Here is a 57,671-nt window from a genome sequence, read left to right as displayed (position 1 = left end):
AGAGTTTATCGGGAAAGAGTTACAAACAGCCTATTTAGAATCGTACTCAGAATATGGGCAAAACATCTTTGACCGCTACGTCACTTATGCAGATTTCTGGATCCAAGATCAAGAATACCGTGACCCAGATACAGGCCAGCTATTTGACCGTGCAGCTCTTAACGCAGAACTTGAGAAGATTGAAAAACCTGCGGGTATTTCAAACCCTAAAGATTTCCGTAATGAGATAGTTAATTTCGTACTGCGGGCGCGTGCCCACAACCAAGGCAAGAATCCGCTTTGGACCAGCTACGAAAAACTTCGCACAGTTATTGAGAAGAAAATGTTCTCAAATACCGAAGATCTGCTGCCGGTTATTTCCTTCAATGCGAAAACCTCGGCTGAAGATCAGAAAAAACACGAAGACTTTGTCAATCGTATGGTTGAGAAAGGCTATACCCAAAAACAAGTACGTTTACTTTCTGAATGGTATTTACGCGTTAGAAAATCGCAGTAAAAAACGTTTGTTTTAAGGGGGTTGTTATGGCGCATTTTATTGACCGACGCCTGAATGGAAAAAACAAAAGTACCTTGAATCGTCAACGGTTCATCAGGCGTTATAAAAAACAGATTAAAGAAGCGGTATCTGATGCCATTAATAAGCGCAGCGTAACCGATACCACCAGCGGCGAGAGTATCTCTATTCCGCAGCGTGATATCAGTGAGCCTATTTTTCATCAAGGACGTGGTGGCGACCGTGAACAGATCCACCCAGGAAATGACCAATTCTCTACGGGCGACAAAATCAAGCGCCCGCAAGGAGGCGGTCAAGGTGGTGGTAGCGGCGAAGGTGAAGCCAGTGACTCTGGTGAAGGACAAGACGACTTTGTATTTTCTATTTCAAAAGATGAATACTTAGATTTACTGTTCGAAGATCTTGAACTGCCCAACCTGCAACAAAACCAGCTCGATAAACTGGTGCAGATGAAAACCCATCGCGCTGGTTTTTGTAACGACGGCATGCCAAGCAATATTGATATTGTTCGCTCATTGCAAGGCTCGCTTGCTCGAAGAGTGGCAATGACTGCAGGCAAAAAACGTCACCTTGCAGAGCTTGAGGGTCAGCTCGCTCTGCTACAAGCTGAAGAGCAGCCAGACAAGGCGGCAATTGCTTTACTTGAACGACAAATTGAGGAGCTGCAAAACCGCATTAAAGCAGTGCCATTTATTGATAATTACGACTTACGTTTTCGTAATTATGAAAAGCAACCACACCCAACAAGCAAGGCTGTGATGTTTTGTTTAATGGATGTGTCTGGCTCGATGGATCAAGCAACGAAAGACATGGCAAAACGCTTTTATATTCTGCTTTATCAATTTTTAACTCGTAGCTACAAAAATATAGAGGTTGTTTATATTCGCCATCATACCCAAGCGAAAGAAGTCGACGAGCAAGAGTTTTTCTATTCTCAAGAAACGGGTGGCACCATAGTATCAAGTGCATTAAAACTGATGAACGAAATCATCGCCGAGCGCTATAATCCAGAAGAGTGGAATATTTACGCAGCGCAAGCCTCTGATGGCGATAACTGGGCCGATGATTCGCCAAACTGTGGCGAAATTTTACGTAATAAACTGTTAAAGGCGGTGCGCTATTACGCCTATATCGAAATTACTGCCCGTGCTCATCAAAGTTTATGGCGAGAGTATCAATCAATAGTGCAAACCCACGACAATTTTGCCATGCAACACATTCGTGGCGTTGAGGACATTTACCCTATTTTCCGTGAATTATTTAAAAAGAATCGTCAGCAGCAAGGCGCCGCATAGCCTTGCCAGTGAGGTAAAGTATGGCCGATAAACGTATTAGCGACGGTCCTGATTGGACATTTGATCTACTAACAGAGTATCAAACTGAGATTGAACGGGTAGCGAAAATTTATAAGCTCGATACCTACCCTAATCAAATTGAGGTGATCACTGCTGAACAAATGATGGATGCCTATTCGAGTGTGGGAATGCCGATTGGCTATAGCCACTGGTCGTATGGTAAAAAATTCATTCAAACAGAGCAAAACTATAAACGTGGGCAAATGGGCCTCGCTTATGAAATTGTTATTAACTCAGATCCTTGCATTGCTTATTTAATGGAAGAAAACACACTGCCTATGCAAGCCTTGGTAATGGCCCACGCTTGCTATGGTCACAACTCATTTTTTAAAGGCAATTACTTATTCAAAACATGGACTGATGCCAGCTCAATTATCGATTACTTATTATTTGCCAAAAATTACATTGCCAAGTGCGAAGAGAAATACGGTATTACCGAGGTCGAAAACCTGATTGATTCATGCCATGCGTTAATGAATTATGGTGTCGACCGCTACAAGCGCCCGCAACGTATTTCACTTTTTGAAGAACAAAAACGCCAACAAGAACGTGAAGACTACTTACAATCACAAGTCAACGAGTTGTGGCGCACAATCCCTACTTCGCAGCAAGAGTCGAAAAAGCGTGAGCGCCGTTTTCCAGAAGAGCCACAAGAAAACATTTTGTACTTCATCGAAAAAAATGCGCCGCTGCTAGAGTCATGGCAACGAGAAATAATTCGAATTGTGCGTAAAATTTCGCAATATTTTTACCCACAAAAACAAACTCAAGTGATGAATGAGGGCTGGGCTACGTTTTGGCATTACACCATTTTGAACCACCTGTACGACGAAGGTAAGCTCACCGATGCCTTTATGCTTGAGTTTTTACAAAGTCACACCAATGTGGTGTATCAACCGCCCTATAACAGCAATTATTATTCAGGGATCAACCCCTATGCTCTTGGCTTTAACATGATGGTTGATATTCGCCGTATTTGTGAAAATCCAACAGAAGAAGACAAGAAATGGTTTCCGGAGTATGCCGGCAGTGATTGGTTAGAAACCCTGCACTTTGCATTGCAAAACTTTAAAGATGAGAGCTTTATTAGCCAGTTTTTATCACCAAAAATTATTCGTGATTTTAAGTTGTTTACCATTATTGATCATGAAAAAGAGCCGACCCTCAATGTCGGTGCCATCCATGATGAAATGGGCTATCACCAGGTTCGTGAAACCTTATCGGCACAATACAATCTAAGTAATCACGAACCAAATATTCAAGTCTATAATGTTGATATTAGAGGAGATCGTTCACTTACTCTGCGTTATGTACCGCATAACAATATTCCGTTAGCTAAATCAAAAGATGAAGTGTTAAAACACCTTTACAGGCTATGGGGCTTTAAGGTAAAACTGGAACAAGAAACCGCAACAGGTGAAGTTTCATTATTGGGTGAATGCCCAAGCAGTGATACCCGACACACAACAGAGTAGCCAAAAATGAATAAAAAAATACTGGTGATCATCGACTCTACAGCCGATGCTAAAACGTCTATATTACATGCAAAGCAAAAAGCCAAAGGCGTGAAGCATATTGATATTGTTGCTTTTAGCTACGAAGACACCAATAACATTTTATTCTCTATTCCACCTGATGAAGCGCTCGCTATTCAAGACAAAGAGCTCGCTAAAGTCCGTGCAGCACTTGCTCCACTTATCAGTGAACATTTAGATGATGGTAGCTATACTTTGCAAACCCTGTGGCATGAAAGCCCAGTACAGTGGCTAGCCAATGAGCTTGATACGTCAGATTATGAAATGGTGATTAAAACTCGTCACATCGACGAAGAAACGCAATTTACAGAGCTAGACTGGCAGCTTATTCGCTTTAGCCCACTACCGCTTTATTTAGCCGCCGATAACAAGTGGCGTAACAATACCAATGTACTGGCAGCCCTTGATTTAGGCAGTGAGAAGGCGACTAAATACTGTTTAAACGAAGCAATTATCAAAGCAGGCTTAGCCTATGCAAAAGACTACGACAGCGAGTTTTATGCTTGTTATACCGTACATGTATCGCCGTTTTTACGTGATTTAGGCATTGTATTTTCAGATGAGCAAGTGATTAACGCCTTTGAAAAGCTACCCGTAGCACAGCGTACCTTAATCGAAGCCCACGACTTAAAAGACAAGCTTAAAATCAAAGCCGGTGTCGTTGAGCAAGTGATCCCAAGTGTTGCAGCTAAATTAAATGCAGACTTAGTGATTATGGGGTCGGTGGGTAATACAGGTATTAAAGGTCATCTAATTGGTAATACTGCCGAAAAAGTCATGAAGCTACTTAAAACAGATATTCTTGTTCTACCGCCACTCGGGGTTTAACCCGCAAACTTAACCAAGTTGATATCAAAAAGGGGCTTATTTGCCCCTTCTTTATTTATAAATCTGTATAAGCTGTGACCTTGTTACGGCCATTTTCTTTTGAGTGATATAAAGCTTTATCGGCTGCTTCAACCCACTTTTCGTAGCGATCAAACTTCTCGTCGAAGCACGCAAAACCAATACTGACCGTCAGTTGGATTTGTTTGCCATCAAAGTAAATTGATGAGTTCTCAATCAGTGTTCTTAATCGCTCAGCAAAGATATGCGCACCTTCATGATCAGTATCAAGCAAGGTTACCGCAAACTCTTCACCACCATAGCGACCTGCTAAGTCTGTTTCACGTAGAGTTTTACGTAGTAAGTCTGCAATATGACGCAGCGCCTCATCACCGCCGCGATGGCCATGCTCATCGTTAACCTTTTTAAAGTGATCGATATCAAACATTAATAAGCTGCTACATCCGCCACTGCGCACAATTCGCATATATTCTTTGCGTAGCTTTTCTTCCCAATAACCACGGTTAGTAAGCTTAGTAAGTGCATCGGTACGGCTCATTTGTTCAAGCTTACTGTTGGCTTCTTCTAGCTCTTTTTTATTCACCGCTTCATCGGTTACATCATAGATAATGATACAGATATGCGATACTTCACCTGTGGTCGTCGTCAGCGGAATAAAGGTGGCATTTTGATACATATGATCCGCTTTACCGGTAATTGGGCGGTAATTTTTGAAACGGAAAATATACGGCTGCTGCTCCCAAATAGTAAACGAGCGATTATTTAGAATGAATACAGACTCAGATTTGCTGCGAAACCACTTTTCATCGATTGATGGAAATAAGTCAAACAGGTCTTTATCTTTCACCGCGCTTGGCAATAAGCCAGAATGGTTTTCCATAAACCCATTCCAGATGCATACTTTGTAGTCTCTATCGAGCACCACTAGGCCTACATCAACGGTATTAAACATATCCATTAACCAATGGAGTTCATTCATATTAAAATCGGCTGCAGGCATAGTTTAGTCTTCTAATAAATAAGCTACTTTGTACTTAAGGGTTTTTAATGAGTCCTCGGTGAACAGCAACATCAAATCACAGTTAATATTATGATTTTCGATGCCATAGCTGATCTCAATCGCCAGCGTTCGTTGCCAGCGAGATTTATTGGCTTTTACTAAATCGGTCACATCACAATGCTGTCCTAGCACCACAGGGTGACCTTGGCTAAAACGCATATCGAGCTGTTTAGAAAGCCCTGATAAAATCGCGCCAATTAGAATATTGCTGACATCCATCAGCAGCTCAAGCTCAACTTTATCGTTAAGCTCACCTTCGTAATTCATAAGTGACGCAATTTCTTTAAAACTTGAATCATTTAATAGCAATAAGGCTTCACCAGATACACCACCACCGATAAAACCTTGGCACACACCAGATGTAGTGGCATTCGCATCAATCGAGCGTAAAGCCATATCGAGCTCATTTACCTCTAATACATTTACATTAGGAATAGGAAGCTTTACGAATACATTAAGAAGACGCGCTAATAAGTCCCCTGCTTGCCCCATAGCCACGTTTGTGAGCTCTTGATAGATGTCACGTACATCAGGGTCAACTTGCTCACCTAGCTTATTAGCAAGGCGCTCACGCATGGCTTTATCTTTAATGCCATGGTGCTCGATGATATTAGCAAGCTTTTCTGCAGAGCAAGGTTTTTGAATAAAGTCGATAGCGCCTAACTCAAGCACACGTTGGTGAGCGTTAGGCTGAATATCGCCAGACACAACCACGGTGAGAACATGAAGGTCTTGTTCTTGAATAGCTTGAAGTACTTCGTAGCCATCCATTTCAGGCATGTTTAAATCGAGAAACAGTATTTCAGGCTGAATTTTTTTGATTTGCTCAATACAGTGAACACCGTCTTCAGCAAACTCAACTTTAATATCCCAATCATCGGGTAAAGAGCGTGCTAATTGTCGACGAGCTAACTTTGAATCATCACAAACTAATACCGATGTTGACATACTCTCTCTCTAAATCCGTACTTTTTAACTAGACGCGAATTAGCCTAGCAACTTTATTCTTATTTTTATATATAAAAAATAGGGTCACGAACACATGTTAATCAAACTACTGGTTATTTACAATTTTAAATTGTACTAATCCTTGGAGCCACCTCATGAGTATAATACACTGATGTTAAATGCGTTAATTTGAAGGAATCTTATTATGTTACGTCCACTTATATTTGCATTAAGTGCAGTGTGCACGTTTAGTTATGCAGGTGATTTATCAGAAAATGGTTTAGATGCTGGTAAGGTTTCTGCCCAGTCTAAGCCAGTCACTTTACTAGGACAAGGTGTTGAAGTTGGTCAAAAAGCGCCTAATTTTAAAGTAGTAGATGGCAGCTTTACGCCAGTCACACTAGACAACTATCAAGGCCAAGCCGTGCTTTTAAGCGTTGTGCCAAGTTTAGACACCGGTGTATGTAGTATTCAAACCAAACACTTTAATGAAAAAGTAGCTTCAGACTACCCAAGTGTGGCGATGCTAACCTTAAGCGCAGACTTACCGTTCGCACAGAAGCGTTTTTGTAAAGCGGAGAATATAGACAAAGTAGTGACTTTATCTGACTCAGTATGGCGTGACTTTGGTAAGAACTATGGTTTGATTATCAAAGATATGGGCTTGTTAACCCGCGCCGTATTTGTGCTCGATAAAGAACATAACATCGTTTACAAGCAGCTTGTCGATAACCTTTCAAAAGAGCCTGATTACGACGGCGCTATTGCGGCATTAAAGAAACTGTAAAGCGCAATTTTTACTTGCAGTGAGACAGACATAAAAAAACCGCCCACCGGCGGTTTTTTTATGTCAACAATTAGGCTATTAACCTAAAAGCTCACCAAGTTGTTGGCTAACAGCTTCAACAGCTTGAGTACCGTCTAATTTGTGGTACTGAGTGTTGCCTGCTTTTGCTTCAGCTTGGTAGTAATCAACTAATGGTTTAGTTTGGTCGTGGTAAATACCTAAACGCTTACGTACTGTCTCTTCAGTGTCGTCATCACGAATGATTAGGTCTTCACCTGTGATGTCATCTTTGCCATCAACTTTAGGTGGATTATAAACAACGTGATAAACACGGCCAGAGCCAGGGTGTACGCGACGGCCGCCCATACGCTCAACGATAATTTCATCAGCAACGTCAAATTCGATAACGTGATCAACTACCACGCCATTCTCTTTCATTGCATCTGCTTGAGGAATAGTACGAGGGAAACCATCTAGTAAGAAACCTTTTTCGCAATCTGGCTTAGCAATGCGCTCTTTAACTAGACCGATAATAATTTCGTCAGATACTAATTGACCTGCATCCATTACTTTTTTAGCTTCAAGACCAAGTGGTGTACCTTCTTTGATTGCTGCACGCAGCATATCGCCCGTAGAAATTTGTGGAATACCGTATTTGTCCATCAAAAACTGAGCTTGAGTACCTTTACCTGCACCCGGCGCGCCCAAAAGAATAATGCGCATATCATTGTCCTCTGTGTGATACTAATCTTAAAAAATGGTCGATCAGTGGAGTTTTGTTTTTAGAGCCTGAATTCTTCCACAACTAAGGCTATACCTCAAGTAACTTATACCAATTGCCTATATTAGCGGAATAAAAAAGGGAGCTTCGCTCCCTTTTCCAACTCATTGCGCTAAAACGCTTATTTGCTTAAATCTAGCATAAGTTTGTTCAAACGAGTTACAAAGCCTGCAGGGTCTTTTAAAGTACCGCGCTCAGCCAGTAATGCTTGATCTAGAAGTACTTGTGACCACTGAGCAAACTTGTCTTCGTCTTGTTCAACATTTAGGTGTTTAACAAGCTGATGCTCTGGGTTAAGCTCAAAAATTGGCTTTTGCTCAGGCACTGTTTGACCAACTGATTCCATTAACTTTTGCATTTGCGAGCTCATATCGTGCTCATCTGCAACAACACATGCAGGCGAGTCAGTTAGACGGTGCGTAAAGCGTACGTCTTTAACGTTATCACCTAGTGCAGTTTTAATGCGCTCAACTAGGCCTGCAACTTCTTTTTCTGACTCTTCTTGCGCTTTTTTCGTTTCTTCATCATCCATGTTGCCTAAATCTAAGTCACCACGAGTGATTGACTGGAATGATTTTTCGCTGAACTCTGTTAAGTAGCTCATCATCCACTCATCAACACGGTCGCTTAGAAGCAATACTTCGATACCCTTCTTACGGAAGATCTCTAGGTGTGGTGAGTTCTTCGCAGCAGCAAATGAATCAGCAACTACATAGTAGATTTTGTCTTGCTCTGGCTTCATACGCTCAATGTATTGCTCAAGCGATACATTTTGTGTGCTTTCATCTGTATGTGTAGAAGCAAAACGCAGTAGCTTAGCAATCGCTTCTTTGTTTGCCATATCTTCAGCAGGGCCTTCTTTTAACACCTGACCAAATTCATTCCAGAACGTTTGGTAATCTTCTTCGCGGTTTTTCGCCATGCGCTCAAGCATTTTCAGTACACGCGATGTACAACCTTTACGAATTGCTTGCGTTACCTTGTTGTCTTGTAAGATTTCACGCGACACATTTAGTGGTAAATCGTTTGAATCAAGTAAACCTTTCACAAAACGTAAATAGCTTGGCATGAACTGCTCGGCGTCATCCATAATGAAAACGCGTTGCACATACAGTTTCAAACCAGATTGACGCTCACGGTTCCATAAATCGAAAGGTGCTTTTTTCGGGATGTATAACAAGCTAGTGTATTCTGTTTTACCTTCAACCTTGTTATGTGCCCAGCTTAGTGGCTCTTCCCAATCATGGCCGATATGCTTATAAAACTCTTTGTACTCTTCGTCTGTTACTTCAGACTTATCGCGAGTCCATAGTGCTGTTGCGCGGTTAATACCTTCCCACTCGCCTGGCTGCGCTGGAATTTTCTCGCCGTCAGGACCTTCTGATTCAGGTACTTCTGCTTTATACATTTCTACTGGAATAGAAATATGGTCTGAATACTTAGTTACGATGCTACGTAAACGGAACTCATCAGCAAACTCTGTTTCGTCTTCACGAAGGTGAAGAATGATTTCAGTACCACGTGATGGTTTATCAATCTCTTGTAATGTGTACTCACCTTCGCCTGCAGATTGCCATTCAATACCTTGGCTTTCACCTGCTTTACGCGTACGCACTGTTACTTTGTCAGCAACGATAAACGCTGAGTAAAAACCAACACCAAATTGACCAATCAATTGTGAATCTTTGCTTTGGTCACCAGTTAGGTTTTGGAAAAATTCTGCGGTGCCTGATTTTGCAATTGTACCTAGTGAATTGATCACATCTTCACGACTCATACCAATACCGTTATCAGTAATGGTGACCGTGTTTGCTTCTTTATCGGCACTGATACGTACTTTTAGTTCCGCATCGTTTTCGTATAAATCGCCATTAGAAAGCGCAAGGAAACGTAATTTATCTGCCGCATCTGACGCGTTTGATACAAGCTCACGTAGGAAAATCTCTTTATTAGAGTAAAGAGAGTGAATCATCAGGTTTAATAGTTGTTTGACTTCTGTTTGAAAGCCTAATGTTTCTTTTTGTGCTGCAGTCATTGTGTAAATCTCCAATTAACAAAGTGTCTAATCTGCACTATGACTCTTTATATGGGGCAGGCTTTTTGAACTTCAAGGCAAAAAATTAAATTTACGGCTAAATTGGGGAGCTATACACAAAAAAGCCTGCTTAAAGCAGGCTTTTGATACCATTTTCGGTATTAGTTTTGGTTTACGGCGCGTCGTCCGCTAAATGCGTGCATCAATGTCATACCATCGAGCAAGTCGAGCTCTCCACCGACAGGGACACCGTGAGCAATACGAGATGCACCAACCTGATACTTATGACAAAGCTCAGCAATGTAGTGGGCTGTGGTTTCACCTTCAACACTTGGATTGGTTGCAAGGATCACCTCATTAATGCCGCCTTGTTGCAACTTGCTTTCAAGAATATCAAGGCCAATTTCTTTTGGTCCTATGCCATCAATTGGCGACAAGTGACCCATTAAAACAAAGTAAAGACCTTGGTATTGACCAGTTTGCTCAATAGCGAGTACATCGGTTGGTGATTCAACGACACACAATAAACCACTATCCTGGCGTTTAACACTTGAACAAATATCGCATACAGCTTGCTCTGTAAAAGTACGACAAGATTGACAGTGCCCTACTTCATCCATTGCCTTGGTTAATGCATGACCAAGCTGTTTACCACCCTGACGGTCACGCTCAAGCAAATGAAAAGCAATGCGCTGTGCCGACTTAGGACCTATGCCCGGCTGGCATCGTAGCGCTTCAATTAGCTGTGTTAAACTAGGAGATAGTTGCATACAAAATCACTTAGAATGGCATTTTCATACCTGGTGGTAATTGCATACCGCCAGTTACTTTGCTCATGCGCTCTTGAGTTTCTTCAGCAACACGACGTACAGCATCGTTACACGCTGCCGCTAATAAATCTTCGATCATGTCTTTATCGTCTTCCATTAGGCTGTCATCTAATTCAACACGACGAACATTGTGGTTACCAAGCATAGTTACTTTAACTAGGCCTGCACCTGCTTCACCTACAACTTCAAGGTTTGCGATTTCTTCTTGGGCTTTTTGCATGCGCTCTTGCATTTGCTGCGCTTGCTTCATCATGTTACCCATTCCACCTTTAAACATAACTGTCTCTCTTTCTAAACTACTTTAATTGGCATGAAGATAAGGGCTATTGTAACTAATTACAATGCCTGAATACTGTTTTCATCGATTATAGCGCTAAATAACTGCTGAAATTGCACTATATTTTCATCGCTATTTATTACATCAATGGCTTGTTGATGACGTCCCGCATCAATTTTTTGTTGAATCAAATATGGTGAATCAATTACGCCATCAGCAAACTCGATACTAAGCTCAACATTATGGCCGTAAATTTCACTTAATGCAGCATTGAGCTTTTGTCTAAGCACAGCGCTATCTAAATGGCGCTGTGATGAATCAACTTCAATGTGCAGCTGATTATTCTGCTTGGTAAAGATTGAATGCAGCGCAAATTGGCGCATGCGACCACCCAGCCCCATGCGTTTAATTAAATACGCCCATTCGTCTTGTTCGTGTGCAAATTTAATACTGCTGATCGGGCTTTCAAAATCATCAGGTATCGGAATACTGGCTTCTTCAACTACTGGCTCTGGCGCTTTTTGTGGATTGATCTGCTCAAGTAACTCTGGCGCTAAGTTTTCGGTGATTGTTTGATGCTTTTCTCGAAAGTCGACTTTTTTTACTTTACTACTGCTCTCCCCCGCTTGCTGGGGGATGGGCTTTTTTACTTCAGCAGCCATTGCTTGCTGCTGAGGCTGAATATTGGACGCGGCTGTGCTTTGTTGCGCTGGCGGCTCTGCTTTGGGCTTAGCTTCAGGCTGTGGTTCTGCTTTAGCATTAGTTTGCGTTGCTGCACCACTTAAACGCCCGGCACCTGAAATATTGCGGTCTTGTAAAATACGAGCAATGGCCGACTGCGCCTGACTTTGCTGCTGTTGTAATTGTGCAGGTGCAGTTTGCTGTTGCTGAGGCGCAGATGCTTCATTGGCAGTAAAGCCCTGATCATAGGCGCTATTCATCACATCATCGTATTGCGCAGCAAGTGATGAGTCCATTTGCGCATCATTATCGTCCATATAATCTTGCGAAGAATACTCTGGTGATGAGTATTCAGCAGCTGGCACTTGCTCTGAGTGGCTTGGCTCTTGCTGTTGTGGCGCTGGTTGAACTTCAGCGGCCATTGCAGTTTCAACAGATTGCTGAGGCTGTTGACCAGCATCAGGCTGCTCTACTGCTGTTGCTTCAGCTTGCTGGGCAGGCTGATGACTATGCGCCGTTTCTGCCTTGGCTGCTTGAATAGGTTCTGCTTGAATAGTCTCAGCTCGTGTTGGCTGAGGCTCTGAAGAAACAGCAGTTGTCTGTGCAGAGCTATGTGCAACTGGTGCTTGCTCTGAAGCGGCTTGTTCACGTTGCGCCGTTGATTTTTTCAAGATATCACGCAGTGCACCGGCACCACTTGGCTTAACCTGCTGCTGGGTATTCGTTGGTGTTTGGCTTTGTGCAAATTGCGTAGGTTGGAATGCCAGCAGTCGCAACATGATCATTTCAAAACCAAGCTTAGCATCGGGTGCCCATTGCAAATCTTTTTTACCATTGAGTAGCAACTGGTAGTAAACCTGCATCTGCTGTGCATCAGTGGTTTGTGCCACCTGCTCAATAAAATCTCGGTTAGTATCATCAAGGGCCGCTGCACTAGGTACAAGTTGCACAAGCTGAATAAGATGCGTAAGGGCAATTAAATCGTCGAGCAAAGCTACAAAGTTAGGGTTTCGGCTAACGACCGCTTTTACTTCTTGAAGTAACGCATCGCCATCTTGGCACAATAACGCTGCTAACATGGTTTGGCTATATTGAGTATCCATCAAACCAAGCATAGTTTGCACAGCCTGATGATTAATATTGCCATTGGTTTGCGCAATTGCTTGGTCTGTAAGACTCAGTGCATCACGCATACTACCATCGGCTGCCTTAGCTAAAATAGACAATGATTTATCATCAAAACTTAGCTGTTCTTGATTAAGAACATGGGCAAGCTGATCATGAATTTCTGATTGCGACAAAGCATTTAAATTAAACTGTAAGCAACGCGATAAAATCGTCACTGGCAGTTTTTGTGGATCGGTTGTCGCTAATAAAAACTTCACATGCTCTGGCGGCTCTTCCAATGTTTTAAGTAATGCATTGAAACTATGCTTAGATAGCATGTGAACTTCATCGATTAGGTATACCTTGTAACGACCACGTGTCGGTGCGTATTGAACGTTATCAAGGATTTCGCGGGTATCTTCTACTTTGGTACGTGATGCCGCATCGATTTCTAACAAATCGATATAACGGCCTGCTTCAATGTCAGTACAACTTGAACATTGGCCGCATGGCTCAGCAGAGATACCCTTATCGCAGTTGAGGCTTTTAGCGAATATACGTGCAATGGTTGTTTTACCCACCCCACGGGTTCCAGTAAAGAGATAAGCATGATGGAGTCTATTTTGTGTTAATGCATTGACTAATGCCTGTTTAACATGAGACTGCCCCACTAACTCGTGAAAGGTTTGTGGTCGCCATTTCCTTGCTAGAACCTGATAACTCATTAATTATTCGCCTTCGAATTCAACCAACTTTAAGATTTTGATGCCCATATCAGCAACTCGTTGCTCACCACCCAGCTCAGGTAAAGAAACAACAAATGCAGCATCAGTTGCGTTACCGCCTAGTTTAGCAACTAATTTTGCAGTTGCTTCGATTGTGCCACCTGTCGCTAGTAAGTCATCTACCAGTAAAACTTTATCGCCAGGGACAATTGCGTCTGTATGAAGCTCAAGAATATCTTCACCATACTCTAATTGGTAGCTTTGTGAAATCACTTCGCGAGGAAGTTTGCCTGGTTTACGAACTGGAATAAATGGAATACCTAGTGCATAAGAAAGTGGTGCACCAAAGATAAAGCCACGAGATTCAGTACCGATGATTTTTGTAAAACCTTGGTCTTTATATGCTGCGATAAAGCTGTCGATAGTTGCTTTAAATGCGTCAGCATTAGCCATTAAAGTTGTTACGTCGCGGAACATAATGCCCGGCTTTGGGTAATCAGCGATCGTTGCAATGCTCTGTTTGATGAGCGTTGAAGTTGCTTGAGTCATAATTATACTGCTCAAAAAGTTTATCTAACAAAGCTCGAGAGTATAACATCACCTTAGAGGAAAGTCGGTAGCAAGTTTCGAAATTAATCACTTAACAAGAAATATCAACTATAAAAAAGGCTGCATTATGCAGCCTATTGTCTTAAATTTGCTTGCGCAGATTAAGATAAAGAAGTGATCCAACCAAGAATAGCGTTTAGACAGCCAATGCCACCGAATACAGCTAAAAACGCAATGAAATAAGTTGCATTGAACGGATCTTTAAAGTCTTTATCATTCGACATAGTTACTACCTTTATTTAAGCACGACAAAATAAGGCGCACATAATAGTCGAACTGCCCTCATCAATAAAGAGCTTTAGCCGATTTTTAAACCAATGTATTAGTCACCACAATGCCGCGCTCTGCCATGGCACTTAAGGTATTGAGCGCTCCCTGATACAGCTGCTCTTGGCTAAATTGAGGCGCATGCTCTGCAACTGCTTGGCATACATCATTTAAATCTGCACCCGGCTGAGATTCTATGATATTAAGAAGTAATGCGGTCATCGCATTTGTCGATAAAAATTGTACTTCGTCATCGCTATCACGATAAACCACAAAGTAACTCGGTTGTGCTGCCGGTTCACTTGGTTGATTATCTGCACTGATGGTATGAACAGGAAAACTGTAACTCAAGTTACGCGCAAGTGAACTTAAGAATAATGCAGAGCTTGTCACTTGATGAGCCGATAAACTGACCTCTTCTGCCACCTCTTGAGCAACCGATACATCAAGCTCAACCCATTCATAGTGCGCTAGCTCTAAAATAAACGCGGGATCATCACTTTGCACTTCATAGTCATTAGCAAGGAAGGTCAAAAACTCCCCTGCAATATCTAAAAAATAAGGTGATTTACAATCATGCAGGCTAAAAAACTGCCTAACGAGTCTGTACCAAGCTTGCTCTGAATATAAACTTTTTAGTACTGGATACGCAGAGCTAACAAAGCCATCCACATTGTTAAAAAATAAGTCTCGGTAAATCGCCATCCGGCGCTCTTCAACATCGCTAGGCTTAGCATGTTGCTGAGGGTCGCGGATATGCGCCATAAACGCTTGCTGCACTTGGGTAAAATGATTAGGCACTGTGTTTCACCCTTGCTTGGTTTTGTTTGCTGGCTGTTTGCTGCAGTCCTTCAATAGTTTTCAGTTCAGCTAATAACTCACTCATAGGAGGGATATTAAAATCTCGTTCTAACAAAGTGGGAAATACCCCATGAACTTCATAAGCTTTTTCAAGTAATTGCCAAACAGGATCGATAACTGGCGCACCATGGGTATCAACCAGTAAATCCTCTGCCTCAGTGTAGTGGCCCGCAACATGCCCATAGGCAATACGCTTTGTTGGTAACGCCGCTAAGAATTGCTCTGCGTCGTAACCATGATTAATCGAATTAACGTAAATGTTATTCACGTCGAGCAGTAGTTTACAATCCGCTTCTTCTAAAACAGCATTGGTAAATTCAAGTTCTGTCATTTGCTGGCCGGGCGCGCCATAGTAAGAGACATTTTCGATGGCAATTGGCTGCTCTAGAATATCTTGTACTTGCCTAATACGAGAGGCCACATGTTTAATTGCATCTTCAGTAAACGGAATAGGCATTAAATCGTACATATGCCCTTCTCCCGAGCAGTAGCTTAAGTGTTCGCTGAATAAACGAATATTATGCTCTTTAAAGAAAGCTTTTAGCGATTGAACAAAGTCAATATCAAGCGCTGCTGGTGAGCCAATCGATAACGATAAACCATGGCATACAAAGGCATGTTGTTCGGTAAGCTGTTTAAATTGTTTACCAAAACGTCCGCCTAGCTTGAGCCAATTTTCTGGTGCAACTTCTAAAAACTCAATGGGTTTTGGAACATCAATGAGCATTTCATCAAGCATTTCTCGGCGCAAACCTAAACCAACCTGCCCAAAATCAGCTACTGATTCTTTTAACATACTACCTCCTACTAAAAAGGGCCTTTACGGCCCTTTTAAAAGCTAAATGAGCGCTTAGTGGTTAGAACCACATTTACCTTCGCCACACTTACCTTCTTTAGCTTTCTTTTTGTCTGCGCCGCACTTACCTTCTTTAGCCGCTTTTTTGTCTGAGCCACATTTACCTTCGCCGCACTTGCCTTCTTTAGCTGCTTTTTTGTCTGCGCCACATTTACCTTCGCCGCACTTACCTTCTTTAGCTGCTTTTTTGTCTGCGCCACATTTACCTTCGCCGCACTTGCCTTCTTTAGCTGCTTTTTTGTCTGCGCCACATTTACCTTCGCCGCACTTGCCTTCTTTAGCTGCTTTTTTGTCTGCGCCGCATTTACCTTCGCCACATTTTCCTTCTTTTTCGGCTTTTTTATCGCCGCCGCATTTACCTTCACCGCATTTACCTTCTGCGGCATCTAATTGATAACCTGCTTGCATTTGCTGAAATTCAAATGGGTTTGCACTGGCATCAGTGGCTGCAAAACTTGACGCACCTACTACAACCGCACCTAGTGTTAATGCAATTGAATTTTTCTTAACTGTGTTCATTCGATGACTCTCTTTTTTATAAAGGGTTATTAAACAAGACCCGAGAACTAAAAATTACTTTCAAAATTTTTATAATTATTTTCTGAAACTACCCAGAATGCAAATTACGATTTATAAAACAATCCAGAACAGCTAGAATACGCGTCCTAATTTTTGATGAGTTAACAGGTATCATGCGACTAGTTTTAGCACCGATGGAAGGCGTTGTGGATTTTAAAATGCGACAACTCCTAACTGATTTAGGTGGATTTGATTTATGCGTAACAGAGTTTGTTCGTGTCGTTGAAGACACACTGCCCGAACGCGTGTTTCATCGCTATTGTCCTGAGCTAAAAACAGGTGGCTATACCCGTGCAGGTACGCCAGTTCGTATTCAGTTGCTAGGTCAAGTTGCCGATGCTTTAGCAGCAAATGCTGTTAAAGCAATACGCCTAGGCTCCCATGGCATTGACTTAAATTTTGGTTGCCCTGCTAAAACAGTGAACAAAAGTAAAGGTGGTGCGGTACTGTTAAAAGACCCTGAACACATGTACGAAATTATTAAAACCGTACGTGATGCTGTTGACCCTTGCCATGAAGTTAGTGCCAAAATTAGGCTTGGTTTTGATGATGATAGTAATAGCCAAGAAATTGTTGATGCTGTTGTTAGCGCGGGTGCTTCAAGTCTTGCTATTCACGCCAGAACTAAAAGAGATGGTTACAACCCACCGGCATATTGGGAAAAAATCCCTCCGTTAATCAAAGATAAAAATATTTCGGTCGTTGCTAACGGCGAAATTTGGCAAGTTGAAGATGCTATGCTTTGTCAAAAGCGCAGTCATTGCCAAGACCTAATGCTTGGTCGTGGTGCATTAGCGATGCCTGATTTAGCAAAACAAATAAAATCTCATGCAGAAAACGAGCATTACACTCCGATGTTATGGGAGCATGTGATATACCACATTATTCATTCATCTATGCATCAAGACGAGAGCAAATGTGAAAAGTATTTTGCTTCTCGTACTAAGCAATGGCTCGGCTATTTAAAACGCCAATACCCACAAGCTAACGCACTTTTTGATGAGATCCGCCGCCTAAAAGCCAAAGATGAAGTTGCAGATGTACTAAGAAAGTACGCGAAAGCGCCGAGTATTGATACAAATCATAATTAGCCAATCGATTTTGTTTGATAATACCAGTATTGCCCACTTGGAAGAAAAGCGATGAACAATACTGAAATTCAAACAAAGTTATCTGCGGAACTTGCGCAGGTTAGACAACGTTTACTCGATATGCTGGCTAATTCTGATCAAGCCTATCATCAGCAACTGCTATCGCAACTCAAGGATAATCCCCCTTCAGACTGGTTAGAGCTGACAGCAAATAATCTCGGTTCTGAGTATCAAATATTGATTGCTCGAATAGAAAAGTTAGAAGCAGCACTATGCCAAATCGATATTGGGCAGTATGGCTATTGCTGTGATTGTGAAGAAAAAATTGATGACGAACGTTTACTTGCAGATCCTGCAAGCCAACGCTGTCGACGTTGCGCTCCATAGAGCGCAACGCTGTACTAATTTATAAAAATAAAGCTCATCGCAGGATAAAGCACGATATCCTCAATTAACCAATCAGCTTGCTGCTGATCTACACCTAAACGCTTCATCAAGTTAACACGTGCTTGTTGTTCACTCCACGTGTGATAATGAACACCTAAGTCAGTTTCCATCATAACTTGCCAGAAGTATTGCTCGCCTTGTGTGAGTTTACGCTTACTTTTGAGCGGGTCGAGATAATCAAGCTGCCAATCAAGGCCTGTGTGCTGATGATTTTCTACAAAATAATTCATTACTAATGGTTTAGCGTGAGAGTCTGATACAGGTAATACAAAATCAGCACTCTGCGATTGCTTTAACGAAGCCTGGATTTCACTTAACCAATTTAAAGGTGGCTTAGTTTCACCACTGAAGTAATTAAGTTTACTTTGATACCAATCTTTACCGTTTGCCAAACCAACTAAACCAAGTTTTGTACGCGGTTTATACTGAGTTAAATATTGATTAAGTTTGTTTAGTGCTGCTTGTACACTGTCATCGCTATTATCAAGGTGCGATTTGACCATATTATGTAAAAGCGTTAATTCGATTTTATTTAATTTCAGATTGCTTTGCTCAGCTGCAATTAACTGTGTTTCAACTAACTCTATCCAGTCAGCTAATGCATTTACTGAGTAGTCATCTAATGAACGAGCTTGGCTAATAACATCACGTTGTAAAGGCCATACAAAGTAACGCTCAGGATAACGCTCAGCAATAATTAAATAATTTAATTGCGCCTGTTGTGACACATCTAACTTAGTCGCTTTTAGTCCTTGATAAGCTTGATGACGCGCTTGCAAATAACTTTCTGAGAAAGGCCAGCTAGCAGCTTCACTTTGCTGTTCTTGAGTCGATAATAAATTATTAATAGTTTGCAGCGCTTGCTGCCCTTCACTAAATGTTTTGAAACCTGATGTTTGCTCAGAGCAAGCTATCAGCATCACACTTGCGACAACTAATAATACGATCTGTCTTAGCATTTTAAAATTCCATAAAAAAAGCCCCAGAGGGGCTTTTTAATTTAAAACAACATCAATTAGATTTTTACGCCGTTACGAGCGGCTTTATCTTTGATGAAGGTTGACCAGCTCTTCGCGAAACGACGCGTGCGCGGATCATCCATTGCTTTAGTGATAGCGTTGTAAGCTTGCTTGTACTTCTCTTGGTAGTAGTAAGCTTCAGCTAAATCAGAGTAGATAGTTCCTTTTTTGTCAGAACCTAACTCTAATGCCTTGTTCAAACGAACAACGGCTGCACTATAGTTTTGCGATTGTAAAAGTAATGAACCCGCTTTGCGATAAAGCTCTGCATCGTCATCAAATTTAGCCGCTTCTTCATAGTATTTAGCTGCTTTTTCAATATCTTTAGAACGGTGGTAGTTAGATGCCACTGCACTAATATTTTGCTTGTTACGCTTAACTTTTTCTTCGTTGATTGCCTTTTCAAGCACCACTGCTGCTTTGTAAGGAATATCATTTAACGAATAGAAGTTAGAAAGTACTTTGTATTCAACTTCGTTTTCAAAATAGCCATTTTTGTAGGCAACTTCCATGGTCGCTAGACCTTTCTTGAAGTCTTCGGTTTGTAGGTAATATTTACCTAAACCAACCCAGGCTTTTTTATCTTCAGGCCAAACACGAACAATCTCTTCAGCTACTTCTACCATGTTTTTGTACTGTTTAAGTTCAAAATAGGCAGCTAGCTTTAATTGGTAAGAAGCTTTAGCAGGTTCTTTTGCCAATTCGATTGCTTTGTCTGCAGCAGGAAGTACGTCTTTATAAAGTTTTAACTCGTAGTTTGCTTGCGCAATACGTGTATAAACTTTGTCGTCTTCCTCACCTGTGAAGTCCATCCAAGCTGCATAAGCTTCTTTTGCTTTTGCATATTGCTCAGTACCCGCGTACATATCACCTAGAAGTTTTAGGCCTTGCTCTTGGTCAGCAAAGTTTAAAACGTCAGGCTTAACTGCCGCTGAGATGTGCTTAATAGCCAATTGGTACTGCTCTTTTTGAGCGTACATTTGACCTAAGTAACGATCAACTGTTGCCTTATCGAAATCATCTGAAGGATCAATTTCTTTAAGTAGTGCAATCGCTTCATCAAGCTTATCTTCATTGTACAAGTCAAACGCTTTAATAACTTTCTTACCAACGCGCTCGCCCATAACTTTAGTTTTTGCTTTTTTACGCGCTTCAATCTTCGCGTAATCTGGCGCCGCTAAAGCAGGTGCAGTGAAAGCTACACCTGATAGAGACATAAGAAGCGCAAGTGCAGTTACTTTAGATAAATTTCTCATTACTCGCCTCCTTAGTTGCCTTGGTTAAGTTTAAAGTCTAATTGTACTTGAAGACCAAATTGCTTCTGTGGTTTACCATCGATGATTTTCGGACGGTACTTCCACTTACGTAGCGCACGTTTAGCTTCGCGGTCGAAGATACGTTTAGGATCTGCGTCGATCACTTCAACATCTTCTACACCACCAACTTCATTGATAGTGAATGAAAGTTGTACCCAACCTTCTTTACCATCACGCGCTGCTTGCGTAGGGTATTTTGGTTCAATACGAACGATAGGTGTCGCGTCACCATCACGTCCAAATGCACCTGGACCACTTAGGCCACCAGCTGTGCTACCCACATCGATGCTTGGCATATTAAATGACAAACCACCAGTGTTCGGGTTGCTGTTTTCCGGCTGAGGCGGCTGCGGCTTAGGCGGCTGCTTTGGCGGTGGCGGAGGCGGAGGCGGAACACGCTTCCTCTCCTGCACCTTAGATTCAGGCGGATTCGTCATAATTTCGACTACGATCTGTTCTTTTTGTTCAGTCGCACGGTCAGCTCCACCGGAGATGAGGTACGCCATGAAGTAGAACAAGCCGAAAGTAACTGCCCCACCTGCAATCAGTGAAAACAGAAAACGAATCATTACTGATCTCCAGCTATTGAAATTTTAAGGTTATCACCCGTCGCTTTGATCTGGTCCATAACTTTAACTACTACGCCGTGTTTTGCTTCTTTATCAGCTTGCAAAATTACAACTTCAGTAGGTTGTTCTGCTAATAAACTTTCAAGCTTAGCTGATACACGCTCAACGTCTACTTGTTGTTTATCAATCCAGATCGCACCGTCAGCGCGGATAGCAACAAAAATGTTTGCATTTTTTTGCTTCGTAGCTGCAGCTGCTTTAGGTTTATTGACTTCGATACCAGCCTCTTTAACGAACGATGTAGTTACGATAAAGAAAATAAGCATGATAAATACGATGTCAAGCATTGGCGTCATGTCAACCGCTGCTTCTTCTTCTTCACGAAAACGTTGTTTACGTGCCATATTTAATTCTCTCTCTAGTGATGAGGCATGCTATCTACAAGTTTAGCTTTCGCCATTCTCGCTCTCGCTTCTAGACGTGAGCTAAAGAATACTCCAGATAGTGCCGCAACCATTCCAGCCATTGTTGGGATTGTTGCCATTGAAATACCTGATGCCATTAAACGTGCGTTACCAGTACCTTGAGTAGCCATGGTTTCGAAAACCGCGATCATACCCGTTACAGTACCTAATAAGCCGATTAAAGGACAAACAGCTACTAATGTCTTAATCAACAACATACGCTGATCTAATTTTTCAGACGCTTCAGAAATCCATGCTTCACGGATTCTGTGTGCGTACCAAGACGTAGTGTCTTGGCGGGCATCCCACTGAGCTACAATGTTCTTCGTCATACGAGGAAACTCAGCTAGTAGGAACCAATAGCGCTCAATCATTAAAACCCACATAAGAAAGAGTGCTATCGCGACCACGTATAATACCTGGCCGCCTGTGCCAACAAAATCCCTGATAGATTCCCAGATCTCCATCAGGACTAGCATTAGGCTTTCTCCTTCTCCGCGTGAGCAGCGATGATACCAGCGCTTTGCTCATCAAGGACATGTAGAACCGACTTACTACGACCCGCAACAATTGAGTGAAGTAGGATAAGTGGTAGAGCTGCAATTAGACCTAACGCTGTAGTAACAAGTGCTAGAGAGATATTACCAGCCATGATCTTCGGATCACCTGTACCGAACAATGTGATTGTTTGGAACGTAAGGATCATACCGATTACCGTACCTAGTAGACCTAGTAATGGAGCGATTGCTGCCAAGATCTTGATGATGTTGATACCAGCTTCGATGCGAGGCGTTTCACGTAGGATTGCTTCGTCAAGTTTAAGCTCAAGGTTTTCAACGTCTTGATTCTTGTTGTCAGCGTAAACCTTAAGAATACGACCCAGTGGGTTGTTTGTATTCGGAGTAGAAAGGTTTTTAAGCTGGCTCTTAATCTTAGTGCTAGTAAGCGCAAGATCAATGAAACGAACGATGAAGATAAGTAGACCAACAATTAATAGTAATGTGATGATGTAACCTACTTCAGCACCTTGCTCGTAGTATTCCATTAGTGATTTCTTCTGCGTGTTGATACGTAAGATCGCGCCACGAGTCGGGTCGATGTATACGCCAGCATAGTTATCTGCAGAAGTACCTTCTAAATCGCTGATACCAGCTAGGATGTAGCTATCAGGTTGCTTACCTAGAGGTTGAATCGCTTTAGTTTCTGGAGAGTAGATTAAATAACCGTCGTCAGTTACTAAGTTGAAGTTACCGATACGAGTTACTTTTTTCACAGAAGATGAACCGTCAAGACCTGCAACTTCAGTTTCGAAAGTTGAAACTTTAGCTGACTCAGTCATTTCAGTTTGAAGAGAAATCCAAAGCTCTTCTAGTTCACGAACAGTTGGAAGTTCTTTCGCAGCAGCTAGTGAGCGAAGTACTTCAGCACGTCCTGGTTTTTCAGCAGAAACAAGTGATGCTTCGATTGAACCGATTGCATCAGCAGCTGCACGACGTACAACACCGAACATTTCACCTAATGTACCTTGAGCGTTTAAAAGAGCTTGCTCTTTTTCAGCTAAAGTATTTTCGTTTTGAGCATATTCTTTAGCTAAACGGTCACCACGTGCTTTTTCAGCAGCTAGGTCGCTTTTAGCTTTGTTAAGTAACGCTTGCTTGTCAGCACGAGCTGAAAGGAACTCTTGTTCACGTTGCTTATTTAATTTGCCTTCAGAGATACGTTCTTGCTTAACTTGCTCAAGAATTTTGTCTAAAGCATCAGTGTTTGCGTGTGCATTAAGCGCGGTACCTGCAGAAACAGATAGTACTGCTGCAACAGCAAAACCTTTAAATAGTTTCTTCATTATTGATTACTCCGCGCCAAAGATTGGTAGTTTAACAAGTTCTAATGTCGCTTGTTTACGCGCCATACGGATAACTTCTTTAACAGGTTTTAGGTATTCTTCACCTAATTCTTTCCACTGTTTAGTATTGTTATCCCACACCCACGCGTGCTTAAGGTCAAAAGACTGAGCTACGTAAGTGATACGACCTAAACGACCGAAGTCAACGTTGATGCTCTTACCATCGATCTCAAGAGTACCTTGAGAAGCAGTTACAGCTGAGCTGTATGCAGTTTCAACAGTGTAAGCTTCAAGAACTTGGCGGAATTTTTCAGATGTAGTAACTGATGCTGACGCCATGATGTCACGAAGTCTTTCAACACGTGCAAGACGGTTTTCAAGATTGAACGGAACGTCCGCTTTGATGAATTGCTCAAGCGTATCGATCATGCGATACATCAAAGGCACAACGTTTTGTTTCGTGTTATCGATAGTTGCGATTTGACGGTCAAACGATTCGATTGAAGCGTTTTGGTCAGCGACCAAACGTGCTACGTGATCGTTATAAACCTTCATTAGCTCAGTTTCGTCAACAATGCTACGGTACTCAGCGATTAGCTCTTGAGTTTGACCATATACATTGTCAATTTTAGTTTGAGACTTAACAGCAGCCTTTTGAATTTGTTGACCTGCATCTTGCACATCTTTCAAAGGATCTGCAATCACATTGCTGCTTGCAAATGCAAAAGCGCCAACCAACGCTGATGCTACAAGACTCTTTCTGATTTTAACAGACATAGTTCCCAACCAATTAAGTAATGTTACTTTTATAATTTAATTATCCTCCGAAGAGGACAACCCTGATATCTTTTAATAGATATCAACTCTCCAATAATGCTAAATGCTTCAGAGTCTGTCAACTTGATGTTCGGCTTTCATCGGAAAAATTTGGTGACTCGTCGTTGAGATGAAAATAACCAAAACAATGAATTAACAAAAATATAACAGAGGTATTCATGTGGTACTTCTATAGCCCTTTACTGGCGAACATTGCATTCATATTAGGTTCAACCTTAAACATAAATGTAACATTTTATGAAATCTGAAAGTGCTGAAGAAAAATGAAAAAAAAATTCACTTTGTTCATCTAAAAAATCTGTTTTGAAGAATTTTTATGCACTCACTACATCTAACCGCTCAATAAGCAGCCAAATCAGACACTAAACACAAGAATGAGAGAGTTGAAATCTCTCACCGCTACGGGTGAGAGAGTTAAAATACGGCGCGGTCTTTAACTAGCTTAGCGAGTGAGATAATTGAATCAACTTCAAGTTTTTCAAATATTTTCGCTTTGTATGTACTTACCGTTTTATTACTGATGAAAAGTTTTTCACCAATGTCTTTGTTTGATAAGCCTTGTAGTAGATAATTCATCACTGCGAGTTCACGTTCAGTGAGTAACTCGTCTATGTCTTTTTCAGACGCTATTAGGTGCTCTTGTGGAAAGAAAGTATAGCCACGCAAAATCATTTCAACTGCGGAGGAGATATCTTCAAGGCTTTCGGCCTTGTTAACAAATCCTTGAGCGCCTAGCTTTGCTGCAGTGCGAATAATATGTTTGTCTTGCTTAGCAGATAAAAACAATACTTTGCCAGTAAACCCACTACTGACTGCGCGCTTATATAAACTAAAGCCATCTGAGTCTTCTAACTCAATGTCTAAAATCGCTAGCGCTACATTATTACTTTTTAAAAACTGCAATGCTTCCTTTTGACTTCCAACAGCTTGTACTTCGTTAACTAATGTAGACTTAGCGAGTACCATTTTAATTGCTGTTGCCACCATAGGGTGGTCGTCTACCAAAAGTATATTGTTTCCTATGCTCATCGATTAGCAAACCTTCATTATATTTCATCAAACAAGTATAAGTTACTCAGCATTTATTCCACATGTGGATAATTTAAGTTTAGCGGGTTATTTCTAGATTGGTGAAAAATAACTATAAACTTTTTTAGCTGCTCACTTTCGAGTTCGATCAAAACTACAAACTAAACATAACGGGTGATGTCATGTTAAATAAATCCTATCGGTACAGCATATAATACTTTAGTTATGGAGAGTAGCTTTTAGGGCATAGAATGCGAAGTTCTAGCTTATCGGCTGATTAATTTAGTCTTAAACAATGCCTTTGGAGGAATATAAATTCGGTACAGTTTATGACTATTTATAGAGAGTTAAAACTTGGGGTTTGGCAGGATATAAAAATGAATTTTTGGTGAAACAGAAACTGTTTCACCAAAATGCTTAGGTTCGCATAATTAATTATGCTACTTCTACGTTCTCAGCTTCAGGGCCTTTTTGACCTTGTTTGATGCCGAAAGATACTTGCTGACCTTCGCTTAGAGTGCGGAAGCCTGTACCTGTGATAGCGCTGAAGTGTACGAATACATCAGGGCCATTTTCTTGTTCAATAAAACCGAAGCCTTTAGCTTCGTTGAAGAACTTAACTTTACCAGTAACCGTGTTTGACATACCAAATTTTCCTGTAAGTCAATTATTAAAATTCAGCCATAATGGCTCTATCCTCCCTGAGTGAATGCCCAAAAAACTTGGGGTAAAGTACAGGAAGAACCAATAACCAAACCGGTAACCGTACAGCCGCACATTATCCGTAAATTCAATACGCAAAAACTCAAAGCAATTTAAGACTAACACATTAAATTGCTTTTAGCTCTATTAATCGAAAATAATTTTAAGGTCAACTGCCTAAACAAAAATATATGACAGTACTATTTATAAACAATTAATTATCAATGAAAAAAGCCCATCAAATAGATGGGCTTTTAAATCTCAATTTATAGCTTGCTAAAACTTACTTAACTTGCCAATCCATTTGCGCCTCTGCTTTGATTGGCACTACTTCTGAATCACCTAGTTTATAGCTTGCTGGTACTGTCCAGCTCTCTTTTACCAATGTAATGGTATCTTGGTTTCGAGGCATACCGTAGAAGTCTGGGCCAAAGTGGCTCGCGAAACCTTCTAGCTTTTCTAAAGCACCTGCTTCTTCAAACGCTTCAGCATAAAGCTCGATAGCTGCGTGAGCAGTATAAGCCCCTGCACAACCACAGGCCGCTTCTTTTTTGTCTTTGTAATGTGGTGCAGAATCAGTACCTAAGAAGAACTTTTTGCTACCGCTTGTTGCAGCACCAATTAGCGCTTGCTGGTGAATGTTGCGCTTTAAAATAGGTAAGCAGTAATAATGCGGGCGAATACCACCTGCTAGCATATGATTACGGTTATAAAGAAGGTGATGAGCAGTAATTGTTGCAGCAACATTCTCTGGTGCATTATTAACAAACTCTACTGCATCTTTCGTGGTGATGTGCTCAAGCACAATTTTAAGACTCGGGAAGTCATTTACCACGTCCGCTAGAATTGTTTCTAGGAATACCTTCTCACGGTCAAAAATATCAATTGATGAATCGGTTACTTCACCATGCACTAACAGTAACATCCCTACTTCTTGCATTGCCTCAAGTACAGGGTAAATGTTTTTGATTGAGGTTACCCCTGAATCTGAGTTGGTAGTCGCACCAGCCGGGTACAACTTAGCAGCAACAATTTTACCTGTTGCTTTAGCTTTTTTAATTTCTTCTGGTGTAGTTTTATCTGTTAGGTAAAGCACCATTAATGGTTCAAAGTTACCTTGTGGCCCCGCAGCTTTAATTCGCTCATAGTAAGATAACGCAGTGTCTGTGCAGGTTGCCGGTGGAACAAGGTTCGGCATAATGATCGCGCGACCCATGTAACGGCTAGCATCACGAACGGTATCAACGAGTTGCTCGCCATCACGTAAATGAATGTGCCAATCATCAGGGCGTGTAATTGTTAGAGTTTGCATCGAATTTAAATCTGACATTGCTTGTTTCCACGGCTAAAGTTAGGGGGATAGCGTAAACATTGAGCAAATAACCTCGCTTATTTACCCAAGTTCATATTCAGGTGCCTAGTTTACACCAGTTCCAGTTTTTTTTGAAAATAACTTTGTGGATAGTTTGATAGTAGGTTAACGTAATAAATTAATACAACATTTCGGTTACCTTTTATTCTATGCCTAAGAGTTTAGACGCTGCTTTTGCACTTGAGGTCAAAACAGACCAACTACATATTATTAATCAGTTCTCATCATCTGTGATGCAATTAGACACAGTTGAAGAATTGTTAGAGTATGTCACGTCAGAAGTGGTAAGCCGCCTAGGTTTTAAAGAGTGTGTTATTTATCTAGCCGATGACAAAACTCGCACCCTCAAAGAAATGGCGTCTATTGGCACAGCAAGCAGCCACGATACTTACCATATCGACCGTACAGAAATTAGCTTTGATCAAGGTATTACGGGGTATGTCGCAAGCACTGGTAAACCGTTAATGATTGGCGATGTCAGTGAAGACCCGCGTTATATCGCTGACTCTCGCCCTGCTCTTTCTGAGCTTTGCGTACCATTAGTTTATAAAGAAAAAGTACTGGGTGTCATTGACTGTGAGCACCCGCAAAAAGATTACTACAACGACGCCCATTTAGAGATTTTATCAACAGTGGCGCATCTATTAAGTGCCAAGATAAATCAGGTTCGCACCGTAGAAGATTTACAGCAAACCGTTATGCAGTTAAACGATGCACAAAAGCTAGAGCGCTCGATGCTGCAAATAGCCAATCTAACTTATCAATCGAGCGAGCTAGATAGTTTCTTCGAATCTTTACATGGTATTATTACCTCTTTACTTAGAGCAGATAACTTCTTCATTGGCCTGTATGATAAGCAGCTCGATGTGCTTGATTTGGTTTACATTATCGAAGAAGGCGTGCGTTCTAACGCCCATAAAAAAATATCAAAAGAACAATTAAAAGATACTGCATCTTATTATTTATTAAACATCGACCAATCTTTACTTTTCACGAAAGAAGAATTTCAACAGCACATTGATGCGGGTCATTTTAAAATGGTTGGTCGCCAGGCCGAGTCTTGGCTAGGTGTGCCATTTAAAGTAAATGAGCGTATAAGCGGTGTCATTGCCGTACAAAGTTACAGTAAAAGCTATCACTATGACGAGCATGACCGTGCTTTACTTACATATGTGAGCCGCCAAATTAGCATGGCAATAGATCGTCAATTATCAAGACAAGAGCTTGAGCATCGCGCTCTTCACGACGAATTAACCGGCCTTGCTAATCGCTCGTTGTTAATTGAACGCATCAAACATGCGATCCTTCGCCTTGCAAGAGCTGATAAGCGCAATCAACATGCCCTGCTCTATCTAGACTTTGACCGCTTTAAGAGTATCAATGACTCATTAGGCCATGAGGTTGGCGACCACTTTTTGGTCAAAATCTGTGAGTTGATCTTAGGTACTATTCGCAATACGGATACTTTTGCCCGTTTAGGGGGCGATGAGTTCGCCATCTTTATGGAAAACATCACCGATAAACAACAAATTAATGATGCTCTAGATCGCATTCAACAGGTACTATCAGAGCCTCTCAATATTGACGGCCACCTATTGCAAGCATCTACCAGTATAGGCGTTGCCTTTTGTGAAAGCAGTCGCGACCAAGCTTATAAGCTATTACAACATGCCGATGCAGCAATGTACGAGGCAAAGTCATCTGGCCGTGGTAAGGTTAAGTTTTTCAACAATACCATGCGAAAAAAACTTAAAAATCATGCTGATATAGAAAATGATTTACAGCATGGTATTGAGCATGACGATTTTGAGCTTTACTACCAGCCAATTTTTACAATTCAAGACACAAGAGTTGTAGGTTTTGAAGCACTTGTACGCTGGCACCACCCAAGTAAAGGCTTTGTCTCGCCAAATGATTTTATTCCGGTTGCAGAAGATACAGGGCAAATTATCAATCTAGATTTACATTTGCTTGAGCTTGCTGCAAAGCAAATCGCAAAGTGGACAAGTGAAGGTAAAGCATTTGGCAGAATCACCGTGAATGTATCATCACGTCATTTTGCTAGCCTAGATTTTGTAGCTCAAATACATTCCTTATACAAACAATATAAATTGCCACTTGGCTCACTATGCTTAGAAATCACCGAGTCTGGCCTTATTGGCAATTTAGAGCTGGCAACAAAAATCATTAAGGGCCTTGAACCTCTTGAAGTGAAACTGTGTTTAGATGACTTTGGTACAGGCTACTCAGCGCTTGGTTATTTACACCAATTACCGATTCACATAATGAAAATTGATAAAAGTTTCATTGACCACTTGAACAAAGCGCATAACCCCTTGGTTGATGCCATTTTATCATTAGCACAATCGTTAAAACTCGATGTCGTTGCTGAAGGGATTGAAACAGAAAAACAATTGGCAATCCTAAAACAAACTCAATGTAAGTTTGGTCAAGGCTTCTTAAAAGCGAAACCTATGCCAGCCAGTGAAGCAGAAAAAGTCATCACTCACGGCCTATAATGCTAATATAAAAAAGCCTTGCAAATGCAAGGCTTAGTTTGTTTATACTTTACAAAAAGTTACAGCTCGCCGGGTGCAAAGTTATCAACGGCTATCGCTTGTTTACGTAGCTCATTGGCTTGGTTCATGCGCTCTGCAACGGTTTCGTTAATCAAGTTTTTCTCTGCCGCTGCGGCAATTGCGCCCTCGAGTTCAAGGTTTTTAGCAATAGTGCCTTCTTTTTGCCATTTACGAAGCTGCTTAAAGTCTTCATGGGTATCAATCATGGCTAAAAAGGCATTTTCCATTACACCAGTCCCTGCATTTTCATCGACATAACAAAGGTGGGTTAATCTGTCCCTAAAGACCCCTGGTTTGCTCATGTGCTCACACATTGTTTGGGCTAACTCATCACTTGGACGGTGGTAATGATTACCTAGTGGGAACACAATACGTTTTAGTAAGAAATTAATTACTGGATTAGAGAAATTTTTAAAGAAGCCGTCGAATGCCTGACCAATGCAGAATAACGAATGCTCAACAGCATATTGCACAAATGGTAGGTCAGCTTGCTGACGCCCTTCATCTTCGTAGCGTTTCAGTACACATGAAGCAAGATACAAGTGGCTAAGCACATCACCTAAACGTGCCGAAATCATCTCTTTGCGTTTTAACTCACCACCTAATACTAACATCGCAACATCAGTACAAAACGCTAGACCACGACTCATGCGGCTTAACTGTTTGTAGTAAACAGTGGTTGCGCCACATACAGGGGCTTTAGCGAAGTAACTGCGCGTTAAACCGTGCACAAATGCCATACCTGCATTACTACCTGCAAATAAAATATGTTGCAGCAGTAATGAGTCAAATTCTTTTAAGGCAACATCATGGTCTTCCATTGCTGCTGCTTCCATTTCTTTTAAAACAAACGGATGACAGCGAGTAGCGCCTTGACCAAAGATCATCAAGTTACGAGTAAGAATGTTTGCACCTTCAACGGTAATCGATACCGGGATCCCCATATAGCCATGGGCTAAATAGTTATTTGGCCCGACTTGAATACCTTTACCAGAATGAATGTCCATAGCATCATTCATTACTGTACGACCCATTTCAGTCATATGGTACTTAGCTATAGCGGTAACCACAGACGGACTCAATTTTAAGTCAATCGCCCCTGCGGTCATTAGCCTTGCTGATTCTAAGGTGTAAGTTAATCCACCAATACGTGCCAATGCCTCTTGGACACCCTCAAATTGGCCAATCGACACACCAAATTGTTGGCGTACGGTTGCATAGGCTGATGTCATTCTTGAAGCCAAATGGCCAGTTGCTGTACTAAGTGCCGGTAACGAAATACCTCGACCTGCACTTAAACATTCAACTAACATGCGCCAGCCTCGACCAGCGCCCTTTTCGCCACCGATGATCCAATCAAGTGGAATAAACACATCTTTACCGTATGTTGTGCCATTCATAAATGCCATGTTTAACGGGTAATGACGCTCACCTGTTTGCACACCTTCGTGATCAGTTGGAATAAGCGCACACGTAATGCCAAGCTCTTTTTTATCACCTAATAAGCCCTCAGGATCGTACATTTTAAATGCTAGACCCAACACTGTGGCAATGGGTGCAAGGGTGATATAACGTTTTGACCAGTTAAGTTTTAAGCCAATCACTTCCTCACCGTTATGCATGCCCTTACAAACTACGCCAGTATCAGGAATACTGCCTGCATCAGAGCCAGCCTCAGGGCCCGTTAATGCAAAACAAGGCACATCATCACCCTTAGCCAGGCTTGGCAACCAACGCTCTTGTTGCTCGGTAGTACCATAGTGAAGGAGTAATTCACCTGGACCTAAACTATTGGGGACCATTACGGTAACCGCAGCGGTTAAGCTCTTAGTAGCAATTTTCGAAACGATGGTTGAATTTGCAATCGCCGAAAACTCGCGACCACCAAATTTTTCAGGAATGATTAACGCAAAAAATCCTTCTTTTTTTAGGTAGTCCCACACTTCTTTTGGTAGGTCTTTATCTTTTTGCACAATTTGATAATCATCAAGCATGGCTAACAAGGTTTCGACCTGCTCGCTCATAAATGCGCGTTCTTTTTCGCTAAGTTCAGGTTTAGGGAAACGATGCAGTTTTTGCCAATCTGGGTTACCACTGAATAATTCACCATCCCACCAAACATCACCTGCTTCCATAGCTTCACGTTCTGTTTGCGATAACGGCGGCAAAACTTTTTTAAACATACTAAACGTAGGTCGTGTGACAAGATTGAGGCGAATGTCTTTCACCGCAAAAATTACAATCACAGCAACCAGTAACAGAATGATTACGGTCGTCATTGTGCAATCCTTTTATTTTAATTAACTGCTTCAAGTATGACTGATCGTGCCATAAATACAACGTAAGCAGCTCTTACTTAGGTTGTTTTCGGCTAGGCAGTTTGTTGTTTACTAAGACACTGCTATTATGCATGGGCAATAAATAACAATAAACTTCTAGGGAACGTTATGAAAAAGACTCCATTTAAGCTCAGCATCAGCGCGCTTATGGTCGCAAGTGCACTAGCACTTACTGGCTGTAATGATGACACTGCGAGCACTAAAACAACGACTGCTGAAGTCAAAACAAGCCAAGTTACCGCACAAGATGCCGATAAATTTATCGCCGCTACTGAAAAAGAATTAAGCGCGCTTTATTTAGAAGCAAGCCGTGCTGAATGGATTTATGCCAACTTCATTACCCATGATACTGCGGAACTATCTGCTGAAGTAAATCGCAAGATGACCGAAGCCGTTGTTCGCCTTGCTAATGAAGCTGCAAAATTCGATAGTTTAGAGCTAGACTACGATGCGCGTCGTAAACTCGATAAACTTAAACTAGCGCTTACGTTACCTGCACCACAAGATGCTGAAAAAACAGCTAAGCTCTCACAATTAGTGGCTGAGCTAGGGGGTATTTATGGTAAAGGTAAATACTGTAAAGAAGATGGTAGCTGTTTAAGCCTTGGCGACATGACCGCTAAAATGGCAACGAGCCGTGATTACAATGAATTGCTTGATTTATGGCAAGGTTGGCGTCAAGTTTCAAAACCTATGCGCCCGCTTTATGAGCAACAAGTTGCACTCACCAATGAAGGTGCAAAAGAGCTAGGTTATGCAGATACAGGTGCTATGTGGCGTAGTAAATACGACATGCCAGCCGATGATTTTGCAAAAGAACTTGACCGTATTTGGGGCCAAGTTAAACCGCTTTATGATTCATTACATTGTCATGTTCGTGCCAAGCTAGGTGAAAAATATGGCGAAGATAAAGTACCACAAGACCAGCCTATCCCTGCACACCTACTAGGTAATATGTGGGCACAAACGTGGGGTAACATTTACGATGTTGTTGCACCAGAAAATGCCGATCCTGGTTATGACGTAACAGAACTATTAGCTGAGCACGATTACGACGAACTTAAAATGGTACGTGGCGCCGAGAAGTTCTTTACATCAATGGGCTTTGCGCCATTGCCAGATACCTTCTATGAGCGCTCACTATTCACTAAACCACAAGATCGTGACGTACAGTGCCATGCGTCAGCTTGGAATATTGATAGCAAAGACGACCTACGTATTAAGATGTGTATTCAACGCACAGGTGAAGAATTCTCTGTTATCCACCATGAGTTAGGCCATAACTTCTATCAACGCGCGTACAACACGCAGCCTATTTATTATCAAGAAAGTGCGAACGATGGTTTCCACGAAGCGATTGGTGACACCATTGCTCTTTCTGTAACGCCAGGTTATTTAAAAGAAATTGGTTTATTAGATGAAGTGCCTGATGAATCAAAAGATATCGGCCTATTAATGAAAATGGCATTAGACAAAGTAGCATTTATCCCATTTGGTTTATTAGTAGACCAATGGCGCTGGAAAGTTTTCTCAGGTGAAGTAACACCAGAGAACTACAACAAAGCGTGGTGGGAATTACGTGAAAAATACCAAGGTGTACAAGCGCCTATCGCACGTAGCGAAGCAGACTTCGATCCAGGTGCTAAGTATCACGTACCAGGCAACACGCCTTACACACGTTATTTCTTAGCGCACATTTTACAATTCGACTTCCACAGAAGTTTATGTGAAATTGCCGGTAACGAAGAAGCGATTCACCGTTGTTCTGTATACAACTCTGCTGTGGCAGGTGAAAAACTAAATGCTATGTTAGAAATGGGCTCAAGCCGCCCATGGCAAGAAGCTCTTGCTACTATCACTGGTAAAGAAGAAATGGATGCAACAGCAATCTTAGATTACTTTGCACCGTTACAAAAATACCTTGATGAGCAAAATGAAGGCCGCCAGTGCGGTTGGTAATGATAAAAACGAAAAAGCCCGCATAATGCGGGCTTTTTTATATCATCAACTTAATAATTAAAACTGTAAGCTTACGTTTGCAAAGTATGCATCGTAGTCTGAGTCATCCCAGTTGTTTGCATAACCTGCTTTTAAACCAACGTTTTTGTTAAAGAAGTGCTGTGCACCAAAGCTGTAGTCATCTTCTTTGTTAAACGTTACAAATGCTGACGTTGCTTTAGAGAAGTAGTAGTTAGAACCTAGTTCCCAAGAGCTACCGCTATCGTCTGTATCTGAGATTGTACCTTCAATTGTTAGGTAGTTACCTTGTTGAAGATCCATGAAGTATTTTGCATTTACTGCACGGTAATCAAACTCATCGTCAGCTGTGAATGTGAAACCTAAGTAATCAGTGCTGTTAAGCTGGTGATTGTACTTAAGGTCAAACATTACAGTGTTATCGCCGTCTTCTACGTCGATAAATGTCGCTTTAAGAAGAAGGTTAGGATTAAAGAAGTAACCTGCAGACACATTGAATAAATCAGTATCTGAACCGTAATCGTAGTTGCTGTAACCCGCACCAAATACAAAATCTTGTACGAAGTATTCACCACCGATGTTAGTTACATCACCAAAGTCATCATCTGCGTACGAACCAAATACGTTGGTTGTTCTGTTGATGTATTCAAACTGGTCGTATGGACCCATTGTTTTCTTTGGCGCGAAGTAATACGTTGAATCAACACTTACTGTGTCGTTGCCATCGGTGTCCATGTATCCTAAATGGCTGATTGATTGGTAACTATCCGCAGCAGTCGCGGCAGTTGACAGAAGCATACTCGAAATAATAACTGCTAACTTTTTCATAAACAGATTTCCCTATTAACATTGTTTCATTGCTGTTGAAAACTAGCCTGATGGCTAAGTTGGGCACATGCTAACGTGAGAAAACTGAATGGAAACTTAACTAAGCATTTGTTTTTACTTGATTAATTGTAATAAAGTGTCGGCAAATGTAAAGAAAAAGTTGGCCGAAACTTGCGTCTCTAAACCAACTTTTAGTGAAAAAATAAAGCTTGTCAGTACCTTATAAAGCAAACTGGCTTATAATTCTATAAACCTCATTAATGTTATCTCCTGCTTTAAAGTCTTTACTGATTGGCGTTGGATCTGAACCAACCCAAATTTTTAGTTCAGCATCAAGGTCAAAATGCCCAGCACTCTCTTTACTAAACTTAGTAATTTTTGAGTAAGCAATACTCAGCATTTCAACTTTAGAACCAGTAACACCTTGTTTATCAATAATAATTAATCTTTTATTGGTAAAGATGAACATATCACGAATGACTTTATAGGCTTTTTGTACTGTTTCACCATCAATCAAGGTATTAGCAAGCAGCTCTTCTAAATCATCGTTATCGACTTCACTTGCGTTACCCATTAATCCGCTTAATAGACCCATAATTAGCTCTCCTTATGAAAAATTTGGTTTTCGAGTGTGTGACCATTTACCAGTTGACGATACTGCCAACCTTGTTGATAACAAAAGTGTAGAAGATTGATATCAAAAGGCTCAGCGGTTTTTTCAAACTCGATCACATATTCTTTTGCTTGGCTCATATAAACATGATGTACATGGGCAAGGCCAGCAAGCTTTGCTTCTACATCATCATATTGTTGATTTAACTGCAGCGTAATAAAGTGTTTATTATCCTGCGTGCTAGAACGGGCTTGATGCTCACTTAACACCCCTTTATCAAGGTGTAACACCTGAGAGCATAATCGCTCAAGCTCAGTTAAGTCATGGGAGCTTAAAATAAATGTTGCTTCGTTACTTAAAGAACTTACCAGCTCCCTTACCTCACGAGCATGAATTGGATCAAGGCCTGCAGTTGCTTCATCAAGCATCACTATTTCAGGTGAACCAATTAATGCCTGTGCAATCGTCACTCGCTTACGCATACCATGAGAAAGGTCATCCGGTCGCTGCTTAGCCACTTCTGACAAACCAACGAGCTCTAAAACACGAGCCGTTTCTTTTTTACGAACCGCACCACTGAGCCCTTGTAATTGACCATAAAAGTTAAGTTGATGTGCAATACTAAAACGAGGATCAAGCTGGGCATCTTGCGGTAACGCGGTTAGCTTACCGAATAACGCCGCACTGCCTGGGGTATACCCCATTACCGATAGTTTTCCTGAGCTAGGTAAAATATAGCCACATAACAAACTGAATAACGTTGTTTTACCTGCACCATTAGGACCAACTAGCGCTACCGGCGCTCCTTTGTTTATCTCAAAGTTGACGTTATCGAGCGCTCGTTTAGCCCCATAGTTTTTTGACAAGCCTTGTGCTTGAATTAAAACGGTCATAATGAGCTCCTTGCAAAAATTCGTTCACCAGCAACCAGTAACACTGCCGTTTGTAAAAGTGGTAAACCAAGAGCCAATGTGACACCTGCACGCTGACCTGCCATTAAATCAAGTTGATAGCCCGGAAATATGTAATTTAAAACCTCAAATGCAGGCCATTGCCATGTTAGTAAGCCAATCACAATATTACCGCCAGCAAAGAACAAAATAGCCAATACAAATGCAAGACGCGATGAACGGGCAAATGTATTTAAAAAGCTCATCAAAGCAATAAATGGCATAACCGCAACAAGCAAATAAAATAACAACATAAAGCTTCGCGATAAGCCAGAAAGCAGCAAACTTGGCTCACGATAGCCAAGCATTGCAACCGTTGCCATCAAGGTAACAAACAACAATGCTGCTAAAATGAGTAGCTGCCCTAAAAAGCGGCCAATGATAATTTCTGAACGAGTGGCTCTAAGTGATAAAAAGCGTAACGTACCTCGTTGTCTGTCGCCCACTGTTTGGTCACTACATAGAAACAAACAAAAGCTTGGGAAACTAAATAGAGCAATCAGCCAATAAACGGCAAGTTCAGATTCAGGCCAATCAAGTAATTTACTGATGCCAATGGCGCCAAATGCTTGCCGAGCAAAGTCGGCAAAATCAGGTGAGCTAATCAAGGTCACAGATTGGGCAATGGGATAGCGTAAAATAAGTAGCCAACAAATGGCAAAAGCGGCAACCGCCAACAAACCACGTTTGGTCAGAAATAGTCGTACCAGCTCAAATTGGGCAATTTGTGCAAGACGTTTAGGATGTAACTGCGTCACTCATAATCCTTAATGAATTTTATTATTAGAATTACACTAAGTTGAAACAGCTTGAATTACCAGAAAAAAAAGACCCGACAAGCGGGTCTTATGTAACAAAGTATAAACTTTTAACCTAGAGGTGGCTTTCGTACACTGCAAGCGCTTGGTCAAGGTCGGCTAGTAAATCAGCCACATCTTCAAGACCAATGTGTAGCCTTATTACCGGGCCTTGCGACCAACCTGTTTCAGAGCGAAGCCCTTTCATGCTGAGGTTTGCCGTGACTAAGCTCTCATAACCACCCCAAGAAAAGCCCATTTTAAAATGGTGTAGGCTGTCTAAAAACGCATCAATCGCTTGTTGATTACCCTGCTTCATTACAAATGAAAATAAGCCGTTACTGCCATCAAAGTCTCGTTCAAAGAACTCATGACCCGGGCACGTTGCAAAAGCCGGATGGCGAATATGATCAACCAATGGGTGTGTTTCAAGCCATTTAGCCACTTCGATGGCGGCTTGTTCATGCTGCTTTAAACGCACAGCCATAGTACGCAGACCACGTAGCGCTAAATAAGCATCATCAGCAGAGGTACATTGACCAAGTAAGTATGAATTTTCGCGAAGGGTTGGCCAATACTTTTTATTGGCTACCGCCACACCCATCATCACATCAGAGTGACCAACTATATATTTTGTCGCTGCTTGAATACTAATATCTACGCCATGCTCAAGCGGTCTAAAATGCAGGCCATTACCCCAGGTGTTATCTAGCATGGTCATTACACCACGCTCATTTGCCTTAGCAACCATGGCTGGCACATCTTGCACTTCCATGGTGATTGAGCCAGGTGATTCTAAAAACAATACGCGAGTGTTATCTTTAATAAGCTCACTAATCCCTGCACCAATTCCCGGCGGGTAATAAGTTGTTTCAATTCCTAATCCAGCCAGTATTTTGTCGCAAAAATCACGTGTCGGCTCGTAAGCGGTATCCACCATTAAAATATGATCGCCCGTTTTCACAAACGAGAGTAGCGCATTGCTTATTGCAGCCGCACCTGATGGATATAGCGCACAGCCTTCGCCGCCTTCTAGTTCTGCAATTGCTTCTTGCAGAGCAAAGTGTGTCGTCGTACCGCGACGGCCATAAAATAAAGTTTTGTCGCCTCGTTTCTTCGCCGCTGCTTTTAAATCAGCCACTGAATCGAATACTACCGTTGATGCACGTTGCACCACAGGGTTCACAACCCCTTGTGTGTACGCTTTTTTACGCCCTGCAGAGACGATTTGGGTATTTTTATTTGTCTTTGTCATAATTTGTCCAAGCTGTGCTTTACAGGTTGCGCCAGTGCTCAACCAAAAATCGAGAAATAGAATCTTGTCGGGTTAGTTTAAGATGACTGCCCTGCTCATGCCATTGGCCGAATTCATTAAGTTCAGCACGGCTAAACCATCTTGCATCGTCTAACTCGTCTTTATCTACCTGAATATCTTCTGAAACTGCTGTGGCCATAAAGCCAAACATAATTGATGATGGAAATGGCCAAGGCTGTGAAGCGATGTATTGAATATCTGTCACCGCAACACCAGCTTCTTCCATGACTTCGCGGGCAACGGCCTGCTCTAGTGTTTCACCTGGGTCAACAAAACCGGCAAGAGTTGAAAAAACACCGTCAGGCCAGCTTGCTTGACGGCCTAGCAAGCAGCGCTCAACCCCATCTGAAAAGGTTTTAGTAACGATCATAATCACCGCAGGATCGGTTCGCGGAAAAGTTTGATGCTGGCAAGTTTGGTTCTCACATAAACGTGAATGCCCTGCTTCAACCATGTTATTTTCATGACCACAACGACCACAAAAACGGTGCGTTGCGTGCCAAAAACACAAGCCCCTTGCCAATGCGGCAATCGAGCCTTGTTTTAGCTCAACTTGTGGGCCTAACTTGCGAATATCTACAAATTCAGCGCCATTAAGCATAGGCTCAATGAGTGAGTCTGGAACATGGCTGACATCTAAAGCAAAATGAGCCACATCATCATCGTCTAAACCCAATAAAATGCTTTTTGATAAATCGAGATGATCCACTTGAGATAAGCGTAAATAACACACTTCAGGACTGTCTTTAACAAATAAACTTTGATTGTTATTGACCAATAACCAGCGACTCTGAGAGTTCATTTGAGCCTTTAACCACTTTGGATCTTTACGACGATTTGATGCACGATCCAATGGCATTTGAGAGTAATTCAGCATGGCATTCCTTGAAAATAGTTTACTCGCTAAAACTACCATAAGCGGATGATAAACCCAATTTATTACAGGCATAAAAAAAGCCCAAACTGGGCTTTTTTATTCTCTCTCACAATTTTACAAGGTCGCTAGGTGCGCTTGTAGTTTTTGGTTCTCAGCTTCAATATGCTGATAGAACTCTAAATCTTCTAACTTACTCGCTGCAGCTTTATCAATGATGATCACCGCATCTTTATGAAGTTGCAGTGCTGAAGCTGGGCATTTAGCCATTAACGGGCCTTCTACCATGGCATGAACGGCATCAGATTTACTTGCACCGGTTGCTAAAAGCACTACTTTTTTGGCTTCTAAAATAGTGCCAATACCCATAGTGATTGATAAATGCGGTTGATACTCACCCTCAGCAAAAAATCGCGCATTGTCTTCAATTGTCGCTTTGGTCAGTGTTTTAACACGGGTGCGTGATGTCAAACCAGATGAAGGTTCGTTAAAGCCAATGTGACCATTACGGCCAATACCAAGTAGTTGTACGTCAACACCACCAGCGTTAGTGATTTTTTGCTCATATTCAGTACAAGCAATAAGCGGGTTTACTGCATCACCCGGCGGTACATGGGTGTTTTGTTTATCGATATCAACATGGTTAAATAGCTGTTCATTCATAAAGTAACGATAACTTTGTGGATGCTCGCCAGTTAAACCTAAGTATTCGTCTAAGTTAAATGTTGTCGTTTGGCTAAACGAAATATCGCCAGCTTTATTTTTTTCGATCAGTTGTTGATACAAAGCAACAGGTGTTGACCCTGTGGCAAGACCAAGTACTGAGGCTGGTTTTTTTAGTAATTGTTTCGCAAAGATGTTGGCACCATACGCTGCAACTTGGGCTGCATCATCAAGAATCACTATTTGCATATCGATTAGCTCTAATTATAAGTTGGAAAAAAATGGGACCTAAAACCCAACCCCACGTGCAATCGAGCTGGGTTTTAGATCAAACCACTGCCAGGATACGATGCAGTAGCTATAACCATTATGACAACGCTGTCATTATCACTTCTAGTTTTATCTTTGTAAAGTAAAAGTGAATAAAAAATTACTCTTTTTGCTAGTGTCTAATAATTATTAAACACTAACAAAGATCTTACGGCGATACATCCAATGCAATACCAGCATTTGTACTGCTAATAATGCAATTACCGCCATCAGGGGTTGCCATGCCTCTGGCACAGCTCGAACCACCCCACCAAATACGCTTTGGCTTACATAGCCCCAATTCACAAGACTTGACGCTAAGTAAATAATAATAGAGTTTGCACCTATGATCACAAAAGGATACGCGGCGCGTTGCCCTGGCAGAATATCCACCAGTGCATAAAATACGGCGAGCAATATGGCACTCCAGCCAACGGTTACAAGCACAAATGAGCTAGTCCAAAGTTCTTTATTTACTGGGAACTGTAAATCCCATAACCAACCTAAACACACACTTACCACACCTGCTGCGAACAACAAGGCGGTCATTTTCCACTCGCCAATTTGCTGAGCACGAGCCACTAATTGACCGGCAAACACGCCCATTAATGCATTAACTATCGCAGGGATATTCGACAACACACCTTCAGGGTCTACCACACGGTTTTGATAACTAATACCCGGCAGTAAGTGCGCATCAAACCATGCATTCCAACTTCCTGCCGCTGAAAGGTCGCCAGCACTGCCACCCGGCACTGGAACAAAACAAAGTAGTAGCCAATAACCCACTAAAATAGCTGCTGCGGTAATAATTTGTGTTCGTAAACTGGTATGCCAAACCAACATTGCACAGAAGAACCACGCAATAGCGATGCGGCCAAGCACACTGGCATAGCGAATTTCATCCAACGCCATTGGCATCCCTGTGCCCCAGCCGTGGTTATACAAAATACCTAATAAACACAATAGTAAAAGACGTTTACCCGCCTTGCGGTAATACACTTTGCGCTCATCAAACGGTAAATGGTCAATGCGTTTGGGGGCTAGCCCCATCGCCACACCCGATAAAAATATAAATAATGGGAAAATCAGATCGTAAAATGTGAAGCCATGCCAAACGCTGTGCACGGTGTGTGCTTCAAAAACTTTCCAGCCAGTCCAGCCAGTTAAAACGAAGAGCGCTGCGAATAGTGACTGTCCGCCTAATATCCAAAACATATCCATGCCGCGCAGTGCATCCAGCGATGCCAAACGTTTTCTTGTTGGTTGTGTTGTTGTCATTGTATTACCTTAAATAGAAAAAGCCCCGCGATACAACGGCGGGGTTTTTACCAGGGAAGCTTGTTATAGCGCTTTTCCAGCAATAAAGGTGGCTTGTACATTTTGCTGTGCGTCTAACACCACAAAGTCAGCGTCAAACCCGCTCAGTAAGCGACCTTTTTTATGTAAACCTAAATATTGTGCAGGATAAAGTGATGCCATACGTAAGCTCTCAGCAAGGCTAACATCCAATGTGTTCACTGTGTTGCGCACCGCACTTGCCATATCAAGTACGCTGCCTGCTAATTCACCGGTCGTTGAATTTAATCGATCGCCAGTACGAATAACTTTACGGCCATCAAAGAAATCAAACTCCATATCGTCAGTCCCTACAGGTGGCATAGCATCTGTGACTAACATAATTTTTCCGCGCTGTTTGCTGCGAATTGCTAATTTTGCTGATGATGGGTGAACATGGTGACCATCAACAATTAAACCGCACCAACTGTTATCATCCCAAAGCGCAGCACCCACAACACCCGGCTCTCGTGATGTAAATGCTGACATGGCATTAAATAAGTGGGTAAAACCATCAGCCCCTGCAGCAAGTGCAGCATTGGTGGTCGCAAAATCCGCATTGGTGTGGCCAATACACACTTTTACACCACACTCGACTAAGCGTGCGATATCATCAGCACTGACATTTTCAGGCGCTAGGGTTACCATTTTAATGCCTAAGTCTTGGCGGGCATAAATTGCAAATTCTTGCTCTGTAATAGGGCGAATAAATTGCTCGCTGTGGGTGCCTTTTTTCCCTAATGAAAGGTGCGGTCCTTCGAAGTGCACACCCATTACGCCCGGAACACCTTCAGCAATTGCTTGTGCAGTAGCATCGGCCGCTTTTGCCATGACTTCGACTTTGTCGGTAATCAGCGTGGGCATAATCGCTGTTGAACCAAACTGACCATGTGCTTTGGCTATTCTATCTAAGCAATCTGGCGTTTGTTCAGCGTTAAAAAACGCTCCGCCACCGCCATTCACTTGTACATCAATAAAACCGGGTGCCACTAACCCCTTTAATGCAACGGCATTAGCATCTGCTTCAACAAACTTAAACACACCATTGTCGACGCTAAAATATACGTCAGATAAAAATTCGTCACCGGTAAACAATGAACTTGCATGATAAATCGTCATTACAAACTTACCTCTTGGTTTTGTTCAAGCACAGATTGCTGAGCAAAATACACAGCGCCCATTTCCGGTGGTTGAATAGGAGATTCAACGCGTTTCGCAATATCCTCTGCAAGCCACTTATTTAATGGCTCAGCTAAGCCACCAATCATAGATAAACGTGGCGGGTTATTCTCTAATAAACGCTGAGCTAATTTACTAACGTAATCAGCACCCTCTTTAACAATCGAAACCGCAACTTTGTCATTGTTATTGGCTGCTTCAAATACATAGCGGGCTAATTTGGCAAAACTACTCGAAGGCTGACCAGACATTTTTTCAACAATCGCCATCGCATTGTCAGCTGCAAAATGCTCGGTGATCACTTTAGTCAGATTTGTTGATTCACCTAGGCCATCAAGGTCTAATAAGGTCGCTTTTATTGCTTCAAGACCCATCCATGCACCACTGCCTTTATCTCCTAGAGCAAAGCCATGACCGCCAAAATTAGTTGTGCGACCATTTACACAAGAAAAACCACAAGAGCCAGTGCCTGTGATGATCACCGCACCATCACTCCCTTCGTGTGCGCCGATACAGGCTGTGTGTAAGTCAGTGGTGAGGAACATTTGTTTAAATGGATGCTCCCATTCCATAATCTTGTCGTACAAGCTTGGTAGGTTTACACCTGCTAAACCTAACCCGGCATAAAGCTGATGAACGGTTTCAAGCGGTAAACCCGCATCACGAAGTGCTAATTGTGTTGAGACCATAATTGATTCGAGAGTACGTTCCAAACCATGTAATGGATTTGCAGGACCACCTAGGCCAGTTCCTAATACACCTTGTTTAACAGAGTAGATAGTTGCTCGACATTTCGTTCCGCCACCATCGATACCAATAAACAATTGGTCCTCATTCACACTCTTCGCCATCATTTAACGACCCCTAGCCTTCGTTTAGTTTTTGTCTAAATCGCATTATTTTTCTTATCAGAATGCGAAATCATCTCAACCTTTGTTGATTTAATGTTACACAACAAATGACAGCGTTGTCATTATATTTTTTATAAAAATTCGTATAACTTTCATATTTATTTTTAATTTATTGAATTAAAACGCTTTATTTAACAGACAAGAAAATTAGAAACCACATCAACAATGTCCTATAACACCTTTATTTATGCTTTTTTGCATAATTTAGTGTGTTGTGCGTGACTATTCCTTTATTTATCATCAAGTGTAGCTAATGTTAGCTTAGCCGAAATAATACTTTAGTTAAACATTTTATTTTTATAGGAATATTTTTTTACCTTGATAGTAGCAGAGAATCATCAATACAATGAAATTCAGCAGCAGATTGCTTTAAAATATCAGCGGTAAGGTGCTCTGCCCCGTAGACATCACATGGTAGCTGATACTTATTCGCTAAGTGACCAAGTAATAATGCAAAATCACCATCACCCGAAAGTAATACCATTTTATCGAGCTGCTTAGCATGTTCTAGCATGTCAATGGTAATGCCAACATCCCAATCCCCTTTCGCACTGCCATCTCTGCGCTGAATAAAAGGTTTTAGTTTTACCTCAAAGCCAATTGCGCGCAAAATATTTTGAAACTGCGATTGCTTTTCATCCCCACGATATATTGCATACGCTATGGCGCAATCGATTTGGTAGCGTTCGCTCATTTGCGCCCAAAAGGCATTGTAGTCAAAATTTTTCTTGTAGCTTTCTCTACAGGTGTAATAAATGTTTTGTACATCTACAAAAATACCGACTCTTGGCTTATCAACTGCTGACATAACTTTTCTGTTTTTAGTGATTTGTGTTCACTGTAGCATATCTAGGTTGATATTTACGAAAAAGTAACCTAAATTGGTTACATAAAACAAAGTAACCAAATTTGGTTACTTATCGCAATGTAACTAAATTAAGTTACTTAACCTAAGGGATCATAATGATTGCGGTGATCAGTGGTGATTTAATTAAATCACAAAAAATTCCACAACAAGAATACGACGCCATGCTTTATCAGCTTGATCAAAGCTTACGCTTTGTTGCTAAGCGCTTTAACGCAAGCTTTACCATTTACCGTGGCGATGCATTGCAAGTACAGCTAACAGAGCCTGAGCTGGTATGTCATGCTGCCATCTTGTTGTATTTGCAAATGAAGGCAGCCAATTATGAGCTGCGACAAAGCTTGGCTATTGGCTCACTCGACAACCCACGCGCCGATATAAAAACAGCCACAGGCAGTGCTTATACATTATCTGGCCGTGGTTTAGATAACATCGGCCAGCAACGCTTAGTGTTAAATATTGAAAATAACGCCCTTGAAGAAGGCTTTGCGCTTAATATTGCGCTTGTCGAAGTCCTGCTTGAAAAAATGAGTCAAAAGCAGGCTAATGCCCTGTTTTATTATTTAACCGCCGAGAACAATAGCCATGCAGAGCTTGCCAAAGAGCTTAATACTAGCCGAGAGAATGTCACTAAGTTACTCAACCTAGCCCATTATCAACTTATCGAGCGTTTTATAAATTACAGCCAAACCACACTCAAAGGATTGTTATGACCAGTTTTGCTCTATTACTCACCGGGTTAGTGCTAGGTCACTTACTTGCTGACTTTTATTGGCAGCCAATGAGCTGGGTACACGATAGAAACAACCGTCACTTTCGTGCCAGTAAGCTCTATTTGCACGTATTAACACACGGTGTGACCTCTTTAGCTGTACTCACTCTGTGGGAATACACATACGGCTGGCAAGAGTTCTCTCGTGTATTGTTAGCAACGGTTGCGATTATGCTAAGCCACTATGTCATTGACTTGGCAAAGTCATATTCAAATAAAGGCGTAGTGCCGTTTTTACTCGACCAGTTGGCACATCTTGTTGTAATTGTAATGCTGAGCGTTTGGCTTAGTGATAAGAATGAATTTTATAGCTTAGCGTGGCAGAAGCTGATTGCCCTCGATACCTTGTTTGTTATTGCAGCTTATTTATTGGTGCTCAACCCAAGCTCTGTGTTTATTCGCATGATGCTGGAGAAAATCAATATTCAGATAAACAATGAAGGCAGTATTCCTGCTGCGGGGCATTTTATTGGCTTGCTCGAGCGAGTGTTGATGTTGAGCTTTATCTTGCTAGGTGAATACGGCGGCGTGGGTTTTCTGCTGGCGGCCAAGTCTATCTTTCGATTTGGTGATTTAAAAGAAAGTAGCGAAAAACAACTCACTGAATATGTCATGCTGGGCACTTTGTTAAGTGTCACCGTGACACTCTTTATTGGTGTCGCTACCTTATATTGCATTAAACTCGTTTAATCGCTTAGAAAAACAAAAACGCGCAATTGCGCGTTTTTTTATTTTTACTGCTATTAACTATCCGCAGCGGGCTTACGTCTTGGGCGAGATGGCCCCGATACACGCTGACGATTACCCGCAGGTTTATTACCTGCTGGTTTAGTGTTATTTGATTTATTCCCGTTGTTTGCACCTTTTTGGTTTTGGCCTTGCTCTTTACCCTTACCCTGCCACTTACCTTGTGAAGGACGCTTTTGCGATTTAGGTTTTGGCTTTTGTGCAGGTTTTGCTGCACCTTGACCATCTTGAGCTGGTGATTTTGGCTTTTTCGGTTTCTTTGGCTTTTTCGGCTTGATAGGACGCGTATCTAGTGGCTTTTCAGCAACTGGTTTGCTTGGCTCAAAACCTGCTTCGGTTGCACGCGGAATAAGCTCACCAATAAAGCGCTCAATACCATATAAATCGTCGGCATCATCTACTGTTACAAACGATATAGCATGACCCGATGCACCTGCTCGGCCTGTACGGCCAATACGGTGAACGTAATCTTCATAAATATTCGGTAAATCGTAGTTAACAACGTGAGGTAGCTCAACAATATCTAGGCCACGAGCAACGATATCGGTTGCCACTAATACGCGCACTTCACCGGATTTAAAGCCTTCGAGTGCCTTAACGCGAGCGCCTTGCGATTTATTACCGTGAATGGCAGCGCCGACAATATCATCGCGTTCAAGCTGCTTAACTAAACGGTTTGCACCATGCTTGGTACGGCAAAATACTAATACTTGTTGCCAATCATTAGTACGGATCAAATGGCTAAGCAATGCTGTTTTACGTGATTTATCTACCGCATAAACAGATTGAGCAACCGTTTTAGCTGTGGTGTTTTTTGCCGCAACTGAAATTTCAACTGGGTCGTTAATGAGCCCTTTTGCAAGTTCACGAATTTCATCAGAGAAAGTCGCTGAGAACATCAGGTTTTGACGTTTAGCAGGCAATTTAGCAATGATACGTTTGATGTCATGAATAAAGCCCATATCAAGCATACGGTCTGCTTCATCAAGGATCAGCACTTCTAAATCATCAAACTTAACAGCATTTTGATTGTGTAGATCTAATAAACGACCAGGTGTGGCCACTAAAATATCAACACCTTTACGAAGGCGCATCATTTGTGGGTTAATTTTAACGCCACCATAAACAACAAATGAGCTAACATTTGAATGCTTAGCATATTGCTCAACATTTTCGCTTACTTGTAGAGCCAACTCGCGAGTTGGAGCCAATACTAATGCGCGTACTTTATTGCCACCCGCTTTAGGGCCCTTTGACAAACGCTCGATTAACGGCAGTGTAAAACCTGCTGTTTTACCTGTACCAGTTTGCGCTGCGGCCATAACATCGCGGCCTTCAATGATCGCAGGGATAGCTTGTGATTGAATAGGCGTTGGTGCTTCATAGCCCTTTTCTAAAACTGCATTTACTAAAGCTGGTGATAAACCTAACCCATCAAAACTCATACTATCTCTCTTTAAAAAATTCAGCCGATTCGGCGAAGTGCGCGCATTATACCTAGGATAGTCAATAATGCATGGAATTATTTGCAAACTAGTACTTAATGGTGAACTTAGCCGATTTATTTAAGGCATAAAAAAAAGCGGCTTTAATGCCGCTTTCTCTTATAACCAATCTTTACTTAACACCAAGTTCGCGTAAACGCTCTTGTAAGTAGCTGTCTGCTGTGTAACGCTCAGAAAGCACAACATCAGGACGCGGGTGTAAGAATAGTGGTAACGAAATACGTGATTTCGTTGATGCTTTACCCGTTGGGTTGATCACGCGGTGAATCGTTGATGGGAAGTAACCACCTGACGCTTCTTGAAGCATGTCACCAATATTGATGATCAGGTTACCAAAATCACATGGTACGTCTAACCAACCGCCATCTGTTTTTTGTACTTGTAAACCTGGCTCATTTGCCGCAGGTAATACAGTTAATAAGTTGATGTCGCCATGTGCTGCTGCACGGATTGCACCTGGCTCTTCATCACCTGTCATTGGAGGGTAATGAAGAATACGCAGGAGTGTTTGCTCAGAGTTAGCAATCATATCTTTAAGGTCGATAGAGAACTTAGCACACACTTCTTCTGGAGCTTCAGCTTGAACCCAGCTTAATAATGTTGCTGCAAACTCATTCGCTAAACGGTAGTACTCACGGATTTCTTCTTCTAGCTGTGCTGGAACACGGCCTTTTGGATAAACGTGGTAATACTCTTTAATATCTTTAACGGTAAAGCCTTTTGCAACTTCTGACACTGATGGTGGGAAGTAACCATCTTGTGTTTCTTTTGAAAATAAAAACTCGTGCTTTTGCTCAGAATTAAAGAATTCTTGCCAATTTTTGTAAATAGACTCAACTAATGACTGAGGGATTGGGTGATTTTTTAATACACCGAAACCTGTGTTTCTTAGTGACTCAACAAATTGAGCGGCCGCATCGCTCGCTTTATAATCAACGGTAGGTAAATGTTGCATTTGTCTTTTCCAGTGAATAAGGTTCTAGAAGTCTGTGCTAAGCATAGCATTTCTTCATTATAGCGCTTCGCGAGGATAGAGAAACACAGGCAAAAACATAAGGACTTATGTCCGCCTCACCTTGCTTAGCTCCTTAACTTTGATACAGATCAACTAAGCCTTTAAGTAGTATAATATGTACTATTACCTAAACTTTGATATGGTTAATTAGACACATTTCAACGCAAAAGGATCGCTAATGTTCAAAAATCTGCAAATCTTGCTTTTCAGTGCGCTGATACTTGTAACCAATCAGGCCATCTGTGCAGAACAAGCCAACTATAAAGTCGAAAATATTAAAGACAACGTATATCGCTTTAGTGCTGGCCATTATCACAGCGCTTTTATGATTGTTGATAACCAGGCCTTAGTGACTGATCCTATTAATAGCGATGCCGCAAAATACTTAAAAAGCTATATCAAGAAAACCTTTAACGCCGAAATCAAATTTATGCTGTACAGCCATAGCCATGTTGATCATGCGATGGGCGGTAATGAGCTAATCGATAACAACATCACGGTCGTTGCTCATCAATTTGCAGCTGAGGACCTTAAATTAAATAAAGTGCCTACTGCCCTGCCTGATCTTACATTTACCGATACACTCAAAGTCGATTTAGGTGATAGTTACGTGCAGCTGAAATATTATGGGCCTAATAATGGCCGAGGCAATGTCAGTATGCGTTTTATGCCTGCCAATGTACTTTATGTTGTTGATTGGATTGTGCTTGGCCGCATGCCATATAAAAACCTGATTGGTTACGATATTAACGGCATGCTGCATTCAACCAAAGCGGTGCTAAATGAACCTGCGTTTGCTGCATTTATAGGTGGCCATGCAGATACTGGCAACCGCGATGATGTTGTCTCGTACTTACACTATATTCAAGACTTACACACTGCCGTGCGCGATGGCATGTTAAAAGGTAAAAACCTTGCGACCTTACAAAAAGAAATAAGCTTGCCTAAATACAGCCATTTAAAAATGTACCAGCAATGGCTACCACTGAATATTGAGGGTGTGTATAACAACCTTGTCGAGATGGGCTATTTTAATTTTCGCAGCGACATTAATGCTCAGTTTTAACTGAGCATTAAAAGCGAGATAAAAACGCGTTAAGTTCTTTACTCATACGTGCTACAAGCTCTTTCGGCCCACCATCATACATGTCGTTATGGCGCGAATCTTTTAGCTTAATTTGCGTTACAGGGTACGTAGAGAGTTCTTGCTGCGTTAGCAATACGTTGTCATCTGCTGGGTAATCGCTACCGCGTAGTGTCAGTACAGCAATATTTTTGTTTCGCGGGATCAGCATACGGCGATGATCAAGGGTGATCAGCTTAGCTACCTTAGCGGGATAAATAGCGGCATATAATGCTGCAATATCCCCCCCATTTGAGTGCCCAAATAAAGTGAGCTGATTAAAGTCATACGCAGGATAACGCTTTGCAAGTTCTACGGCTAAAAACTCAAGGGTTTGTACACCACGGTGCCAGTTTTCCATGCGTGTGGTCATGTAGGGTGGCTCAGGGTTTAAACTCGGATCGCCTTTTAATTCATGAGCCACTTCAACCGTTAAATAACCATGCTGATGAAAGGCCTGCTGGGCAAATTGATACTCTGTATGCGCCATACCATAGCCTGCCCCAATAAACGCCACGGGGCATTTTTTCTTTATCGTGCATTTGCTATCTGCTGCGGTAATGGTCAGCGGAATATGGCGGGTGCGCTGTGTATCAAACAGTGTCTCTGTTTGATTTGCATAGGCTGTTTGCCCGCTTAGAGTTAAAGCGAGCATTAGCGCAACCTTTTTAATATCTAACATTTTATGACTGCGCTAATTTGAATTCTAGGCTACGTTTAACCATCGGCCACTCACCATCAATAATTGAAAACACCACGGTGTCGCGGACGCATCCATCGGCCATGATTTGATGATTACGAAGAACCCCATCTTGTTTCGCCCCTAAGCGAGCAATGGCATTGCGCGAAGCTTGATTATGCCAATGGGTACGAAACTCAACAGCAATCACATTAAGTGTTTCAAATGCATAACTCAGTAGCAGTTTTTTACATTCAGTATTAACCCCAGTTCGCTGATAGCGCTTGGCATACCAGGTGTAACCAATTTCTAAACGGCGGTTTTTACTGTCGATATTACAAAAGCGAGTTGAGCCTATCACCTCATCGGTGTGTTTATCGATAACAGCAAATGGTAATGCGCGACCAAGTGACTGTTGTTCAAACGCCATACTTAAATAATCGTCAACACCTTCTTCATTGGGCACCGAGGTAAACCAAAGCTCCCAAAGCTTTCCATCTGAAGCGGCGTTAACTAAAGCATCACGGTGCTCAAGCGTTAACGGCACTAATTTAACAAATTGACCTTCTAAGGTGATGGGACTTAAATCCATAACTTTCCTTAACCTTAATTAGCAAAAATATTTAATCCACCAGCTCTATATCGAGCCCTGCTAATAAATCCAAAGCGGCATAACGTTCAAATTTGGCTTTACTGACTTTGTTAGTAGTTATATCAATGGCAAAGTGACTAGCACCTATAAAATTAGCTTTACTGAGGTTGGTTTGTTGAAACAAGCTGTCACGAAAGTCCGTATCAGTAAAATCAGCTGAAGATAAATCTGCATGTCTAAAATCAACATCTTTGGCAAAACAGCTACGCATTTTTAAAGCTTTTAAACTAAGTTCAAAAAAGCTGCTGTGGCTAAGTTCACAACCAACAAAACTCACTGGAGCACGGCTGGCGAGTAGCGGCCAATCAACATCAGTAAAGCGCACGCTGGTTAATTTACACTGTTTAAAGCTTACTTCTTCAAGCGAGGTGTATCTAAGCCCAAGCGCAGCTAAATTACAGTTTTTAAACTCGCACTCTATGAACCGACAGTTTTCAAACTGACTATTGCTAAAGTCACAGTCGATAAATTCACATTGCTCAAATTCGCAATGCGAAAATGTTTGCCCTGCAAGGTTTGCTTCAAAGGTGTGTTCAAAATAAAGCGAATGGCTTGCGATCACGCGGTGGTCTCAATATCTTGTTTAAGCGCAAGTACTGCAATAAAAATAAGACCAAACAATGGAATTAGCGCTAGTAACCCACCAATAACGGCCACCACGATTGGTGTTGAGGTTTTGCGCTTACCTAAGTAATAGCTGATAGCGGCAAACACAGGAATTAAAATAACAATTATTTGCCCGATTAAAGTTGCATTGATATTCATTCTCTCTCCTTGAAGAACATACTAAATATTCATTTAAGCACAAAAAAACCCTAAGGCATACACCTTAGGGTTATTATTCATTAAGTCTTATAATTCAGGCTATTATGAATTATTCAGCGTCTTTCGCTACAACATCAATTGCAAGCTCAGTTAATGCATCTGCATTTGCTTTGCTTGGTGCATCTGTTAATAAACATGATGCTTGAGTTGTTTTAGGGAAAGCAATAACGTCACGAATGTTATCAGTACCGCATAACAACATAACTAAGCGGTCAAGACCAAACGCAAGACCTGCATGCGGTGGTGTACCGTATTTAAGTGCGTCAAGTAAGAAACCAAACTTGTCTTGCTGCTCTTGCGCTTCGATACCTAAAATTCTGAATGCTGTTTCTTGCATTTCTGCATTGTGAATACGTACCGAACCACCACCAACTTCGTAGCCGTTTAATACCATGTCGTATGCATCTGATAGTGCACCAGCTGGGTTTGCTTCAAGCTCTTCAGGAGAAATACCTTTCGGTGCAGTGAATGGGTGGTGAACCGCATGCAATGTACCTTCGTCGTCTTCTTCGAACATAGGGAAGTCAACAACCCATAATGGTTTCCAGCTATCTAGATCAGTAATGCCTAAATCAACACCAATCTTAAGACGTAGCGCACCCATTGCTTCGTTTACAACGTTGCGCTTGTCAGCACCAAATAAAATGATGTCGCCAGATTGTGCGTTAGTACGCTCAAGTAACTGGTTGATCACCTCTTCGTTTAAGAACTTAGCGATTGGTGATTGTACACCTTCAACGCCCGCAGCACGGTCGTTCACTTTCATCCATGCTAGGCCTTTCGCGCCATAGATACCGATGAATTTAGTGTAATCGTCGATTTGTTTACGAGAAAGCTCAGCACCGCCTGGTACAGTTAATACAGCAACACGGCCTTTTTCGTCATTAGCAGGACCAGAGAATACTTTAAACTCAACGTCTTTTACTAAATCAGCAACGTCTACAAGTTGCATTGGGTTACGGAGGTCTGGTTTATCAGAACCATATAAATTCATTGCTTCGCTGTATGGCATTACTGGGAAGTCGCCCAAGTCAACGTCTAATAATGATTGCCACATTTCACGGATCATTTTCTCAGTCATTGCACGCACTTCATCAGAGCTCATAAATGACGTCTCTAAATCGATTTGTGTGAATTCTGGCTGACGGTCAGCACGTAAATCTTCGTCACGGAAACATTTAACAATTTGATAGTAACGGTCAAAGCCCGACATCATTAATAATTGTTTAAATAACTGTGGTGACTGAGGTAAAGCGTAGAAGCTACCCTTGTGAACACGGCTAGGTACTAAGTAGTCACGGGCACCTTCAGGTGTTGCTTTTGTTAGTACCGGTGTTTCGATATCTAAGAAACCATTGTCATCTAAGAAACGACGCACAAAGCTGCTCGCTTTTGCACGAAGTTTGATACGGTCGCTCATTTCAAGACGACGTAAATCAAGGTAACGGTATTTTAAGCGGCGCTCTTCAGAGTTTTGCTGATTAAAGTCAAGTGGTAATGGCTCTGAACGGTTGATGATAGTTAAGCTTGTGCCTAAAATTTCAACTTCACCTGTTGCCATGTCTTTATTTACTTGGCTATCAGGGCGTGCGCGAACAACACCTTTTAACTGCACACAAAACTCTTGACGTAGTTTATTCGCAGTATCCATTAATCCTTCTACTTCAGGATCAAAAACAACTTGTACTAAACCTTCTCTGTCACGTAAATCGACGAAGATAAGGCCACCAAGGTCACGGCGTTTGTTGATCCAACCACATAGTTCAACTTCTTGATCTACGTGAGATTTATTTAGCTGTCCGCAATATATAGAGCGCATAGTATTCCTGTCAGTTAAAGACTTATAGCCGCCTGCTCTTAAGAGTTCGCTATTTTGAGAGCAAAAGCCACTATACAAAGTAATCATTTAAGGCAGAGCATTATACCCAAACCATCGCAAAATGCGAGTGCCAGCAGTGCCTGTCGGGGGCTAAATATATACCTCGACTTCTGAGCAAACATTTCTTTTGATACACTAGCTAAAGTTTAAATTTATTGGTTGATTTAATGCTGTATTTAGGTTGTCCGCAGTGGTCTAGCACCGCATGGAAAGGAAATTTGCTCTCTAGTCACTGTAAAAGCGCCGACATGCTCAGTGAGTATGCGCAATGCTTTAACTCAGTCGAAGGCAACACCAGTTTTTATGCTGATCCGAGTCACGAGTCATTATTACGCTGGCATGATGCGGTACCCGAAGACTTTAAATTTACTTTTAAGTTTCATCGGCGTTTTAGTCACGAATTACAGCTGACGAATATAACTAGTGAGCTTAATGCGTGGCTAAACTTATTTGAGCCAATTTTTGCTAAAACGGGGCAAATTATGTTGCAGCTACCCCGTGCCTTTGGCCCAGATGCCCTACCCCTTCTTGCTAATTTTATTGCACAACTACCCAAACAACTTAGTTACGGTATAGAAGTACGTCACCCCGGTTTCTTTCAAAAAGATGATGCAGAAATTCGTTTAAATCAGCTATTAATTGAAAATAATATAGACCGTATCAGTATGGATACCCGCGCTTTATTTGCTGTACCCGCCGATACCGATGCATTCATTGATGCGCAAAAGAAAAAGCCTTATTTACCTGTGCATGCCATTGCAACAGGAAATCAGCCAATGTTACGCTTTGTGATTGCCAGTCTTGAACATGAATACAAGTCGTATTACCAGCCATGGCTACAAAAAATAAAACAATGGCTTGATGAAGGAAAATCACCCTATTTGTTTTTTCATACCGCAGATAATCGCCAGTCGCCACTTTTAGCAAGACAGTTCTGCCAAGATTTAGGTTACAATCACCCCGTGCTTGCGCCGTTTATAGGTGAACGCGAAGCAAGCCAAAGCAGTTTATTTTAGCGCCCGATTTATCAGAGAAAACATGAAAGATTACAGCCGTTATTTTCAAGGTTACCCGCCGCACATCATTGAGCAAGTGTTACAGCTATTTAATGGCGACAGGGCCGCAAAATACCTAAAGGGCAAATACCCTGATGCGCATAGCATTACCAGCGATAAAGCTTTATACAGTTACGCCACTGAGCTGAAAAAGCGCTACCTTAAAAATGCCCTGCCTTTTGGCCGTGCTGCATTCAAAAAACAAGGCGATATGGTCACGAATGCCTTAGGTACCCATACTTTCCGTATGCAAGGTAAAACCCGAAAACACGATCTTGCCATTAATAGCGACCTACTTCGCGCACCTGAGCCCCTTCTCAAAGCACTCGTCGTACATGAACTGGCTCATTTTAAGGAAAAAGACCACAACAAAGCCTTCTATCAACTTTGCTGCCACATGGAGCCGCAATACCATCAACTAGAACTGGATTTAAGAATATTCAGTGTGCTGGTAGGTGAAGGGAAAAATCCGTATTAAAGCTATCAGCTATCAAAAACATAAAACCTGAGGAATGAATGTTAAGCTCTTGTTGTTCAAAAACTCTAATAACTATCCTCCATCTCGATCAGCTAAAAACTGACGGCTGAAAGCTGACAGCTAGACATCTGTAACCTCAAACCTTCTTTGCCCTATCAGCTGCCCAGACTCGGTAACCACTTTAACGACCCATTTCCCTGCAGCATTAGCAGGGAAATTCGTTTTATGGCTCCACGCTCGATAACCCTCTTTACGACCACCAGAAATATCCAAGGCTATGCGGTCAACTTCTTTTCGATTATGCACCCAAACATGGAAGATTTTTTCATTTAACCCTCGCGGTGCTTTTACCGCACTAAAACTATATAGACCTTTTTCATGTATGCTCTGCTCAGTGAGTTCTGATATTGGCGAAAGCGGTTTACGTGCTTGTGCATCTAACTGATATGACATACTCATATCGGTTAAACGAAGTGCCGCAGGTGGCACAAAGCTACGTAATTGCCAAAGCCCTGCACTTAAAGCACAAAGCAATAACACCAATAACGGGAAACGCCACCATTTAGCATTGGGCATCAAATTGCCAAGACTAGGGACAGTTAAAATAACAGCCGTGATCAGCGCAATTTCAAAACTTTGGCTGGTCGTTAACTTTAATAAAATTGGCAAGGTAACCGACAGCACGACAAACAAAGAAAAGCTATGAAACACACTAAACCAGACACTGTGCCTTGCAAGCTTTTTATAATAGAGGGGGTCAACAACAGAAACAAACGCACAAAGTATAATTAAAGCGGTAAACGCGGCCTGACCATGGTCCCAAGTAGTCACCGCCAAGAAGAATGGTAAAGCAAAAAACAAACTTTCTTGCTGCACAACTTGCAGCGCAAAGCGCATCACGTTGGGCGACACCGCCACACCAAAACGCTCCTCTACTTTATCTCTTAGCCAGTTATCTATTAACAACCACAACCAAGTGACTAATAACAAAATAGAGATAAGTTGCGAAAACGATTCTTTTCTTTCAACAAAGACATAGCTTGCCACACCACTGCAAAAAGCTAACACCGCCATCAACCCCGGCCGCTTCTGCATCATGAAAACAAATTTAGTTATAAAGTTTTTTAAGTAATTCATGCAATCATCAAATCCATTTAAGGCTTTATGAGTAAAGCACAAATTGGATGAATGTAGGCTTTAGAGCGAGCTTTAAGTTCAAAGCTTTAAGCTGTAAAGTAAATACTGAATGAGTGGTTTAACCATTTTCTTGCGATAACTAAGGCCATTTATATTAATCGGAGAGAGCGTGAGCATATTCAGCTGGTTTTACAAAAAGAAAAGTCACAGTCCAACTGTAAACATATCAAAAGAAATTCAAAGCCTAACCAAGCAAAACATCGATCTAACCTCTGCAGATATTGATCCTCAAGGGGCAGCTCTTCTCAACAATTACTCAAAGGCTTTGGAATTAAAAAAAGAACAGAAACTTTCTGAAGCAGAAGCTTTGTTATTACTTTCCACTAAACCACCTTCTATTTATAAAGGGCACTATCGAGAGCTATTTAAAATTTGGAGACAGTATAATAGAGAAGATTTAAAGACTAAAAACTACCAAGCTGTAATCGATCGTGTTGTGGAGATGTATAAACTAGATAATGAGATGGTCGAAGAAATGCTAAGCTACTGGAGCATTCAACAAAAAAGAAAACTTCCTCTAAATTACTTTGATAAATCACGAAATCTATTAATTAGCGATGCAAAAGCATTAAAAGTATCAGCGGAAAGATTCCAGCAAGAAAAGTATATTTTTCTAGCAGATGAATTAATTAGTAATATCAAAAAGAATAAATTTAACTGAATGGCTGATTTAAAACAGTTGCTCTTCTTCAACTAAATAAAAAAGCGCGGTCTGACCCGCGCTTTGATCTGACTCCATAAAAGTAGACACCTCTTTGGAGTCAGTAATCATGAAAGTAAAGTCACAGCGTAGATATTCCCTCGAATTTAAAATAAAAGTCGTTCAAGAGTCGTTAGACACCACAGATACAGTTAAGATGGTCGC

General features: G+C 41.6%; 57 protein-coding genes (1 of these 57 running past the window's edge). 15 read left to right on the top strand and 42 right to left on the bottom strand.

Annotated elements, in window-relative coordinates:
• The 4 genes in view from WA256_RS16815 to WA256_RS16800 are tightly spaced (at most 26 nt apart) and all read left to right on the top strand, a layout consistent with a single transcriptional unit that may run on beyond the window.
• Nucleotides 1–496, top strand: partial view of a PrkA family serine protein kinase gene (locus WA256_RS16815; protein WP_054551538.1) — the 3' end only. The gene continues 1,427 nt to the left of window position 1, outside the view; 496 of the gene's 1,923 nt are visible here — the last part of the coding sequence; its start codon lies off the left edge, out of view; the stop codon is at nt 494–496.
• Between the two features lie 26 nt (nt 497–522).
• Nucleotides 523–1,809, top strand: coding sequence for a YeaH/YhbH family protein (locus WA256_RS16810; protein ID WP_130167088.1), 1,287 nt, complete (start codon nt 523–525; stop codon nt 1,807–1,809).
• 20 nt (nt 1,810–1,829) lie between these two features.
• Complete coding sequence (locus WA256_RS16805; protein ID WP_335992683.1) at nt 1,830–3,344, top strand: SpoVR family protein; 1,515 nt, start codon at nt 1,830–1,832, stop codon at nt 3,342–3,344.
• Nucleotides 3,345–3,350: 6 nt separating this feature from the next.
• On the top strand, nt 3,351–4,232 hold the full coding sequence (locus WA256_RS16800; protein ID WP_062564580.1) for a universal stress protein: 882 nt from the start codon (nt 3,351–3,353) through the stop codon (nt 4,230–4,232).
• A 55-nt stretch (nt 4,233–4,287) separates the two neighbouring features.
• On the opposite strand, the gene WA256_RS16795 is transcribed toward WA256_RS16800, so the two are convergent.
• Both WA256_RS16795 and WA256_RS16790 read right to left on the bottom strand, forming a co-directional pair.
• Nucleotides 4,288–5,250, bottom strand: a complete 963-nt coding sequence (locus WA256_RS16795; protein ID WP_054561730.1) for a sensor domain-containing diguanylate cyclase — start codon at nt 5,248–5,250, stop codon at nt 4,288–4,290.
• A gap of 3 nt (nt 5,251–5,253) precedes the next feature.
• Nucleotides 5,254–6,258, bottom strand: coding sequence for a response regulator (locus WA256_RS16790; protein WP_054561731.1), 1,005 nt, complete (start codon nt 6,256–6,258; stop codon nt 5,254–5,256).
• Between the two features lie 205 nt (nt 6,259–6,463).
• On the opposite strand from WA256_RS16790, the gene tpx reads away from it, so the two are divergent.
• On the top strand, nt 6,464–7,045 hold the full coding sequence (gene tpx / locus WA256_RS16785; protein ID WP_335992682.1) for a thiol peroxidase: 582 nt from the start codon (nt 6,464–6,466) through the stop codon (nt 7,043–7,045).
• 78 nt (nt 7,046–7,123) lie between these two features.
• Here tpx and adk read toward each other — a convergent pair whose 3' ends face one another.
• From adk to WA256_RS16735, 10 genes are all read right to left on the bottom strand, one after another.
• The gene (adk, locus tag WA256_RS16780) at nt 7,124–7,768 is read right to left on the bottom strand and encodes an adenylate kinase (RefSeq protein WP_036967590.1); all 645 of its coding nucleotides are present in this window, start codon (nt 7,766–7,768) and stop codon (nt 7,124–7,126) included.
• 179 nt (nt 7,769–7,947) lie between these two features.
• Nucleotides 7,948–9,861 (bottom strand): molecular chaperone HtpG, encoded by a 1,914-nt coding sequence (gene htpG / locus WA256_RS16775; protein ID WP_304637303.1) that lies wholly within the window; start codon nt 9,859–9,861, stop codon nt 7,948–7,950.
• Nucleotides 9,862–10,022: 161 nt separating this feature from the next.
• Nucleotides 10,023–10,631 (bottom strand): recombination mediator RecR, encoded by a 609-nt coding sequence (recR, locus tag WA256_RS16770; protein WP_054551546.1) that lies wholly within the window; start codon nt 10,629–10,631, stop codon nt 10,023–10,025.
• Nucleotides 10,632–10,641: 10 nt separating this feature from the next.
• The gene (locus WA256_RS16765) at nt 10,642–10,968 is read right to left on the bottom strand and encodes a YbaB/EbfC family nucleoid-associated protein (protein ID WP_054551547.1); all 327 of its coding nucleotides are present in this window, start codon (nt 10,966–10,968) and stop codon (nt 10,642–10,644) included.
• A 59-nt stretch (nt 10,969–11,027) separates the two neighbouring features.
• The gene (gene dnaX, locus WA256_RS16760; protein WP_335992681.1) at nt 11,028–13,481 is read right to left on the bottom strand and encodes a DNA polymerase III subunit gamma/tau; all 2,454 of its coding nucleotides are present in this window, start codon (nt 13,479–13,481) and stop codon (nt 11,028–11,030) included.
• A 3-nt stretch (nt 13,482–13,484) separates the two neighbouring features.
• Complete coding sequence (apt, locus tag WA256_RS16755) at nt 13,485–14,030, bottom strand: adenine phosphoribosyltransferase (RefSeq protein WP_054551549.1); 546 nt, start codon at nt 14,028–14,030, stop codon at nt 13,485–13,487.
• A 161-nt stretch (nt 14,031–14,191) separates the two neighbouring features.
• A complete protein-coding gene (locus WA256_RS16750) occupies nt 14,192–14,314 on the bottom strand; it encodes a hypothetical protein (RefSeq protein WP_254907726.1) in 123 nt (40 codons plus the stop codon).
• A gap of 85 nt (nt 14,315–14,399) precedes the next feature.
• Nucleotides 14,400–15,158: an HvfC family RiPP maturation protein gene (locus tag WA256_RS16745; protein WP_279625931.1), complete on the bottom strand. Its 759-nt coding sequence runs from the start codon at nt 15,156–15,158 to the stop codon at nt 14,400–14,402.
• Nucleotides 15,151–16,014 carry an HvfB family MNIO-type RiPP peptide maturase gene (locus WA256_RS16740; RefSeq protein WP_335992679.1) on the bottom strand — a complete coding sequence of 288 codons (864 nt, stop codon included), beginning with the start codon at nt 16,012–16,014 and terminating at the stop codon, nt 15,151–15,153. The genes WA256_RS16745 and WA256_RS16740 overlap by 8 nt, the downstream gene beginning before the upstream one ends.
• Before the next feature lie 54 nt (nt 16,015–16,068).
• Nucleotides 16,069–16,593 carry an HvfA family oxazolone/thioamide-modified RiPP metallophore gene (locus WA256_RS16735; RefSeq protein ID WP_335992677.1) on the bottom strand — a complete coding sequence of 175 codons (525 nt, stop codon included), beginning with the start codon at nt 16,591–16,593 and terminating at the stop codon, nt 16,069–16,071.
• Nucleotides 16,594–16,766: 173 nt separating this feature from the next.
• Here WA256_RS16735 and WA256_RS16730 point away from each other — a divergent pair, with 173 nt between their 5' ends.
• Nucleotides 16,767–17,744 (top strand): tRNA-dihydrouridine synthase, encoded by a 978-nt coding sequence (locus WA256_RS16730; protein ID WP_054561738.1) that lies wholly within the window; start codon nt 16,767–16,769, stop codon nt 17,742–17,744.
• A 51-nt stretch (nt 17,745–17,795) separates the two neighbouring features.
• The gene (locus WA256_RS16725; RefSeq protein WP_054561739.1) at nt 17,796–18,131 is read left to right on the top strand and encodes a TraR/DksA family transcriptional regulator; all 336 of its coding nucleotides are present in this window, start codon (nt 17,796–17,798) and stop codon (nt 18,129–18,131) included.
• 14 nt (nt 18,132–18,145) lie between these two features.
• Here WA256_RS16725 and WA256_RS16720 read toward each other — a convergent pair whose 3' ends face one another.
• From WA256_RS16720 to pyrC, 10 genes are all read right to left on the bottom strand, one after another.
• Nucleotides 18,146–19,150 carry a hypothetical protein gene (locus WA256_RS16720; protein ID WP_335992674.1) on the bottom strand — a complete coding sequence of 335 codons (1,005 nt, stop codon included), beginning with the start codon at nt 19,148–19,150 and terminating at the stop codon, nt 18,146–18,148.
• A 56-nt stretch (nt 19,151–19,206) separates the two neighbouring features.
• Nucleotides 19,207–20,466 (bottom strand): hypothetical protein, encoded by a 1,260-nt coding sequence (locus WA256_RS16715; RefSeq protein WP_054561741.1) that lies wholly within the window; start codon nt 20,464–20,466, stop codon nt 19,207–19,209.
• An 11-nt stretch (nt 20,467–20,477) separates the two neighbouring features.
• Nucleotides 20,478–21,095 carry an energy transducer TonB gene (locus WA256_RS16710; RefSeq protein WP_054551556.1) on the bottom strand — a complete coding sequence of 206 codons (618 nt, stop codon included), beginning with the start codon at nt 21,093–21,095 and terminating at the stop codon, nt 20,478–20,480.
• Nucleotides 21,095–21,499: an ExbD/TolR family protein gene (locus tag WA256_RS16705; RefSeq protein WP_054551557.1), complete on the bottom strand. Its 405-nt coding sequence runs from the start codon at nt 21,497–21,499 to the stop codon at nt 21,095–21,097. Before WA256_RS16705 ends, WA256_RS16710 begins: the two co-directional genes overlap by 1 nt.
• A 14-nt stretch (nt 21,500–21,513) precedes the next feature.
• A complete protein-coding gene (locus tag WA256_RS16700) occupies nt 21,514–22,038 on the bottom strand; it encodes a MotA/TolQ/ExbB proton channel family protein (protein ID WP_054551558.1) in 525 nt (174 codons plus the stop codon).
• Entirely contained in the window at nt 22,038–23,402 is a 1,365-nt protein-coding gene (locus WA256_RS16695; protein WP_054561743.1) for a MotA/TolQ/ExbB proton channel family protein, read from the bottom strand. The genes WA256_RS16700 and WA256_RS16695 overlap by 1 nt, the downstream gene beginning before the upstream one ends.
• Nucleotides 23,403–23,408: 6 nt before the next feature.
• Entirely contained in the window at nt 23,409–24,179 is a 771-nt protein-coding gene (locus WA256_RS16690; protein ID WP_062564205.1) for a DUF3450 domain-containing protein, read from the bottom strand.
• 474 nt (nt 24,180–24,653) lie between these two features.
• Nucleotides 24,654–25,268 carry a response regulator transcription factor gene (locus tag WA256_RS16685; RefSeq protein WP_063705929.1) on the bottom strand — a complete coding sequence of 205 codons (615 nt, stop codon included), beginning with the start codon at nt 25,266–25,268 and terminating at the stop codon, nt 24,654–24,656.
• A gap of 435 nt (nt 25,269–25,703) precedes the next feature.
• Entirely contained in the window at nt 25,704–25,913 is a 210-nt protein-coding gene (locus WA256_RS16680; protein ID WP_036967526.1) for a cold-shock protein, read from the bottom strand.
• A gap of 340 nt (nt 25,914–26,253) precedes the next feature.
• Nucleotides 26,254–27,300 carry a dihydroorotase gene (pyrC, locus tag WA256_RS16675; protein ID WP_058585251.1) on the bottom strand — a complete coding sequence of 349 codons (1,047 nt, stop codon included), beginning with the start codon at nt 27,298–27,300 and terminating at the stop codon, nt 26,254–26,256.
• A 191-nt stretch (nt 27,301–27,491) separates the two neighbouring features.
• Here pyrC and WA256_RS16670 point away from each other — a divergent pair, with 191 nt between their 5' ends.
• Complete coding sequence (locus tag WA256_RS16670; RefSeq protein WP_304637410.1) at nt 27,492–29,861, top strand: EAL domain-containing protein; 2,370 nt, start codon at nt 27,492–27,494, stop codon at nt 29,859–29,861.
• Between the two features lie 59 nt (nt 29,862–29,920).
• Here the strand turns inward: WA256_RS16670 and WA256_RS16665 are convergent, their stop codons facing one another.
• Complete coding sequence (locus tag WA256_RS16665) at nt 29,921–32,200, bottom strand: acyl-CoA dehydrogenase (protein ID WP_304637409.1); 2,280 nt, start codon at nt 32,198–32,200, stop codon at nt 29,921–29,923.
• Nucleotides 32,201–32,368: 168 nt separating this feature from the next.
• Here WA256_RS16665 and WA256_RS16660 point away from each other — a divergent pair, with 168 nt between their 5' ends.
• Complete coding sequence (locus WA256_RS16660) at nt 32,369–34,219, top strand: M2 family metallopeptidase (RefSeq protein WP_335992664.1); 1,851 nt, start codon at nt 32,369–32,371, stop codon at nt 34,217–34,219.
• A 57-nt stretch (nt 34,220–34,276) separates the two neighbouring features.
• Here the strand turns inward: WA256_RS16660 and WA256_RS16655 are convergent, their stop codons facing one another.
• The 11 genes from WA256_RS16655 to WA256_RS16605 form a co-directional block, all read right to left on the bottom strand.
• Nucleotides 34,277–35,065 carry a putative porin gene (locus WA256_RS16655; RefSeq protein WP_062564210.1) on the bottom strand — a complete coding sequence of 263 codons (789 nt, stop codon included), beginning with the start codon at nt 35,063–35,065 and terminating at the stop codon, nt 34,277–34,279.
• A gap of 220 nt (nt 35,066–35,285) precedes the next feature.
• Complete coding sequence (locus tag WA256_RS16650) at nt 35,286–35,660, bottom strand: PH domain-containing protein (RefSeq protein ID WP_054551567.1); 375 nt, start codon at nt 35,658–35,660, stop codon at nt 35,286–35,288.
• A gap of 2 nt (nt 35,661–35,662) precedes the next feature.
• The gene (locus WA256_RS16645) at nt 35,663–36,571 is read right to left on the bottom strand and encodes an ABC transporter ATP-binding protein (RefSeq protein ID WP_062564211.1); all 909 of its coding nucleotides are present in this window, start codon (nt 36,569–36,571) and stop codon (nt 35,663–35,665) included.
• A complete protein-coding gene (locus WA256_RS16640; RefSeq protein WP_054551569.1) occupies nt 36,568–37,386 on the bottom strand; it encodes an ABC transporter permease in 819 nt (272 codons plus the stop codon). The genes WA256_RS16645 and WA256_RS16640 overlap by 4 nt, the downstream gene beginning before the upstream one ends.
• A 115-nt stretch (nt 37,387–37,501) precedes the next feature.
• On the bottom strand, nt 37,502–38,680 hold the full coding sequence (locus WA256_RS16635) for a cystathionine beta-lyase (RefSeq protein ID WP_062564213.1): 1,179 nt from the start codon (nt 38,678–38,680) through the stop codon (nt 37,502–37,504).
• A 19-nt stretch (nt 38,681–38,699) separates the two neighbouring features.
• A complete protein-coding gene (gene nudC, locus WA256_RS16630) occupies nt 38,700–39,617 on the bottom strand; it encodes an NAD(+) diphosphatase (RefSeq protein ID WP_130167078.1) in 918 nt (305 codons plus the stop codon).
• A 114-nt stretch (nt 39,618–39,731) separates the two neighbouring features.
• The gene (gene nagB, locus WA256_RS16625; protein WP_062564215.1) at nt 39,732–40,526 is read right to left on the bottom strand and encodes a glucosamine-6-phosphate deaminase; all 795 of its coding nucleotides are present in this window, start codon (nt 40,524–40,526) and stop codon (nt 39,732–39,734) included.
• Between the two features lie 210 nt (nt 40,527–40,736).
• A complete protein-coding gene (gene nagX, locus WA256_RS16620) occupies nt 40,737–41,867 on the bottom strand; it encodes a transmembrane glucosamine N-acetyltransferase NagX (protein ID WP_054561756.1) in 1,131 nt (376 codons plus the stop codon).
• Nucleotides 41,868–41,930: 63 nt separating this feature from the next.
• The gene (gene nagA / locus WA256_RS16615) at nt 41,931–43,043 is read right to left on the bottom strand and encodes an N-acetylglucosamine-6-phosphate deacetylase (RefSeq protein ID WP_130167076.1); all 1,113 of its coding nucleotides are present in this window, start codon (nt 43,041–43,043) and stop codon (nt 41,931–41,933) included.
• Nucleotides 43,043–43,957: an N-acetylglucosamine kinase gene (gene nagK, locus WA256_RS16610; protein ID WP_062564217.1), complete on the bottom strand. Its 915-nt coding sequence runs from the start codon at nt 43,955–43,957 to the stop codon at nt 43,043–43,045. Before nagK ends, nagA begins: the two co-directional genes overlap by 1 nt.
• A gap of 370 nt (nt 43,958–44,327) precedes the next feature.
• Nucleotides 44,328–44,822, bottom strand: a complete 495-nt coding sequence (locus tag WA256_RS16605) for a LabA-like NYN domain-containing protein (protein ID WP_062564218.1) — start codon at nt 44,820–44,822, stop codon at nt 44,328–44,330.
• 155 nt (nt 44,823–44,977) lie between these two features.
• Between WA256_RS16605 and WA256_RS16600 the strand changes: the two genes are divergently transcribed.
• Both WA256_RS16600 and WA256_RS16595 read left to right on the top strand, forming a co-directional pair.
• Complete coding sequence (locus tag WA256_RS16600) at nt 44,978–45,592, top strand: hypothetical protein (RefSeq protein ID WP_062564219.1); 615 nt, start codon at nt 44,978–44,980, stop codon at nt 45,590–45,592.
• A complete protein-coding gene (locus WA256_RS16595; protein ID WP_335992656.1) occupies nt 45,589–46,341 on the top strand; it encodes a DUF3307 domain-containing protein in 753 nt (250 codons plus the stop codon). Before WA256_RS16600 ends, WA256_RS16595 begins: the two co-directional genes overlap by 4 nt.
• Before the next feature lie 53 nt (nt 46,342–46,394).
• Here the strand turns inward: WA256_RS16595 and WA256_RS16590 are convergent, their stop codons facing one another.
• Nucleotides 46,395–47,843: a DEAD/DEAH box helicase gene (locus WA256_RS16590; RefSeq protein ID WP_269407870.1), complete on the bottom strand. Its 1,449-nt coding sequence runs from the start codon at nt 47,841–47,843 to the stop codon at nt 46,395–46,397.
• Between the two features lie 172 nt (nt 47,844–48,015).
• Nucleotides 48,016–48,858, bottom strand: coding sequence for an isopenicillin N synthase family dioxygenase (locus WA256_RS16585; protein WP_335992654.1), 843 nt, complete (start codon nt 48,856–48,858; stop codon nt 48,016–48,018).
• A 238-nt stretch (nt 48,859–49,096) separates the two neighbouring features.
• On the opposite strand from WA256_RS16585, the gene WA256_RS16580 reads away from it, so the two are divergent.
• Entirely contained in the window at nt 49,097–49,984 is an 888-nt protein-coding gene (locus tag WA256_RS16580) for an MBL fold metallo-hydrolase (RefSeq protein ID WP_304637399.1), read from the top strand.
• 7 nt (nt 49,985–49,991) lie between these two features.
• On the opposite strand, the gene WA256_RS16575 is transcribed toward WA256_RS16580, so the two are convergent.
• The 5 genes from WA256_RS16575 to aspS all read right to left on the bottom strand — a co-directional run bounded on the left by WA256_RS16575 (nt 49,992) and on the right by aspS (nt 54,016).
• Nucleotides 49,992–50,696 carry an alpha/beta hydrolase gene (locus WA256_RS16575; protein WP_420331470.1) on the bottom strand — a complete coding sequence of 235 codons (705 nt, stop codon included), beginning with the start codon at nt 50,694–50,696 and terminating at the stop codon, nt 49,992–49,994.
• Nucleotides 50,697–50,724: 28 nt separating this feature from the next.
• Entirely contained in the window at nt 50,725–51,312 is a 588-nt protein-coding gene (locus WA256_RS16570; protein ID WP_304637397.1) for a GNAT family N-acetyltransferase, read from the bottom strand.
• A 31-nt stretch (nt 51,313–51,343) separates the two neighbouring features.
• The gene (locus WA256_RS16565; protein WP_251599728.1) at nt 51,344–51,934 is read right to left on the bottom strand and encodes a pentapeptide repeat-containing protein; all 591 of its coding nucleotides are present in this window, start codon (nt 51,932–51,934) and stop codon (nt 51,344–51,346) included.
• On the bottom strand, nt 51,931–52,137 hold the full coding sequence (locus WA256_RS16560) for a hypothetical protein (RefSeq protein ID WP_058585269.1): 207 nt from the start codon (nt 52,135–52,137) through the stop codon (nt 51,931–51,933). Before WA256_RS16560 ends, WA256_RS16565 begins: the two co-directional genes overlap by 4 nt.
• A 109-nt stretch (nt 52,138–52,246) precedes the next feature.
• A complete protein-coding gene (gene aspS / locus WA256_RS16555; protein ID WP_335992651.1) occupies nt 52,247–54,016 on the bottom strand; it encodes an aspartate--tRNA ligase in 1,770 nt (589 codons plus the stop codon).
• 227 nt (nt 54,017–54,243) lie between these two features.
• On the opposite strand from aspS, the gene WA256_RS16550 reads away from it, so the two are divergent.
• Nucleotides 54,244–55,092 carry a DUF72 domain-containing protein gene (locus WA256_RS16550; protein WP_269407866.1) on the top strand — a complete coding sequence of 283 codons (849 nt, stop codon included), beginning with the start codon at nt 54,244–54,246 and terminating at the stop codon, nt 55,090–55,092.
• 22 nt (nt 55,093–55,114) lie between these two features.
• Nucleotides 55,115–55,609, top strand: a complete 495-nt coding sequence (locus WA256_RS16545) for a M48 metallopeptidase family protein (protein WP_062564226.1) — start codon at nt 55,115–55,117, stop codon at nt 55,607–55,609.
• Between the two features lie 120 nt (nt 55,610–55,729).
• On the opposite strand, the gene WA256_RS16540 is transcribed toward WA256_RS16545, so the two are convergent.
• Nucleotides 55,730–56,746, bottom strand: a complete 1,017-nt coding sequence (locus tag WA256_RS16540) for a DUF5924 family protein (RefSeq protein WP_335992649.1) — start codon at nt 56,744–56,746, stop codon at nt 55,730–55,732.
• A 169-nt stretch (nt 56,747–56,915) separates the two neighbouring features.
• On the opposite strand from WA256_RS16540, the gene WA256_RS16535 reads away from it, so the two are divergent.
• Nucleotides 56,916–57,467, top strand: a complete 552-nt coding sequence (locus WA256_RS16535) for a hypothetical protein (RefSeq protein WP_304638098.1) — start codon at nt 56,916–56,918, stop codon at nt 57,465–57,467.
• Nucleotides 57,468–57,671: the final 204 nt, after the last annotated feature.

Origin of the sequence: Pseudoalteromonas sp. CH_XMU1449-3 (assembly GCF_037027245.1) — a bacterium.
Classification (GTDB): domain Bacteria; phylum Pseudomonadota; class Gammaproteobacteria; order Enterobacterales; family Alteromonadaceae; genus Pseudoalteromonas; species Pseudoalteromonas shioyasakiensis.
The sequence above is the reverse complement of the archived record's forward strand: the minus strand, read 5'-3'. Positions and strand labels throughout refer to the sequence as shown.

What these genes read in the sequence shown, in the direction of transcription:
- WA256_RS16590 (WP_269407870.1), bottom strand. Translation starts at nt 47,843, where the DNA reads ATGAGTTTTGATGGGTTAGGTTTATCACCAGCTTTAGTAAATGCAGTT.
- nagK (WP_062564217.1), bottom strand. Translation starts at nt 43,957, where the DNA reads ATGATGGCGAAGAGTGTGAATGAGGACCAATTGTTTATTGGTATCGAT.
- WA256_RS16685 (WP_063705929.1), bottom strand. Translation starts at nt 25,268, where the DNA reads ATGAGCATAGGAAACAATATACTTTTGGTAGACGACCACCCTATGGTG.
- WA256_RS16545 (WP_062564226.1), top strand. Translation starts at nt 55,115, where the DNA reads ATGAAAGATTACAGCCGTTATTTTCAAGGTTACCCGCCGCACATCATT.
- WA256_RS16790 (WP_054561731.1), bottom strand. Translation starts at nt 6,258, where the DNA reads ATGTCAACATCGGTATTAGTTTGTGATGATTCAAAGTTAGCTCGTCGA.
- WA256_RS16570 (WP_304637397.1), bottom strand. Translation starts at nt 51,312, where the DNA reads ATGGATTTAAGTCCCATCACCTTAGAAGGTCAATTTGTTAAATTAGTG.
- dnaX (WP_335992681.1), bottom strand. Translation starts at nt 13,481, where the DNA reads ATGAGTTATCAGGTTCTAGCAAGGAAATGGCGACCACAAACCTTTCAC.
- WA256_RS16600 (WP_062564219.1), top strand. Translation starts at nt 44,978, where the DNA reads ATGATTGCGGTGATCAGTGGTGATTTAATTAAATCACAAAAAATTCCA.
- nudC (WP_130167078.1), bottom strand. Translation starts at nt 39,617, where the DNA reads ATGCTGAATTACTCTCAAATGCCATTGGATCGTGCATCAAATCGTCGT.
- WA256_RS16810 (WP_130167088.1), top strand. Translation starts at nt 523, where the DNA reads ATGGCGCATTTTATTGACCGACGCCTGAATGGAAAAAACAAAAGTACC.
- WA256_RS16650 (WP_054551567.1), bottom strand. Translation starts at nt 35,660, where the DNA reads ATGGGTCTATTAAGCGGATTAATGGGTAACGCAAGTGAAGTCGATAAC.
- WA256_RS16605 (WP_062564218.1), bottom strand. Translation starts at nt 44,822, where the DNA reads ATGTCAGCAGTTGATAAGCCAAGAGTCGGTATTTTTGTAGATGTACAA.
- WA256_RS16730 (WP_054561738.1), top strand. Translation starts at nt 16,767, where the DNA reads ATGCGACTAGTTTTAGCACCGATGGAAGGCGTTGTGGATTTTAAAATG.
- WA256_RS16740 (WP_335992679.1), bottom strand. Translation starts at nt 16,014, where the DNA reads ATGTTAAAAGAATCAGTAGCTGATTTTGGGCAGGTTGGTTTAGGTTTG.
- WA256_RS16680 (WP_036967526.1), bottom strand. Translation starts at nt 25,913, where the DNA reads ATGTCAAACACGGTTACTGGTAAAGTTAAGTTCTTCAACGAAGCTAAA.
- WA256_RS16695 (WP_054561743.1), bottom strand. Translation starts at nt 23,402, where the DNA reads ATGAAGAAACTATTTAAAGGTTTTGCTGTTGCAGCAGTACTATCTGTT.
- WA256_RS16765 (WP_054551547.1), bottom strand. Translation starts at nt 10,968, where the DNA reads ATGTTTAAAGGTGGAATGGGTAACATGATGAAGCAAGCGCAGCAAATG.
- WA256_RS16585 (WP_335992654.1), bottom strand. Translation starts at nt 48,858, where the DNA reads ATGCAACATTTACCTACCGTTGATTATAAAGCGAGCGATGCGGCCGCT.
- WA256_RS16805 (WP_335992683.1), top strand. Translation starts at nt 1,830, where the DNA reads ATGGCCGATAAACGTATTAGCGACGGTCCTGATTGGACATTTGATCTA.
- WA256_RS16575 (WP_420331470.1), bottom strand. Translation starts at nt 50,696, where the DNA reads ATGCTCGCTTTAACTCTAAGCGGGCAAACAGCCTATGCAAATCAAACA.
- nagB (WP_062564215.1), bottom strand. Translation starts at nt 40,526, where the DNA reads ATGCAAATAGTGATTCTTGATGATGCAGCCCAAGTTGCAGCGTATGGT.
- WA256_RS16560 (WP_058585269.1), bottom strand. Translation starts at nt 52,137, where the DNA reads ATGAATATCAATGCAACTTTAATCGGGCAAATAATTGTTATTTTAATT.
- WA256_RS16725 (WP_054561739.1), top strand. Translation starts at nt 17,796, where the DNA reads ATGAACAATACTGAAATTCAAACAAAGTTATCTGCGGAACTTGCGCAG.
- WA256_RS16750 (WP_254907726.1), bottom strand. Translation starts at nt 14,314, where the DNA reads ATGTCGAATGATAAAGACTTTAAAGATCCGTTCAATGCAACTTATTTC.
- WA256_RS16660 (WP_335992664.1), top strand. Translation starts at nt 32,369, where the DNA reads ATGAAAAAGACTCCATTTAAGCTCAGCATCAGCGCGCTTATGGTCGCA.
- WA256_RS16580 (WP_304637399.1), top strand. Translation starts at nt 49,097, where the DNA reads ATGTTCAAAAATCTGCAAATCTTGCTTTTCAGTGCGCTGATACTTGTA.
- WA256_RS16710 (WP_054551556.1), bottom strand. Translation starts at nt 21,095, where the DNA reads ATGATTCGTTTTCTGTTTTCACTGATTGCAGGTGGGGCAGTTACTTTC.
- apt (WP_054551549.1), bottom strand. Translation starts at nt 14,030, where the DNA reads ATGACTCAAGCAACTTCAACGCTCATCAAACAGAGCATTGCAACGATC.
- WA256_RS16800 (WP_062564580.1), top strand. Translation starts at nt 3,351, where the DNA reads ATGAATAAAAAAATACTGGTGATCATCGACTCTACAGCCGATGCTAAA.
- WA256_RS16645 (WP_062564211.1), bottom strand. Translation starts at nt 36,571, where the DNA reads ATGACCGTTTTAATTCAAGCACAAGGCTTGTCAAAAAACTATGGGGCT.
- nagA (WP_130167076.1), bottom strand. Translation starts at nt 43,043, where the DNA reads ATGACGATTTATCATGCAAGTTCATTGTTTACCGGTGACGAATTTTTA.
- recR (WP_054551546.1), bottom strand. Translation starts at nt 10,631, where the DNA reads ATGCAACTATCTCCTAGTTTAACACAGCTAATTGAAGCGCTACGATGC.
- WA256_RS16550 (WP_269407866.1), top strand. Translation starts at nt 54,244, where the DNA reads ATGCTGTATTTAGGTTGTCCGCAGTGGTCTAGCACCGCATGGAAAGGA.
- WA256_RS16735 (WP_335992677.1), bottom strand. Translation starts at nt 16,593, where the DNA reads ATGAACACAGTTAAGAAAAATTCAATTGCATTAACACTAGGTGCGGTT.
- WA256_RS16715 (WP_054561741.1), bottom strand. Translation starts at nt 20,466, where the DNA reads ATGAGAAATTTATCTAAAGTAACTGCACTTGCGCTTCTTATGTCTCTA.
- WA256_RS16655 (WP_062564210.1), bottom strand. Translation starts at nt 35,065, where the DNA reads ATGAAAAAGTTAGCAGTTATTATTTCGAGTATGCTTCTGTCAACTGCC.
- pyrC (WP_058585251.1), bottom strand. Translation starts at nt 27,300, where the DNA reads ATGTCAGATTTAAATTCGATGCAAACTCTAACAATTACACGCCCTGAT.
- WA256_RS16705 (WP_054551557.1), bottom strand. Translation starts at nt 21,499, where the DNA reads ATGGCACGTAAACAACGTTTTCGTGAAGAAGAAGAAGCAGCGGTTGAC.
- nagX (WP_054561756.1), bottom strand. Translation starts at nt 41,867, where the DNA reads ATGACAACAACACAACCAACAAGAAAACGTTTGGCATCGCTGGATGCA.
- WA256_RS16700 (WP_054551558.1), bottom strand. Translation starts at nt 22,038, where the DNA reads ATGCTAGTCCTGATGGAGATCTGGGAATCTATCAGGGATTTTGTTGGC.
- WA256_RS16670 (WP_304637410.1), top strand. Translation starts at nt 27,492, where the DNA reads ATGCCTAAGAGTTTAGACGCTGCTTTTGCACTTGAGGTCAAAACAGAC.
- WA256_RS16540 (WP_335992649.1), bottom strand. Translation starts at nt 56,746, where the DNA reads ATGAATTACTTAAAAAACTTTATAACTAAATTTGTTTTCATGATGCAG.
- aspS (WP_335992651.1), bottom strand. Translation starts at nt 54,016, where the DNA reads ATGCGCTCTATATATTGCGGACAGCTAAATAAATCTCACGTAGATCAA.
- WA256_RS16595 (WP_335992656.1), top strand. Translation starts at nt 45,589, where the DNA reads ATGACCAGTTTTGCTCTATTACTCACCGGGTTAGTGCTAGGTCACTTA.
- WA256_RS16720 (WP_335992674.1), bottom strand. Translation starts at nt 19,150, where the DNA reads ATGCTAAGACAGATCGTATTATTAGTTGTCGCAAGTGTGATGCTGATA.
- WA256_RS16795 (WP_054561730.1), bottom strand. Translation starts at nt 5,250, where the DNA reads ATGCCTGCAGCCGATTTTAATATGAATGAACTCCATTGGTTAATGGAT.
- WA256_RS16635 (WP_062564213.1), bottom strand. Translation starts at nt 38,680, where the DNA reads ATGACAAAGACAAATAAAAATACCCAAATCGTCTCTGCAGGGCGTAAA.
- WA256_RS16665 (WP_304637409.1), bottom strand. Translation starts at nt 32,200, where the DNA reads ATGACGACCGTAATCATTCTGTTACTGGTTGCTGTGATTGTAATTTTT.
- tpx (WP_335992682.1), top strand. Translation starts at nt 6,464, where the DNA reads ATGTTACGTCCACTTATATTTGCATTAAGTGCAGTGTGCACGTTTAGT.
- WA256_RS16690 (WP_062564205.1), bottom strand. Translation starts at nt 24,179, where the DNA reads ATGTCTGTTAAAATCAGAAAGAGTCTTGTAGCATCAGCGTTGGTTGGC.
- htpG (WP_304637303.1), bottom strand. Translation starts at nt 9,861, where the DNA reads ATGACTGCAGCACAAAAAGAAACATTAGGCTTTCAAACAGAAGTCAAA.
- adk (WP_036967590.1), bottom strand. Translation starts at nt 7,768, where the DNA reads ATGCGCATTATTCTTTTGGGCGCGCCGGGTGCAGGTAAAGGTACTCAA.